The sequence below is a fragment of the Streptomyces sp. MspMP-M5 genome (assembly GCF_000373585.1).
Taxonomy (GTDB): Bacteria; Actinomycetota; Actinomycetes; order Streptomycetales; family Streptomycetaceae; genus Streptomyces.
On record NZ_KB891854.1, the window covers coordinates 286974 to 343946 of the forward strand.

The 56973-nt window shown below is 74.3% G+C and carries 50 protein-coding genes (1 of these 50 cut by a window edge); 29 read left to right on the forward strand and 21 right to left on the reverse strand.

What is annotated here, in order from left to right; all coding sequences use genetic code 11:
- The 5 genes from B073_RS39080 to B073_RS0104460 form a co-directional block, all read right to left on the reverse strand.
- Positions 1-480: ATP-binding protein (locus B073_RS39080; RefSeq protein ID WP_026247055.1), on the reverse strand; the 480-nt coding region annotated here is incomplete at its 3' end.
- A 157-nt stretch (positions 481-637) separates the two neighbouring features.
- Positions 638-2761, reverse strand: a complete 2124-nt coding sequence (locus tag B073_RS0104445; RefSeq protein ID WP_018536886.1) for a xanthine dehydrogenase family protein molybdopterin-binding subunit — start codon at positions 2759-2761, stop codon at positions 638-640.
- A 32-nt stretch (positions 2762-2793) separates the two neighbouring features.
- Positions 2794-3789 (reverse strand): FAD binding domain-containing protein, encoded by a 996-nt coding sequence (locus B073_RS0104450; RefSeq protein ID WP_018536887.1) that lies wholly within the window; start codon positions 3787-3789, stop codon positions 2794-2796.
- Positions 3786-4400, reverse strand: coding sequence for a 2Fe-2S iron-sulfur cluster-binding protein (locus B073_RS0104455; RefSeq protein ID WP_018536888.1), 615 nt, complete (start codon positions 4398-4400; stop codon positions 3786-3788). The genes B073_RS0104450 and B073_RS0104455 overlap by 4 nt, the downstream gene beginning before the upstream one ends.
- Positions 4400-4813, reverse strand: a complete 414-nt coding sequence (locus tag B073_RS0104460; protein WP_018536889.1) for a hypothetical protein — start codon at positions 4811-4813, stop codon at positions 4400-4402. The genes B073_RS0104455 and B073_RS0104460 overlap by 1 nt, the downstream gene beginning before the upstream one ends.
- A 214-nt stretch (positions 4814-5027) precedes the next feature.
- Between B073_RS0104460 and B073_RS0104465 the strand changes: the two genes are divergently transcribed.
- On the forward strand, positions 5028-5855 hold the full coding sequence (locus B073_RS0104465) for a lipase family protein (protein ID WP_018536890.1): 828 nt from the start codon (positions 5028-5030) through the stop codon (positions 5853-5855).
- Here B073_RS0104465 and B073_RS39085 read toward each other — a convergent pair.
- A complete protein-coding gene (locus B073_RS39085; RefSeq protein WP_051093915.1) occupies positions 5818-6480 on the reverse strand; it encodes an isochorismatase family protein in 663 nt (220 codons plus the stop codon). The genes B073_RS0104465 and B073_RS39085 overlap by 38 nt on opposite strands.
- Before the next feature lie 204 nt (positions 6481-6684).
- On the opposite strand from B073_RS39085, the gene B073_RS0104475 reads away from it, so the two are divergent.
- The 3 genes from B073_RS0104475 to B073_RS0104485 all read left to right on the forward strand — a co-directional run bounded on the left by B073_RS0104475 (position 6685) and on the right by B073_RS0104485 (position 9646).
- Positions 6685-7890: a serine hydrolase domain-containing protein gene (locus tag B073_RS0104475; protein ID WP_018536892.1), complete on the forward strand. Its 1206-nt coding sequence runs from the start codon at positions 6685-6687 to the stop codon at positions 7888-7890.
- Positions 7891-8011: 121 nt separating this feature from the next.
- The gene (locus B073_RS0104480; protein ID WP_018536893.1) at positions 8012-8272 is read left to right on the forward strand and encodes a hypothetical protein; all 261 of its coding nucleotides are present in this window, start codon (positions 8012-8014) and stop codon (positions 8270-8272) included.
- A gap of 291 nt (positions 8273-8563) precedes the next feature.
- Positions 8564-9646, forward strand: coding sequence for a PP2C family protein-serine/threonine phosphatase (locus B073_RS0104485; RefSeq protein WP_051093916.1), 1083 nt, complete (start codon positions 8564-8566; stop codon positions 9644-9646).
- Here the strand turns inward: B073_RS0104485 and B073_RS0104490 are convergent.
- The 4 genes from B073_RS0104490 to pcaH form a co-directional block, all read right to left on the reverse strand.
- On the reverse strand, positions 9622-10815 hold the full coding sequence (locus B073_RS0104490; RefSeq protein WP_018536895.1) for a 4-hydroxybenzoate 3-monooxygenase: 1194 nt from the start codon (positions 10813-10815) through the stop codon (positions 9622-9624). The genes B073_RS0104485 and B073_RS0104490 overlap by 25 nt on opposite strands.
- Positions 10815-11633: a 3-oxoadipate enol-lactonase gene (gene pcaD / locus B073_RS39090; RefSeq protein ID WP_018536896.1), complete on the reverse strand. Its 819-nt coding sequence runs from the start codon at positions 11631-11633 to the stop codon at positions 10815-10817. Before pcaD ends, B073_RS0104490 begins: the two co-directional genes overlap by 1 nt.
- Before the next feature lie 367 nt (positions 11634-12000).
- The gene (gene pcaG, locus B073_RS0104500; RefSeq protein ID WP_018536897.1) at positions 12001-12621 is read right to left on the reverse strand and encodes a protocatechuate 3,4-dioxygenase subunit alpha; all 621 of its coding nucleotides are present in this window, start codon (positions 12619-12621) and stop codon (positions 12001-12003) included.
- On the reverse strand, positions 12621-13322 hold the full coding sequence (pcaH, locus tag B073_RS0104505; protein ID WP_018536898.1) for a protocatechuate 3,4-dioxygenase subunit beta: 702 nt from the start codon (positions 13320-13322) through the stop codon (positions 12621-12623). Before pcaH ends, pcaG begins: the two co-directional genes overlap by 1 nt.
- A gap of 328 nt (positions 13323-13650) precedes the next feature.
- On the opposite strand from pcaH, the gene B073_RS0104510 reads away from it, so the two are divergent.
- Entirely contained in the window at positions 13651-15321 is a 1671-nt protein-coding gene (locus tag B073_RS0104510; protein WP_026247057.1) for an IclR family transcriptional regulator domain-containing protein, read from the forward strand.
- A gap of 120 nt (positions 15322-15441) precedes the next feature.
- Here the strand turns inward: B073_RS0104510 and B073_RS0104515 are convergent, their stop codons facing one another.
- Entirely contained in the window at positions 15442-16428 is a 987-nt protein-coding gene (locus B073_RS0104515; protein ID WP_018536900.1) for a YihY/virulence factor BrkB family protein, read from the reverse strand.
- An 18-nt stretch (positions 16429-16446) separates the two neighbouring features.
- On the opposite strand from B073_RS0104515, the gene B073_RS0104520 reads away from it, so the two are divergent.
- On the forward strand, positions 16447-18099 hold the full coding sequence (locus B073_RS0104520; protein WP_037810855.1) for an acyl-CoA dehydrogenase family protein: 1653 nt from the start codon (positions 16447-16449) through the stop codon (positions 18097-18099).
- A 168-nt stretch (positions 18100-18267) separates the two neighbouring features.
- Here the strand turns inward: B073_RS0104520 and B073_RS0104525 are convergent, their stop codons facing one another.
- Complete coding sequence (locus tag B073_RS0104525) at positions 18268-18684, reverse strand: hypothetical protein (protein ID WP_018536902.1); 417 nt, start codon at positions 18682-18684, stop codon at positions 18268-18270.
- A gap of 320 nt (positions 18685-19004) precedes the next feature.
- On the opposite strand from B073_RS0104525, the gene B073_RS0104530 reads away from it, so the two are divergent.
- The 14 genes from B073_RS0104530 (at position 19005) to B073_RS0104585 (ending at position 32282) form a co-directional block, all read left to right on the forward strand.
- Positions 19005-20363 (forward strand): helix-turn-helix domain-containing protein, encoded by a 1359-nt coding sequence (locus B073_RS0104530; protein ID WP_018536903.1) that lies wholly within the window; start codon positions 19005-19007, stop codon positions 20361-20363.
- Positions 20364-20606: 243 nt separating this feature from the next.
- Positions 20607-21491, forward strand: a complete 885-nt coding sequence (locus B073_RS39095; RefSeq protein WP_051093917.1) for an LLM class flavin-dependent oxidoreductase — start codon at positions 20607-20609, stop codon at positions 21489-21491.
- A 99-nt stretch (positions 21492-21590) separates the two neighbouring features.
- Positions 21591-22181, forward strand: a complete 591-nt coding sequence (locus B073_RS0104540) for a GNAT family N-acetyltransferase (protein WP_018536905.1) — start codon at positions 21591-21593, stop codon at positions 22179-22181.
- A 161-nt stretch (positions 22182-22342) separates the two neighbouring features.
- Entirely contained in the window at positions 22343-22426 is an 84-nt protein-coding gene (locus B073_RS49225) for a putative leader peptide (protein WP_350257049.1), read from the forward strand.
- A gap of 211 nt (positions 22427-22637) precedes the next feature.
- Positions 22638-24332, forward strand: coding sequence for a nitrite/sulfite reductase (locus B073_RS0104545; protein ID WP_018536906.1), 1695 nt, complete (start codon positions 22638-22640; stop codon positions 24330-24332).
- Complete coding sequence (locus tag B073_RS43565; RefSeq protein WP_078507892.1) at positions 24329-24580, forward strand: hypothetical protein; 252 nt, start codon at positions 24329-24331, stop codon at positions 24578-24580. Before B073_RS0104545 ends, B073_RS43565 begins: the two co-directional genes overlap by 4 nt.
- Complete coding sequence (locus B073_RS0104550; protein ID WP_018536907.1) at positions 24577-25263, forward strand: phosphoadenylyl-sulfate reductase; 687 nt, start codon at positions 24577-24579, stop codon at positions 25261-25263. Before B073_RS43565 ends, B073_RS0104550 begins: the two co-directional genes overlap by 4 nt.
- Positions 25264-25298: 35 nt before the next feature.
- Complete coding sequence (cysC, locus tag B073_RS0104555; RefSeq protein WP_018536908.1) at positions 25299-25832, forward strand: adenylyl-sulfate kinase; 534 nt, start codon at positions 25299-25301, stop codon at positions 25830-25832.
- A 118-nt stretch (positions 25833-25950) separates the two neighbouring features.
- Positions 25951-26895 carry a sulfate adenylyltransferase subunit CysD gene (gene cysD / locus B073_RS0104560; protein WP_018536909.1) on the forward strand — a complete coding sequence of 315 codons (945 nt, stop codon included), beginning with the start codon at positions 25951-25953 and terminating at the stop codon, positions 26893-26895.
- Positions 26896-26897: 2 nt separating this feature from the next.
- A complete protein-coding gene (locus B073_RS0104565; RefSeq protein WP_037810857.1) occupies positions 26898-28286 on the forward strand; it encodes a sulfate adenylyltransferase subunit 1 in 1389 nt (462 codons plus the stop codon).
- 217 nt (positions 28287-28503) lie between these two features.
- Positions 28504-29613: an aliphatic sulfonate ABC transporter substrate-binding protein gene (locus B073_RS0104570; protein WP_018536911.1), complete on the forward strand. Its 1110-nt coding sequence runs from the start codon at positions 28504-28506 to the stop codon at positions 29611-29613.
- Positions 29614-29647: 34 nt separating this feature from the next.
- Complete coding sequence (locus B073_RS0104575; RefSeq protein ID WP_018536912.1) at positions 29648-30472, forward strand: ABC transporter ATP-binding protein; 825 nt, start codon at positions 29648-29650, stop codon at positions 30470-30472.
- Positions 30459-31457 (forward strand): ABC transporter permease, encoded by a 999-nt coding sequence (locus B073_RS0104580; RefSeq protein ID WP_018536913.1) that lies wholly within the window; start codon positions 30459-30461, stop codon positions 31455-31457. Before B073_RS0104575 ends, B073_RS0104580 begins: the two co-directional genes overlap by 14 nt.
- A gap of 3 nt (positions 31458-31460) precedes the next feature.
- The gene (locus tag B073_RS0104585; protein ID WP_018536914.1) at positions 31461-32282 is read left to right on the forward strand and encodes a sirohydrochlorin chelatase; all 822 of its coding nucleotides are present in this window, start codon (positions 31461-31463) and stop codon (positions 32280-32282) included.
- Between the two features lie 38 nt (positions 32283-32320).
- Here B073_RS0104585 and B073_RS0104590 read toward each other — a convergent pair whose 3' ends face one another.
- Positions 32321-33409: a glycosyltransferase family 2 protein gene (locus B073_RS0104590; protein ID WP_018536915.1), complete on the reverse strand. Its 1089-nt coding sequence runs from the start codon at positions 33407-33409 to the stop codon at positions 32321-32323.
- 278 nt (positions 33410-33687) lie between these two features.
- Positions 33688-34899: a S8 family peptidase gene (locus tag B073_RS0104595; RefSeq protein WP_018536916.1), complete on the reverse strand. Its 1212-nt coding sequence runs from the start codon at positions 34897-34899 to the stop codon at positions 33688-33690.
- A gap of 584 nt (positions 34900-35483) precedes the next feature.
- On the opposite strand from B073_RS0104595, the gene B073_RS0104600 reads away from it, so the two are divergent.
- Positions 35484-36371 carry an aminoglycoside phosphotransferase family protein gene (locus tag B073_RS0104600; protein ID WP_018536917.1) on the forward strand — a complete coding sequence of 296 codons (888 nt, stop codon included), beginning with the start codon at positions 35484-35486 and terminating at the stop codon, positions 36369-36371.
- Positions 36372-36402: 31 nt separating this feature from the next.
- On the opposite strand, the gene B073_RS0104605 is transcribed toward B073_RS0104600, so the two are convergent.
- Together B073_RS0104605 and B073_RS0104610 are read right to left on the reverse strand one after the other, a co-directional pair.
- Entirely contained in the window at positions 36403-37116 is a 714-nt protein-coding gene (locus B073_RS0104605) for an exonuclease domain-containing protein (protein ID WP_018536918.1), read from the reverse strand.
- Between the two features lie 205 nt (positions 37117-37321).
- Positions 37322-38509 carry an SAV2148 family HEPN domain-containing protein gene (locus B073_RS0104610; RefSeq protein WP_018536919.1) on the reverse strand — a complete coding sequence of 396 codons (1188 nt, stop codon included), beginning with the start codon at positions 38507-38509 and terminating at the stop codon, positions 37322-37324.
- A 629-nt stretch (positions 38510-39138) separates the two neighbouring features.
- Here B073_RS0104610 and glgX point away from each other — a divergent pair.
- Positions 39139-41352, forward strand: a complete 2214-nt coding sequence (gene glgX / locus B073_RS0104615; RefSeq protein ID WP_018536920.1) for a glycogen debranching protein GlgX — start codon at positions 39139-39141, stop codon at positions 41350-41352.
- 27 nt (positions 41353-41379) lie between these two features.
- Here glgX and B073_RS0104620 read toward each other — a convergent pair whose 3' ends face one another.
- A complete protein-coding gene (locus B073_RS0104620; protein WP_018536921.1) occupies positions 41380-42663 on the reverse strand; it encodes an MFS transporter in 1284 nt (427 codons plus the stop codon).
- Positions 42664-42827: 164 nt separating this feature from the next.
- On the opposite strand from B073_RS0104620, the gene treY reads away from it, so the two are divergent.
- The gene (gene treY, locus B073_RS39100) at positions 42828-45398 is read left to right on the forward strand and encodes a malto-oligosyltrehalose synthase (protein ID WP_018536922.1); all 2571 of its coding nucleotides are present in this window, start codon (positions 42828-42830) and stop codon (positions 45396-45398) included.
- Positions 45399-45434: 36 nt separating this feature from the next.
- On the opposite strand, the gene B073_RS0104630 is transcribed toward treY, so the two are convergent.
- Positions 45435-46316: a LysR family transcriptional regulator gene (locus B073_RS0104630; protein ID WP_018536923.1), complete on the reverse strand. Its 882-nt coding sequence runs from the start codon at positions 46314-46316 to the stop codon at positions 45435-45437.
- 150 nt (positions 46317-46466) lie between these two features.
- Between B073_RS0104630 and lpdA the strand changes: the two genes are divergently transcribed.
- Complete coding sequence (gene lpdA / locus B073_RS0104635; protein WP_018536924.1) at positions 46467-47921, forward strand: dihydrolipoyl dehydrogenase; 1455 nt, start codon at positions 46467-46469, stop codon at positions 47919-47921.
- A 56-nt stretch (positions 47922-47977) separates the two neighbouring features.
- Here lpdA and B073_RS0104640 read toward each other — a convergent pair whose 3' ends face one another.
- Positions 47978-48550: a DUF1707 and FHA domain-containing protein gene (locus B073_RS0104640; protein WP_018536925.1), complete on the reverse strand. Its 573-nt coding sequence runs from the start codon at positions 48548-48550 to the stop codon at positions 47978-47980.
- Positions 48551-48717: 167 nt separating this feature from the next.
- On the opposite strand from B073_RS0104640, the gene treZ reads away from it, so the two are divergent.
- Positions 48718-50553, forward strand: coding sequence for a malto-oligosyltrehalose trehalohydrolase (gene treZ, locus B073_RS0104645; RefSeq protein WP_018536926.1), 1836 nt, complete (start codon positions 48718-48720; stop codon positions 50551-50553).
- A 328-nt stretch (positions 50554-50881) separates the two neighbouring features.
- On the opposite strand, the gene B073_RS0104650 is transcribed toward treZ, so the two are convergent.
- Together B073_RS0104650 and B073_RS0104655 are read right to left on the reverse strand one after the other, a co-directional pair.
- Positions 50882-51415: a type 1 glutamine amidotransferase domain-containing protein gene (locus B073_RS0104650; protein ID WP_018536927.1), complete on the reverse strand. Its 534-nt coding sequence runs from the start codon at positions 51413-51415 to the stop codon at positions 50882-50884.
- A 164-nt stretch (positions 51416-51579) separates the two neighbouring features.
- A complete protein-coding gene (locus tag B073_RS0104655; RefSeq protein ID WP_018536928.1) occupies positions 51580-53067 on the reverse strand; it encodes a purine-cytosine permease family protein in 1488 nt (495 codons plus the stop codon).
- Between the two features lie 150 nt (positions 53068-53217).
- On the opposite strand from B073_RS0104655, the gene B073_RS0104660 reads away from it, so the two are divergent.
- From B073_RS0104660 to B073_RS39105, 4 genes are all read left to right on the forward strand, one after another.
- Positions 53218-54807, forward strand: a complete 1590-nt coding sequence (locus B073_RS0104660; RefSeq protein WP_018536929.1) for a PucR family transcriptional regulator — start codon at positions 53218-53220, stop codon at positions 54805-54807.
- 129 nt (positions 54808-54936) lie between these two features.
- Entirely contained in the window at positions 54937-55854 is a 918-nt protein-coding gene (locus B073_RS0104665; protein WP_018536930.1) for a metallophosphoesterase family protein, read from the forward strand.
- Positions 55851-56516 carry a 4'-phosphopantetheinyl transferase family protein gene (locus B073_RS0104670; RefSeq protein WP_018536931.1) on the forward strand — a complete coding sequence of 222 codons (666 nt, stop codon included), beginning with the start codon at positions 55851-55853 and terminating at the stop codon, positions 56514-56516. Before B073_RS0104665 ends, B073_RS0104670 begins: the two co-directional genes overlap by 4 nt.
- Before the next feature lie 282 nt (positions 56517-56798).
- A protein-coding gene (locus tag B073_RS39105) for a hypothetical protein (RefSeq protein WP_037810860.1) crosses the window boundary here: on the forward strand, positions 56799-56973 show its 5' end (the start). Its footprint extends 491 nt past the window's final position; 175 of the gene's 666 nt are visible here — the first part of the coding sequence; the start codon lies at positions 56799-56801; the stop codon falls past the right edge of the window.

The window sequence follows — 56973 nt, forward strand, 5'->3', positions numbered from 1 at the left end:
CTCCTGGGGCGTGGGGAGGGGTTCCTGGGGGACGAGTGGGGGTGGCACCACGTCCGGGACGCTGCGCAGGGGCTCGGACGGGGCGGCCGGTGCGGTGCGGGCCGCTCCGACGCGGCGGGTGAACCAGACGACCTTGCCGTCGGGGGTGCCGCAGGTGCCCCAGCTGTCGTTGCGGGCGGCGATCCGGGCGAGTCCGCCGCCGGACGCGCTGTCGAGCCGCGGCAGCCGGGGGCCCTCGTCGGCGACCGAGGCGGTCAGGTGGCGGCCGGTCCGGCGGAGTTCGACCACACAGCGCGCGTCGGGGCCGATGTGGCGGTGGACGTTGGTCAGGAGTTCCGCCACCCCGTCGCACACGGCCGGGATCTGCGGTTCGAGGTTCCAATGGCGCAGGTGCGCGGCGACGATGCGCCGGATCTGGGGGACGCGCTGCGCCGAGACGTGCAGTTCGACCGTGTAGTGCCGGTCGCCGGGTGGTGTCATGTCGTGGCTCCTCACCGCGAGGCTCACGTCCTTCACCTCGTTGGACCAACGACCCCCGAACACGAAGAGTGAGCAACCGTCAGTATGGGTGGACTGCCATGCTGACCCGCGGGTTCCGGGCCCGCAACGCGGGAGGTCCGTTTGAGGGGGCTCCCTCTCAGGTGAGCGGCGCGGCCAGTGCGGCGAGGACCTTGTCCGGTGTCAGCGGCAGCGTGCGCAGCCGGGCGCCGGTGGCGTGCCACACCGCGTTGCCGATCGCGGCCGGGGTGCCGACGATGCCGATCTCGCCGATGCCCTTGCTGCCCATGGGGTTGAGGTGCGGGTCCTCCTCGTCGAGCCAGTACGCCTCGACTTCCCGCACGTCGGCGCAGGCCGGGACGTGGTACATGGCCAGGTCGGGGGCGGTGAAGTCGCCGAAGACCGGGTCCAGGGCGCTGTCCTCCATGAGCGCCATGCCCAGGCCCATGGTCATGCCGCCGACGAACTGGGAGCGCGCGGTGCGGGCGTTGAGGATCCGCCCGGCCGCGTACTGGCCGAGCAGACGGCGGACGCGTACCTCGCCGGTGCGGGTGTCGACCTGCACCTCGGCGAAGACCGCGCCGAAGGAGTGCCGGGCGTACGGGGAGGGCTCCTCGGCCTCCCGGCGGGTGTCCTCGGCGACCGTGATCCCCTCGGCGGGGAGCGGCCCGGCGTGGTCGCGGAGCCGGGCCCGCAGCGCGGTGCACGCCTTGTGGACGGCCCAGCCCCAGGAGCCGGTGCCGGCGGAGCCGCCGGCGAGCACGGCGGACGGCAGGTCGCTGTTGCCGATGTCGACCCGGACCCGGTCCTCGGGGGCGCCGAGCGCGGCGGCGGCGATCTGGGCCAGGACGGTGCGGGCGCCGGTGCCGATGTCGGTGGCGTTGACCCGGATCCGGTAGCCGCCGTCGGGGTCGGCGTGTGCCTCGGCGTCGGTGGCGGAGATCTGGACGGGGTAGGTGGCCGCGGCGACGCCGGTGCCCAGCAGCAGGTCGCCGTCGCGGCGCACGCCGGGGCGGGGGTCGCGGGACGCCCAGCCGAAGCGCTCGGCGCCGGCGCGGAGGCAGTCGGCGAGGTGGCGGCTGCTGAAGGGGCGGCCGGAGTCCGGTTCGGTGTCGGGGTCGTTGCGCAGCCGCAGTGCGACGGGGTCGAGGTCCAGGGCGGCGGCGAGTTCGTCGACGGCGGACTCCAGGGCGTACATCCCGGGGGCCTCGCCGGGGGCGCGCATCCAGGAGGGGGTGGGGACGTCGAGGGCGGCGACGCGGTGCACGCTGCGGCTGTGCGGCGAGGTGTACATCATGCGGGCCGGGATCGCGGCCTGTTCGACGAACTCGGTGACGGTGGAGGTGTGGGTGACGATCTCGTGGGCGAGGGCGGTGATCACGCCGTCGCGGCCGGCACCGATCCGCACCCGTTGGACGGTGGGTGCGCGGTGGCCGACGATGGCGGGCATCTGGCGGCGGGGCAGGGCCAGTTTGACGGGGCGACCGGTGTGCCGGGCGGCCATCGCGGCGAGCACGACGTGCGGGCGGGGCGTCCCTTTGGAGCCGAAGCCGCCGCCGACGTGCTCGGAGTGCACGGTGATCTCGTCGGTGCCGAGCTTGAAGAGGGCGGCCAGGTCCTCGCAGACGCGGGTGGAGCCCTGGCTGGAGTCGTGGACGGTGAGGTGGCCGTCCGTCCACTGGGCGGTGGCGGCGTGCGGCTCCATGGGGTGGTTGTGCAGCGGCGGCACGGTGTAGGTGACGTCGACGGTCGCCGGTGCGGCGGCGAACGCCGCGTCGAAGTCGCCGCGTTCGCGGGCCCCCGGGCCGCCGAAGACCTCCTCCGGCACGTACAGCCGGGGGTGGTCCGCGGTGAGGAGCACGTCGTGGTCCTCCTCGGCGTAGGTGACGCGGACGGCCTCGGCCGCGTCCCGGGCGGCCTCCAGGGTGTCGGCGACGGTGAGCGCGACGTACCAGCCGCGGTGCGGGACGCGGTCCTCCTGGAGCACGGCGAGGGTGGCGTCGTCGGTGGCGGCCAGGCGGGGCGCGTTCTCGTGGGTCAGGACGGCGACCGCCCCGGGCACGGCCAGCGCCGCGGTGGTGTCGACGGCGGTGATCCGGCCGCGGGCGACGGTGGCCGGCACCGGCCAGGCGTGGGCGCAGCCGGGCGGGGTGTGCTCGGCGGCGTAGCGGGCGGTGCCGGTGACCTTCTCGCGGCCCTCGCGGCGCACCAGGGGGGCGCCCAGCGGGTACGGCGGTGGGCTCGCCGGCGGGTGCTGGTTCATGGCGCGGGTCCTTGCGGTCGGGGGCGGGCGGGTCAGCCGTGGGCGGCGAGGCCGGCGAGGTCGGCGAGGACGCCGACGGCGAGGGCGTGCGCCAGCGGGACCTTGAAGCCGTTGTCGCGCAGCGGTGCGGCGGCGGCGAGTTCGGCGTCGGCGGCGCGGGCGAAGGTCGCCTCGGTGGCGGGCGCGCCGTGCAGCACGGCCTCGGCGGCGCGGGCCCGCCAGGGGCGGTGGGCGAGGCCGCCGAAGGCGAGGGCGGCGTACTCGACGAGGCCGTCGCGGACGGTGAGGACGGCGGCGACGGAGGCCAGCGCGAAGGCGAACGAGGCGCGGTCGCGGGCCTTGCGGTAGCGGGAGCGGGCGCCGGGGCGGGGCGGCGGCAGGTCGACGGCGGTGAGGAGTTCGCCGAGCCGGATCTCGGTGTCCCGTTCGGGGGTGTCGCCGGGCAGCCGGTGGAAGTCGGCGGCGGGGACGGTGCGTTCGCCCTCGGGGCCGTGCAGGCGCACGGTGGCGTCCAGGGCGGCGAGGGCGACTGCCATGTCGGAGGGCTGGGTGGCGACACAGTGCGCGGAGTGGCCGAGGACGGCGAGGTCGCGGTGGGTGCCCTCGCGGGCCGGGCAGCCGCTGCCGGGCTCGCGTTTGTTGCAGGGCTTGGCGGTGTCCTGGAAGTAGCCGCAGCGGGTGCGCTGGAGGAGGTTGCCGCCGGTGGTGGCGACGTTGCGGAGCTGTCCGGAGGCGCCGGCCAGCAGGGCCTGGGACAGCACGGGGTAGCGGTCGCGGACGGCGGGCGCCGCGGCGAGGTCGGCGCCTCGGACCATGGCCCCGATCCGCAGGCCGCCGTCCGGGAGTTCCTCGATGCGGTCCAGCGGGAGCCGGCCGACGTCGATCAGGGTGCGCGGGGACTCCACGCCGAGCTTCATCAGGTCGACGAGGTTGGTGCCGCCGGCGAGGAACTGGGCGCCGGGCTGGCCGGCCGCCGCGCGTACCGCCTCGTCGACGCTGCCGGCCCGCAGATATCCGAAGGGTCTCATCGGCCGCTCCCCTCCGCCCCGGCGGCCGCGGCGTCGGCGACCGCCGCGACGATCCCGGGGTAGGCGCCGCAGCGGCAGAGGTTGCCGCTCATCCGCTCGCGAATCTCGTCGGCGGTGAGCGGCACCGGTTTCCCGGACGGGGCGGTCTCCGGCGTGACGTGGGAGGGGAGGCCGGCGGCCGCCTCGGCCAGCACGCCGGCGGCCGAGCAGAGCTGGCCGGGGGTGCAGTAGCCGCACTGGAGGGCGTCGCGGTCCAGGAAGGCGGCCTGGAGGGGGTGCAGCCGGTCGCCGTCGGCGAGACCCTCGACGGTGGTGATCCGACGGCCGTCGAGGGTCACGGCCAGCAGCAGGCAGCTGTTGGCGCGCCGCCCGTCGACCAGCACGGTGCAGGCGCCGCACTGCCCGTGGTCGCAGCCCTTCTTGGCGCCGGTGAAGCCGAGGTGTTCGCGGAGCAGGTCCAGGAGGGTGGTGCGGTGGTCGAGGGCAAGGGTGTGCGGGGTGCCGTTGACGGTGAGGGCGAGCGCGGAGTGGCCGCCGTTGACCGGGCGGGGGCCGGCGCCGGGGCCCGGACCGGTGTCGGGGTCGTCCGGGAGGTCCTCCCCCGGTGCCATCAGGAGGCGCCCCTCGTGACGGGCCGCCGCAGCGTCTCCAGCCGCAGTTCGACCTCCTTCTCCTGGTCGCCGGCGGCCATGCCGAGGACGGTCACCGCGAAGGCCGATTTCAGGCCGGCGCACAGCTGGTCCACCGCCCAGTAGCCACCCTGGAGACTGACGACGACGGGGGCGGTCAGCGGCCGCGGCTCGGGCGTGCTGCCGCGCTCGCTCACGTCGACGGTGGAGGTCCACACCGTCGTGCCCGGCCCGGCCATCTCCTGGGGGACGTCGTCCGCGGCGCGGTCGGAGCGGAAGGCGGTGCGCAGGGCGCTGAAGACGGCGTGGGCGTCCGCCGTCCGGCAGCCCTCGACCTCCACCACGACCTCGGCCGATACGTGTTCCGGGGGTGACGCGTGTTCCGCGCTGTTCACTGTGGGCCCTTCCTGTGGGTGCCGGACGGGGGTTCCGGACGCTTCCAGGCTCGCCCTGCGCCCCGGTGTGTGCGACCCGAGGCTCGAACGAGTGGTTTAAACGGGCGCACCTGCTGGCCGCATCAGCACGGCGTTACTTTGTGTAGTCAGAGCGAGCGCTCCGTAGTCGCTCTGTGTTCCAGCCGTCCGCATCTCCCGACCCCCAGGAGCACCGTTGACCAGTTCCCTCGTCGACCAGCAGGCCACCGGCTACAGCCTCTGCCAGGCACTGTGCATGGTGCGCGCCGCCGAGCTGGCGTACCAGGACGAGCAGACCATCGAGGCGGCGGCCCGGAGGTGGGGGTTCGACCGGGTGCGCCACCACCACACCGCGTTCCGCCCGCCGTTCCCGCTCCAGGACACCCAGGCGTACACCCTCGGCGGGCAGCACATGATCATCACCGCGTTCCGCGGCACCGAGCCGGCCGAGGTGCGGGACTGGCTGTCCGACGCCACCACCCCGCCGTGGCCCGGCCCGGGCGGCCGGGGCGCCGTCCACCACGGCTTCGCCGAGGCGCTGGAGTCGGTCTGGCCCCAGCTCCTCACCACGCTCAAGGAGTTCCGGGACGACGACCAGGCGCTCTACTTCACCGGCCACAGCCTGGGCGGGGCGCTGGCGATGCTGGCCGGCGCCCGGCTCCACTTCGAGGACCCCCGGCTGACCGCCGACGGCGTCTATACCTTCGGCCAGCCCCGCACCTGCGACCCGACCCTGGCCCGGGAGTTCAACACCGCCTTCGCCGAGCGGATGTTCCGCTTCGTCAACAACAACGACATCGTCCCCCAGCTCCCCCCGGAGCCGGTCTTCCGCCATGTCTCCGCGCTGCGCTACATCGACTCCCGCGGCGCGGTGCACAACACCATGCCGCTGCTCGGCGGCCTGCTGGACCGCGGCCGGGGCCTCACCGCTGATCTGCTGGCCCCCGCCTCGGACGGCGTCCGGGACCACTTCATCACCGCGTACGTCAGCGCGCTGGAGAAGGCGGCGGCACCGCAGGACTGAGCCGGCGGCCGGAGGCGGCGGGGGCGGGAGGGAGGGACGGGGAAGGAGCGGCGAAGGGCACGGCGGCGGCGTGCGGGACGATCTCGACCTCGTCGCCGAGGGCCCACTCGGCGGCCCGGGAGGACATCGCGGCCGGCACCACACCGCTGATGCCGGGCGCGGCCGGGATGTCGTAGGTGGCGTGCGCGTCGTGCGGCAGGACGACGCGGTGGCCCAGCGCCAGCGCGGTCCGCGCGGTGGCGGCCACGCACATCTCGGAGAGCACCCCGCACACGGCCAGTTCGGTGGCGCCCGCACCGGTGAGCAGGGCACCGAGCGGGGTGCCGGCGAAGCCGTCGTCCTCGGTCTTGCGGACGACGTGCTCGCGCGGCCCGGACCCGACGGGGAGGTGGAGTTCCCAGCCGGGGGTGTGCGGGGCGTCGACGCTGCCGGGCGGGCCGTCGTTCTGGAGGTGGACGACGAGGGCCCCGGCCTCGCGGGCCCGGCCGAGCAGGTCGCGGGCGCGGTCCAGGACCCGTTCCGCGTCGGGTACCGCCTCCTTCCCCGCGACGAACGCGGTCTGCAGGTCGACGACGATCAGGGCGTGGACGGGGCGGATCGGCGGGACGGCCAGGGCAGCGGTCATGCCGACCATCATCGCGCCCCCGCGGCGCTGGTCCGGTCGGGCGGGACGCCTTCCGGCCGCACCCCGGCATGGTTGCCACGGGCATCGAACCGGGCGGATCATCCCTAGGTACTCCACGGCCCGCACGGGGGCCGTGTCCGCGCTCGCGGGCGGCAGTGGGGTACGGGCACACGTCCGCACCGCGACGACGCGAGGAGAGGCACCGTGGAAGCTGCCACCGTCAACGGCCGGTGCGCACCGGGTTTCGAGGGGGTGCGGGCGGCGTTCGAGGGGAACTTCCGCGCGGGCCGGGAGGTCGGGGCGGCGGTCGCCGTGATGCTGGACGGGGAGCCGGTGGTGGACCTGTGGGCGGGGCGGGCGGACGCGGACGGCGGCCGCCCGTGGGAGCGCGACACCCTGGTCAACGTCTACTCGACGACCAAGGGCATGACCGCGCTGTGCGCCCATCTCCTGGTGGACCGCGGCGAGTTGGACCTGGACGCGCCGGTCGCGCGGTACTGGCCGGAATTCGCCCGCGAGGGGAAGGAGGCCATACCGGTGCGCTGGCTGCTCTCCCACCGCGCCGGGCTCCCGGCGCCCCGGGAACCGCTGGCCGAGGGCCGCGCCTACGACTGGGAGTACGTCTGCGACGCCCTGGCGAACACCCCGCCCTGGTGGAAGCCGGGCACCGCGCAGGGCTACCACGCGACGACGTTCGGCTACCTGGTGGGCGAGGTGGTCCGGCGGATCACCGGGCAGTCGCTGGGCACGTTCCTGCGCCGCGAGATCACCGGACCGCTCGGCGCCGACCTCTTCGTCGGCACCCCGGCCGCGGAGCACCCGCGGTGCGCCGACATGGTGGGGCAGCTGAACGAGGAGCTGTTCGACGCGCGCTACCCGGACCTGCCCAACCCCCCGGTGCGCGGGATCGCGGAGCACCCGCTGGCCCCGGTCACGCTGGCGCTGCGCTACGTCCCGATCGGCGACGTCAACAGCGCCGCCTACCGCTCGGCCGAGATCCCGGCCGGCAACGGCCATGCCACGGCGCGCGGCCTGGCCGCCGTCTACGCGGCGCTGGCCGGCGGCCGGCTGGTCGGCCCCGCCACCCTGGAGGCGCTGCGCACCTCGCAGAGCCGACCGGACGAGCCGGACCTGACGCTCGGCGCGTTCGCCCCGGGCGGCCGCGGCGCGGCGTACCGCTGGGGGCTGGGCTACATGCTCAACGACCGGGGCCAGGCGGGCCCCAACCGGCGGGCGTTCGGGCACGGCGGCGCCGGCGGTTCGTACGCCTTCGCCGACCCGGAGAACGGGCTGGCGTACGCGTACACCATGAACCGCTTCGGGGGCGGGACCAGCGGCGAGGATCCGCGGAGCCGGGCGCTGGTGGCGGCGGTCTACACGGCGCTGGCGGAGGCCCGGGGCCGCTCCTGAGGGCCGGGTTCCGCGGGCCGCTCCCGGCCCCTTCCGGCGCGCCGGTGCGGCGCGATAATGGGTGGTGTGCGGCATGGATACGTCCGGCGCCGCCACGGCTGCGACGGCCCGGAGAGAGGGCGTGGTGACGATGGAGAGGGACACCGAGACGGTCCACGAGGCGTACGCGTTCGTCTGCCTGCACTGCGGTCACGGGTGGGAGGAGGAGTACGAGATCCGGCACATCACCGATCTCGCGGGCCGCCACCGCGCCGAGTACTTCACCCACGGCCGCCGGGTGCCCTCTCCGCTGACCCGCGCGGACTGTCCCGCCTGCGACCGCGGCCCGATCCGCATCCTGCGCCCCGGCCGGGTGAACACCACCCGGACGTACCTCCCGTAACCCCTCCGGTCCCCGGCGCCCGGCCCCGCCCCGCGCCGCTGCGATTCGGTAACGGCGGTACGGCCCCCGTCCAACAGTCCGGCAAATGTTGCATATGCTCAGGTCGGGGGCCCGAGGGCCGGTTTTGGACAGGCGAACGACCGGTGGTCGGCTCCTCGCGCCCGATCGCCTCCCAGGGACCGCCGGCCGGCCGGTCCCGGGCCGTCACAACGCCGGAGTGGACCTTTGACCGTGGAGAAGGGGGAGCAGCGCACCGGCTCCCGTGCGCTGGCGGCGCTTCCGTATCTGGTCATGGCCGCGGTCGGCGCGGTGGACCTCACCGCGGGCCCGGGGGTCGGCTTTCTGCCCCTGGTGTCGCTGGGGCCGGCGTTCGCCGGTCTGGTCGGCGGCTGGCGGCGGACCGCGCTGGTCGGGCTGACCGCGGCCGTGCTCTGCGTCGGGCTCGGCGTGCACAGCGGGCTGTTCGAGAGCCGGCGCGGGCTGACCGCGCTGCTGTCGGTGGCCGGGGTGACCGCGGCCGGTGTGGTGGCCGCGGTGATGCGGCAGCGCCGGGAGGCGGAGCTGGCCAGCGTCCGGTCGATCGCCGAGGTCGCCCAGCGGGTGCTGCTGCGGCCGGTGCCGCGCGGCGCCGGTCCGCTGCGGATCGCGGTGTCGTACACCTCGGCGGTGGCCGAGGCCCGGATCGGCGGTGATCTCTACGAGGTGGTGACCTCGCCCGCAGGGGTGCGGATCATCGTCGGGGACGTGCAGGGCAAGGGCCTGGAGGCGGTGGAGAGCGCGGCGGTGGTGCTCGGCGCGTTCCGGGAGGCGGCGCACGACGAGCCGGACCTGCCGGCGGTGGGCGCCCGGGTCGAGCGGGCGCTGAACCGCCATCTGTCCGGTGAGCGGTTTGTGACCGCGGTGCTCGCCGAGATCGGCGACGGGCCGAACGCGACGCTGCTGAACTTCGGCCACCCCTCCCCTCTCGTCGTCCGCCCCTCCGGCGAGGTCCGCTACGCCGCGCCGGCCGAACGCGCCCTGCCGCTGGGCCTGATGGACCACCGGCCGGACGCGCCGGTCCCCTACGAGGTGCCGTTCGCCCCCGGCGACCAGCTGCTCTTCTACACCGACGGGGTCACCGAGGCCCGGGACTCGGCCGGCTGGTTCTACCCGCTGGACGAGCGCGCCCACCTGCTGAAGGACCCCGATCCGGAGGCGGCGCTGCAGGCGGTCCGGGAGGACGTGGTCGACCATGCGGAGGGGCCGCTGCACGACGACGCGGCGATGCTGCTGGTGCGGTACCGCAGGGGGCGCCCGGCCCCGGAGCGGCCGGGCCCCGGGGCCGGTCAGGGCACCGGTCAGGACAGCGGTCAGGGCAGCGGCAGCCCGGTGTAGTTCTCGGCGAGTTCGGCGGCGGCGTGCCGGGAGCCGGCGATCCGGTCGAGCTGGGCGAGCTGGAGCCGGGTGTCGAACGGGCTCTGGTCCGGGGCGGTGTGCAGGGTCGTGGTCATGAAGTGCGAGAAGTGCTCGGCGCGCCAGACCCGGCGCAGGCAGGTGGCGGAGTAGGCGTCGAGCAGTTCGGCCGAGCCGGTGCGGTGCCACCGCGCCAGGGCGCGGGCCAGGACGGTGACGTCGGCGACGGCGAGGTTGAGGCCCTTGGCGCCGGTGGGCGGGACGATGTGGGCGGCGTCGCCGGCCAGCAGGATCCGGCCCCAGCGCATCGGCTCGGTGACCGAACTGCGCAGCGGGAGGACCGCCTTGGCGGTGAGCGGGCCGCGGGCCGGTTTCCAGGGGGCGGTGTCGACGGCGGCGCGGGCCTGGAGTTCGTCCCAGATCCGCGCGTCGGGCCAGTCCGCCGGGTCGGTGCCGTTGGGGACCTGGAGGTAGAGCCGGCTGACGGTGGGGGTGCGCATGCTGAGCAGGGCGAAGCCGCGCTCGGAGTGGGCGTAGACCAGCTCGTCGTGGGCGGGCGGGGCGTCGGCGAGGACACCGAGCCAGGAGTAGGGGTAGCCGCGGGTGTAGGTGCGGCGGGCGGACTTTGGGACCGCCTGCCGGGCCACACCGTGGAAGCCGTCGCAGCCGGCGACGTAGGCGCAGGTGAGGGTGTGTTCGCGGCCGCCGTGCACGTAGTGGATGCGGGGCCGGTCGGTGTTCGCGCCGGTCACCGCGAGCGCCCGGGCGCCGAACAGCAGCGGCGGTCCGTCGGCCAGCTGGAGCGCTATCAGGTCCTTGACGACCTCGGTCTGGGCGTAGACGGTCACCCGGCGGCCGCCGGTCAGCGCCGGGAAGTCCAGGCGGTGGGCGCGCCGGTCGTAGCGCAGCTCGATGCCGTCGTGGACCAGTCCCTCGCGGTCCAGCCGCTCCCCCGCCCCGCAGGCGCGCAGCACGTCGGTGGTGCCCTGTTCGAGGACGCCGGCGCGCTGCCGCTGCTCGACGTAGTCGCGGTCGCGGCTCTCCAGGACCACGCAGTCGATGCCGGCGCGGTGCAGCAGCCGGGCGAGCAGCAGTCCGGCGGGCCCGCCGCCGATGATGCCGACGGTCGTCTCGCGCGCTTCGGGGGGCATCAGAGGTCCGTTCCCGGGTCGGGGTGGGCGTGGAGGGGGGCGAGGTGGGCGAGGAGGGCGGCGAGGACCTCGGCGGGGTGTTCCACGCCGGCGAGGTGGGCGGCGCCGGAGAGTTCGACGAGGTGGGCGCCCGGGATGCCGTCGGCGAGTTCGCGGGCGTGCGCGGGCGGGGTGGCCGGGTCGGCGCGGCCGGCCACGACGAGGGTGGGGGCGCCGATCCGGTGCAGGGCGGTGCGCAGGTCGAAGGCGGCGAGGGCGTCGCAGCAGGCTGCGTACCCCTCGGCGGAGACGTCCGTGCGGAGCGCCTCGACGAGGGCGGTGGCCTCGGGGGTGGTGGCGAAGGCGGGGGTGAACCAGCGGCCGGCGGCGGTGTCGGCGACCGCGTCGGTGCCCTTGGCGCGGACCAGGGCGGCCCGTTCGCGCCAGCCGGCCGGCTCGCCGAACCACGCGGAGGAGCAGATCAGGGCGAGCGAGGCGATCCGGCCCGGGTGGTGCGCGGCGATCCAGGCGCCCACCGCGCCGCCCAGCGAGGCGCCGGCGTAGGCGAACCGGTCGAGGCCGTGGGCGTCGGCGAGGGCGAGGACCAGCCCGGCCAGTTCGGCGACGGTGGCGGACCGGGGGTCGGCCAGGACGTCGACGGGGGTGCCGCCGTGGCCCGGGAGGTCCCAGCGCAGGACGTGGAACCGGCGGGCCAGAGCCGGGAGTTGGGCGTCCCAGAGAGTGAGCGCGGTGCCCAGGGACGGGCCGAGGACGAGCGGCGGGGCGCCGGGCGGGCCGTCGGCGGTGTGGTGCAGTGCGGGGGCGGCGGGCGGCGTCATACGGGCTCCTGCGGGTCGTACCGGTCGTGCGGGTGGTGCGGATGAGGCGCGGGTTGATGTGGGTGGGGGCTGAGGTGCGGGGCGCGTGGGGCCGTGGGCAGGGTGCGGGCCGGGCGGCGGGCGGTCCCGGGCGCGGGGCACCGGCAGCGGCGCTCCGGCGACGGACGGCCGGACGGGCGGTGCCCCGTGGACCCCGCCGCGGCCGGTCAGGGCGGTGAGGGCCGCGGCGAGGCTGCCCCGGACTCCGCCCGGGGCCCCCAAAGGGGCGACCGGATCCCCGGCCGTACCGAGGTTGTACCGCATCGGCGCCGCCCGCCCCGGCAGGCCCGCGGTCGGGCCGGCGACGGGGCGGGCCGGCGCCGGTGGTTCAGCCGAAGGCAAGGAACACCGTCTCCTCGGCGGAGCCGTCCGCCGGCTGCTGGAGCCGCACGTCGAAGCGGTAGCGGCGCGGGCCGTCGGGGCGGGCCAGCAGGGTGCGGGCGCGTTCCTCGGGCAGCCCCGCCAGCAGCGGGTCGGCGGCGTGCGCCGCGGTGTGCTCGGGGAAGTAGATCCGGGTGAAGAGGTGGTGCAGCAGGCCGCGGGCGTGCACGCAGACCGCGAGGTACGGCGCGGCGTCCGGGCTTCCCGCGGGGGCCGAGGGCAGCAGCGTGTGCACCGCGTACCGCCCGTCGGCGTCGGTGGGTACCCGGCCGAAGCCGGTGAACACGGCGCCGCGGCCCAGGGCGTCGCCGGTGGCCCGGTCGCGGCGCAGCGAGCCGGGCGCGCCGGTCGGGCCGCCGTCCGGTCCGGCCTGCCAGAACTCCAGCAGCGCGTCCGGCACCGGCGCGCCCGCCCCGTCGCGCACCCGGCCGTGCACGGTGACGGTGCCGGGGTGCCCCTCGGGCGCGATCCGGCCGCCGCCGGGGTGCGGGAGGGCGTGGCCGAAGAAGGGGCCGATGGTCTGGGCGGGCGTCGGGGCGAGCGGCCCGGCGCCGGTGGAGTCCGGCATCAGCGGGCCTCCTCGGTCCGGGTGGCGGACGGGCCGTCGAGGACCACGTCCCAGCGGTAGGCGAGCGGCCCCGCGGGGAGCGACAGCGCGTGGTCGTAGGTGGCGACCAGGCGGTGGCGGTCGGCGGGGTCGGGGACCGACGCGAGGATCTCGTCGTACGGCAGCAGCGGGTCGCCGGGGAAGTACATCTGGGTGACCAGCCGCTGGGTGAAGGCGGTGCCGAAGAACGAGAAGTGGATGTGGGCCGGGCGCCAGGTGCGCTCGCCGGGCACCGGGTAGGCGCCGGGCCTGATGGTGGTGAAGGCGTAGCGGCCGTGGTCGTCGGTGAGGCAGCGGCCGACGCCGGTGAAGTTCGGGTCCGCCGGCGCCGGGTTGCGGTCCTGCCGGTGGGCGTACCGGCCGGCGGCGTTGGCCTGCCAGATCTCGACGAGCTGGCCGCGGACCGGGCGGCTGGCCCGGTCCCGCACCCGGCCGGTGACGGTGATCCGCTCGCCGAGCGGCGCGCCGGGGTGCTGCCGCGTGAGGTCGGCGTCCAGGTCGCCGACGTCGGAGGCGCCGAAGACCGGTCCGGTCAGCTCCACGGCCTCCGGGTCGGTGCCGTGGGCGAAGGGGAGGCGGGGGCGCCGGGGGTGGCGCTCCGGCGCGCCGCGGTACGGCGCGGGGGCCGGGGACGGTGGGGCGGAGGAGGCCGGTGCGGTCATGGTGTCCTTTCCCTGGGGTGGACGGGTACGGACCGGGCGGCGACACCGCTGCTGCCGGGACGCGGTCCAGCGTGCCGACGTTTTCCCCGGCGGTCACCGGGGCGCGCCGGGCGGCGGCCGCGGCGTCCCGCCGAACACCCGTCAGGACCCGGCCGGACACGGTGCACCGGCTGCCCTGACGGGTCAATTCCCTTCTGGGCCAACGTCGTTCGCCCAGTGAACTGGAGTTCACCTCGTGCGCTGCCCCGAGTCTGGCCCCGGCCCCGGGCCGTGTCAACGGTGCGCCCGATACGGTTCCGGACTGCCCCGGACCACCTAGGAGAGCCCCTTGCCGCCGTCCGCCCGCCCCGCCCCGTCCGACCCGACGCCACCGCCGGAGGCGGTGACGCCGCTGCTGCGCGCGCTGGCCGTGCTGCGCGCGCTGACGGCCGCCGGCGGCCGGGCGGCGGTGAGCGATCTGGTGCGGGCCACCGGTCTGCCGCGCGCCACCGCGGACCGGGTCCTGAGCACCCTCGCCGCCCTGGGCCACGTCCGCGCCGAGGGCCGCGAGGCGGTGCTCGCGCCCGGCCTGCTGGAACTGGGCAACGCCTATCTCGCCGCCACCGGCCTGCCGGACCGGCTCGGTCCGCTCGCCGACCGCCTGGCCGACGTCCTCGACGAGTCGGTGTCGCTGGCCGTCCCGGACGGCGACGGGGTGCGCTTCGTCCACCAGGCGACCCGGCGCCGCGCCATGTCGCTGGCGTTCCGCATCGGCGATCTGCTGCCGGCCGAACGGGGCGCGCCGGGCGCGCTGTTCGCGGCGGACTGGGGTCCGGCGGAGTGGCGCCGCTGGCGGGCGCGCCGGGCCGCCGACCCGGCCGACGCGGGCTTCCCCGCCGTACCGGCCCGGTCCGCCGGCGAGGCCGCGCCGGCCGGGGCCCGCCGGCTCGCGGCGGACTTCGCGGCGCGGGTGGCCGCGGCCCGGGCCGCCGGCTGGGCCCCGGACGACCAGCTCATCGAACCGGGCCTGATCGCGGTGGCGGTGCCGGTCCGGGACCCGGCCGGCGGCCCGGCCTGCGCGGTGAGCGTGGTCAGCCACACCAGCCGGCACACCGCCGCCGGGCTGCCGGAGGCGGTCCTCCCTCGGCTGCGCGAGACCGTCGCCGCCATGGAGGCCGCCCTGGCCGCGCCGAGCGCCGCATCGGCCGCCGCGGAGCCGGAAGCCGGCCACCGGGCCGCGGCGCGGCGCGCCGCCAAGCGGCAACTGGGGCCCGGATTCGTGGAGTCCGTCGCCCGGGGGCTGGCCGTCCTCACCGCGTTCGGCGCCGGCCGGTCCGCGCTGACGCTGTCCGCCGTCGCCGAGGCCACCGGGCTCCCCCGCGCCACCGCCCGGCGCGCCCTGATCACCCTGGAGCACCTCGGCTACACCGCCGCCACCGGGGGCCGCCACCGGCTCACCCCGCAGGTGCTGGAGCTCGGTTTCGCGCAGCTCTCCGGGCTCACCCTGCCCGACCTGGCCCGGCCGCATCTGGCCGCGCTGGCCGAACGGGTCGGCGAGTCGGCCTCGTTGGCGGTGCCGGCCGACGAGGCCGACGGCGTCGGCCGGGCCGTCCGGTACGTCCGGTACATCGCCGCGGTGCCCGCCGCCCGCATCATGAGCGTCACCGTCAGCCCGGGCGGGCGCGCCCCGGCGCAGGCCACCGCGCCCGGCCGGGTGCTGCTGGCCGCCCTGCCGCCCGCCGCGGGCCCGGCCGGGCCGCCGGCCCTGCTGGACCGGGTCCGCGCCGACGGCCACGCCCTGGTGGACGACGAACTGGAGCCGGGGGTGCGCTCTGTGGCCGTGCCGGTGCGCGACCGCGCCGGGCGGGCGGTGGCCGCGGTCACGGTGTCCGCCCATGCGGCGGGCCGGGCGCCGGCGGCCGCCCGCGCCGCGGTGCTGCCCGCGCTGCGCGAGACCGCCGCCGCCGTGGAGGCGGAGCTGCGGGTGGCCGGGCGCTATCTGCCGGTTCCGGTGCCGTGAGCCGGGCGCCGGGCGTGCATCGGACGCTGCGCTGAGTGGCGGGCGGCCCGCGCGCCACGGGCACTGCCGGGTAGCCGGTGGCGTGAACCGGGCCTCCCGTGAATCGCGTGCTGCCGTACGTCAGTTGTCGTCGCCGTCGGCTGCCGCGCGGCGCCGTTCGCTCTCCGCGCGGGCGGCGGCGGTGGCGACCGAGGGCCACACCCGGTCCAACGCGGCGTTCATGGCGGCGCCGACCAGGACGGCGAACGCGGAGACGCCGATCCACAACAGGACCGCGATCGGGGCCGCCAGGGAGCCGTAGACGGTGGGTCCCTCGACGGCCGAGGTCAGGTAGAGCCGGAGCAGGAAGCTGCCCAGGACCCACATCGCCAGCGCGACCACGGCCCCGGGGATGTCCTCGCGCCAGGGCGAACGGACCGGCACCGACACGTGGTAGAGGGTGGTGAGGAAGGCGATGGACAGGACCAGCACCACCGGCCAGTACAGGATGCGGACGATGTCCTCGCCACCGGGGAGCCAGCCGACGACGACGTCGGGTCCGGCGACCATCAGCGGCAGGGCGACGGCGCCGGCCGCGAGCGCGGCGAGGTAGAGCACGAAGGACAGCAGCCGGGTCCGGACGATACCGCGGCGGCCGTCGAGCCCGTACATGATCGTGATGGTGTCCACGAAGACGTTCAGCGCGCGGGAGCCGGACCACAGGGCGATGGCGAAGCCCAGGGAGATGACGTCGGGGCGGCGGCCGGTGAAGACGTCGGTCAGCAGGGGGCGGGCGACCTCGTCGACGCCGCGGTGGGAGAGCACGGTGCCGGCGGCGCGCAGCAGATGGAGGCGGAAGTTCTCCAGGGTGGTGTGGCCGATCCACCCCTCGGTGTAGCCGAGGACGCCGAGCAGGCCCAGGATCAGCGGCGGCAGGGAGAGCAGGCACCAGAACGCCGCCTCGGCGGCCAGGCCGGTGACGCGGTAGCGCATGCAGCTGCCGACGATGTCCTTGAGCAGCAGCCACACCAGCCGCCGCTTGGAGACGTTGCGGTAGAGGGCCCGGGCGCGGGTGAAGGGGCCCCGGGGCGGCTCGTGCGGTTCGGTCGGTTCGTTCGGCGGCTGCACCTCCTTACCGTATCGGGCATGGCACCTATCACACCTAGTACGCATACCGTGACGAACCAGCCGCCGCCGCTGACCGGATACGACGTCTTCGCCGCCGACCCGGCGCTCACCGAGGGGGTGGCCCGGTACGTCGCCGGGGAGCATCTGGGCGCGGCGCGCGAGGAGCTGGGCCGGCTGGGGCAGGCGGCCGGTTCGGCCCAGGCGCAGCGCTGGGGCGAGCAGGCCAACGCGTATCCGCCGGTGCTGCGCACCCACGACCGCTACGGGCACCGCATCGACGAGGTGGAGTTCCACCCGGCCTGGCACCGGCTGCTCGGGCACGCCGTCACGGCCGGGCTGACCGATGCCTGGGGGCGTCCGCACGGGCATGTCCGGCGCACCGCGGGCTTCCTGGTGTGGACGCAGGTGGAGGCGGGGCACGGCTGCCCGCTGTCGATGACGCACGCGGCGGTGCCGGCGCTGCGCGCCGAGCCGGAGCTGGCGGCGGTGTGGGAGCCGCTGCTGACGTCACGGGTGTACGAGGCCGAACTGCGGCCGGCCGCGCGGAAGACGGGCGCGCTGGCGGGGATGGCGATGACGGAGAAGCAGGGCGGCAGCGACGTCCGGGCGAACACCACCCGCGCCGAACCGCTGGCGGCGGCCGGGGAGTACGCCCTGACCGGCCACAAGTGGTTCTGCTCGGCGCCGATGTCGGACGCGTTCCTGGTGCTGGCCCAGGCCCCGGGCGGGCTGACCTGCTTCCTGCTACCGCGGGTGCTGCCGGACGGCACCCGCAACGCGTTCCGGCTCCAGCGGCTGAAGGACAAGCTCGGCAACCGCTCGAACGCCTCCGCGGAGGTGGAGTTCGACGGGCGCACCTGGGCACGCCGGGTCGGCGAGGAGGGGCGCGGGGTGGCGACGATCCTGGAGATGGTCGCGGCGACCCGGCTGGACTGCGTCACCGCGTCGGCGGCGGTGATGCGGCAGGCGGTGGCACAGGCGCTGCACCACACCGCGCACCGGAAGGCGTTCGGACGCCGGCTGGCCGAACAGCCGCTGATGCGCAATGTGCTGGCCGATCTGGCGGTGGAGTCGGAGGCGGCGACCACCCTGGCGCTGCGGCTGGCGGCGGCCTACGACGGCGGCACCGCGCGGGACCGGGCCTTCCTGCGGCTGGCGGTGCCGGCGGCCAAGTACTGGGTGACCAAGCGGTGCACGCCGCTGGTGGCGGAGGCCCTGGAGTGCCTGGGCGGCAACGGCTATGTGGAGGAGTCGGGGCTGCCGCGGCTGCTGCGCGAGGCGCCGCTGAACTCGATCTGGGAGGGCGCGGGCAACGTCCAGGCGCTCGACGTGCTGCGGGCGCTGCGGCGCGAACCCGCGGCACTGGACGCGTATCTGTCCGAGATCGGCGCCGCCCGGGGCGCCGACCACCGGCTGGACCGGGCGATCCGGGGGCTGTTGACCGAACTCGCCGACCTGGAGGGCATCGAGGCCCGGGCCCGGCGGCTGACCGAGCGGCTGGCGCTGGTGCTCCAGGGCGCACTGCTGGTGCGGTACGCGCCGCCGGAGGTGGCCGACGTGTTCTGCGCCGCCCGGCTCGGCGGCGACGCGGGGGCGGCGTTCGGCACGCTGCCGCACACGCTGGACCTGGCGGCGGTGGTGGAGCGGGCGCGGCCGGTGGTGGCCGAATAGCGGATGCCACCGGGCTCGCCCGCCCGGCCTCGGGTGGCGCGGCGGCGGTTCCGCGTCCCTAGCGGTGCCGCGGCCAGGCGGCTCCGGGCAGGGGACGTGACAGGGGAAGAACCGCCGCCGCGCCGGGCGGGGAGCGGTGCCGCGCCGACTCGGCACCGGTCCCGGTCTTCAGGGCCATCGCGGCGGGCGCGGCGCGGTGCGGCCGCGCAGCGCCGCGTCGACGGCCACGATGATCTCGGCGTCCGGCACGTCCGGCCGGAAACCGACCAGGACGCCCCGCGCCTCGTAGTAGCGGATCACCCGGGAGGCGTCGCCCGTGCCGTCCCGCTCCGCCTCGCGCAGATGCACGACGAGGTCGGCGAAGGCCGGTGCGGGCAGCGGACCGCCGAAGCGCGCGACCCGGTCGAGGAGTTGCGGCGCGCCGTCGATCACATATCCCGCGGCCGGCAGCGGCTGACGCCTGATCAGGACGTCGACCGCGGACAGCCGGGGCACGCCGTAGTGTCCGGCCAGCCGGGCGGACCGGGCGATCCGGCCGCCCTCGCCGGCGCCGATCACCACGACACGCGGGGCGGCGGCCACCATGGCGAGCCCCCTCCCACACCGTGCCGACGACGCGGGCGGTCGATCGCGTCCTCGGCGGGCACCGGCGGGTTCTCCGTCGGGTGTCCGGCGAAACCTCCGGCTCCCCACCCCCGCGCCTTTGAGGCGTGGGGATCAGGACGCCATCGACCGCTGGGAACACAGTTCCTCGCCGGCGTCATAGGCCACAACGGTTGCAGTTCGTTGCAACCGATCTGGCCAATGGGCCTGCCCCGGGCGGCGGCTGACGGCACGATGGGCACGGCACGGACCGGCGGCGGACCGGCGGACGGGCACAAGGGACGGGCACAACGGAGAGCAGTGTGAGCGACAGACCGATCGACAGGGCCGGCGGGCGGGCCGGTGCCCGGCCGGCCGGGCAGCCGGTCGAGAGCGCCGTCCGGTCGGCCCAGGACATCCGGGAGACCGCGCGGCGGCTGGCCGGCCTGCACGAGACGGCGCTGGCCGGCGATCACCCGCCGGCGGACGTGCCCCGGGACGCGCCGCGCACGGTGATCGGCGAGTCCTGGCGGCGGGTCCTGGACCGCGGGGTGGACCCGGAGCGCGCCGGGGACCAACAGCCGCTGTCCGTCGCGGAGTTGGAGTACCGTCGGCAGAAGTCGCAGCTGGCGTCGATACTGCCGGTGCTCGGCGGCGGACTGCTGCCGACCGCCGACGCCGCCCAGCAGATCATGGTTGTCACCGACGCCGACGGCCGGGTGCTGTGGCGCGAGGGCAGCGCCCCGATCCGGCGGATGGCGGACCGGCTGGGCTTCGACAAGGGCGCCGACTGGACGGAGGGGACGGTCGGCACCAACGCGATCGGCACCGCGCTGGTGGCCCGCAGCCCGGTGCTGGTGCACTCCGCCGAGCACTTCCTGCGCAGCCACCACACCTGGACGTGTGCCGCGGCGCCGCTGCACGACCCGCGCGACGGGCGGCTGCTGGGCACGGTGGACGTCAGCGGCCCGGCCCACTCGTTCCATCCGACGACCCTGGCCCTGGTCTCCGCGGTGGCCCGGCTCGCCGAGGGCGAGTTGCGGACCCGGCACCACGCGTCTCTGGAGCGGCTGCGGGCGAGCGCGGCACCGGTGCTGGCGCGGATCGGCGGGCGGGCGCTGGCCGTCGATCCGCACGGCTGGACGGCGGCAGTGACCGGCATGACACCGCCGCACCGGGTGGCGCTGCCCAGGGAGCCGGCGGCCGGGCCGCTGTGGCTGCCGCGGTACGGGATGTGCACGCTGGAGCCGCTGCCGGGCGGCTGGCTGATCCGGCTCGGCCGGCCGGAGCCGGCGGCCGGGCCGCACCGGGTGGTGCTGGACCTCGGCGGGCCGGGCGGCCCGGCGGTGACGGTGGCGGGGCCCGCGGGCAGCTGGTCGCACGCGCTGACCCCGCGCCATGCCGAGCTGCTCTTCCTGCTGGCCGCCCGGCCGCACGGCCGCAGCGCCGCCGAACTGGCCCGGGACCTCTTCGGCGACGGCGGGCGGACGGTGACGGTCCGCGCCGAGCTGTCCCGGCTGCGGCGCCATCTCGGCGGCGTGCTGGCCCACCGGCCGTACCGCTTCGCCGACGGGGTGGAGGTGGAGCTGCGGCTGCCGGACCGGCCCGCGGAGCTGCTGCCGCACTCCACGGCGCCGGCGGTGCTGACGGCCCGCCGGGCGGGGGCCGGTCCCGGCAGGTGAGCGGCCGTGGCACACCCGCGGAAAACCCGGTGCGCGGGCGCGGGGCGCTCGCTTAGAGTGGCGCCACTCTGACGCAGCTCTCCAGAAGGACGTCGCAGAACGGGAGCGGCCGGCGCGTGGACTCACTCATCCAGCGCGCCGGGCCAGACGAGTGGGCGACACGACCATCCGCATCTCCGCATGCCCTCGGGCGCGCGGAGCTGGTTCCGCATGCCCCTCGGCATGCCCTTCTGGAGGATTCCCGTGTCCGTAGGTCTCGGCCTTCCCATCGGCGACCCCGCGCAGCTGCTGACCTGGGCGCGGCGTGCCGACGCCGCCCCGTTCTCCACCGTCGCACTGCTCGACCGGCTGGTGTATGCCAACCCCGAACCCCTGGTCACCCTGGCCGCGTTGGCCGGCGCGACCTCCCGGGTGCGGTTGCAGACCGAGGTGCTGCTGGCGCCGCTGCACCGCACCGCGCTGCTGGCCAAGCAGGCCGCCACGCTCGATCTGCTGTCGGGCGGGCGGTTCACGCTCGGCATCGGCATCGGCGGCCGCGCCGACGACTATCTGGCCGCGGGGGTGGACGTACGCACCCGGGGCCGCCGCCTCGACGGGCAGTTGGCCACGCTCCGCCGGCTGTGGGCCGGGGAGCCGCTGTCCGCGGACGTCGGCCCGGTGGGGCCCGCGCCGGCGCGGCCCGGCGGTCCCGAGGTACTGTTCGGCGGCTTTGTGCCGGCCGTGGTGGAGCGGGTGGCCCGCTGGGGCGACGGCTTCCTCGGCGCGGCCTTGCCGTCCCAGCAGATGGACGGGCTGTTCCGTGATGTGGAGGCGGCCTGGGAGCGCGCCGGACGGCCCGGCCGCCCCCGGCTGCTGGCCCAGGTGAACGTCGCCCTCGGTCCCGACCCCGTGGTGGACCGGGCCCGGCGCGAACTGCGCGCGTACTACGGCGACGCCCCGTACACCGACCACGTCGTGGACGGCCTCCTCACCACCCCCGCCGCGATCCGCGACGCCGTCGCCGCCTTTCTGGCGATCGGGGCGGACGAGGTGATGCTGTACTGCTGGTCGCCGGACCCGGACCAGGTCGGCCGCCTCGCGGACGCGGTCTTCACCGCGGAGGGCGACTGGCCGGGCCTGGCCTCCTAACCACTCGCGGCCGCGCGGGTCGCGCGGGGCCGGTCCGGAGCGCGGCCCGTTTTCCGGACCGGCCCCGGGCCGCCTCCCCCGGTGTGATGTGCTGGCGCCATGACCCACACCGTCACCACCTGGTATCTCGAACAGACCGCGCGCGCCGACCTCCTGCCCGCCGTGGAGCCGCCCGCCGAGCAGGATGTACGGATCGTCCGGTCCGAGGTGCCCTCGCCCGAGTTCAGCCGGTTCCTCTATACGGCCGTCGGCGGAGACATCCTGTGGACCGACCGCCTGGGGTGGTCGTACGCGCGGTGGACCGAGCACCTCGGGCAGCCGGGGACCGAGACCTGGGTGGCGTACGAGCGCGGGACGCCCGCCGGGTTCATCGAGCTCCGGGCCGGGCCGGAGGGGGCGGTGGAGGTCGCCTACTTCGGGCTGCTGCCGGCCTTCCGGGGCCGGCGGATCGGCGGGCATCTGCTCGACTACGGGACCGCGCGGGCCTGGGACCTGGCCGAGCGGTGGCCGGGGCTGCCGGAGACCGCGCGGGTGTGGGTGCACACCTGCAGCGACGACGGGGCTCATGCGCGGGCCAACTACGAGCGGCGCGGCTTCCGGGTGTACGACACCACGGTGACCGAGGAGCCGGAGGCCGAGCAGCCCGGCCCGTGGCCCGGCGCGGACCGGGTGCCGGCCGCCGGGAGCTGAGGCCCCCGGCACCTGGCGCCCGCACGGGGCGCGGCCGTTCGCCCCGGACGCATTGATTCCGCCACGTGACGGGCGCCACAGCATCTCGCCATGCGGGACATCCATGTCCATATCTTGGATGACGGTGGACTGTCCGGAGAGCCGCGTGCCACGCTTCCGTCATGTCTCGCGCTGGAATTGCCTTGGTGAGTCGACGCCACGTCGACCTCGGCCGCATGTCCAGCGCCATTTGTCGGGCAGGCTGACGCCGTACGCGTGAGGGCCCCGCCCCGCGTCACCCCGGACAGCACTCGGCACTCTCACTTCGCACGCCGTCCCCACCGTCGCGGACGCGTAGCGCCCCCGACCCCGCAGCCCACCGCGCCCCGCGCCGCGCCGTGGTGCGTCCGCGCAGGTCGCCGGGGGTGCACCGCATCCTGCGCGCCCCCTTTGAGCCGCCCAGAAGGACGTAAACCCATGGCCGCCACCCCGGACAGCCCCACCGCCACGACCCGCCGCAAGGCCGGCCGCCACCGCGGCGAGGGCCAGTGGGCCGTTGGTCACTTCACGCCACTCAACGGCAACGAGCAGTTCAAGAAGGACGACGACGGTCTCAATGTGCGGACACGCATTGAGACGATCTACTCCAAGGCCGGTTTCGACTCCATCGACCCCAACGACCTGCGCGGCCGGATGCGTTGGTGGGGCCTGTACACCCAGCGCAAGCCCGGGATCGACGGCGGCAAGACCGCGGTGCTGGAGCCCGAGGAGCTGGACGACAAGTACTTCATGCTGCGGGTCCGCATCGACGGCGGCCGGCTCACCGTCGCCCAGCTGCGCGCCATCGGCGAGGTCTCCGAGCAGTACGCCCGCGGCACCGCCGACATCACCGACCGGCAGAACATCCAGCTGCACTGGGTGCGCATCGAGGACGTCCCGGCCATCTGGGAGAAGCTGGAGTCCGTGGGCCTGTCCACGACCGAGGCGTGCGGCGACTGCCCGCGCGTGATCATCGGCTCCCCCGTGGCCGGCATAGCGGCGGACGAGATCATCGACGGCACCCCGGCCGTGGACGAGATCCACGAGCGCTACATCGGCAGCAAGGAGTTCTCCAACCTGCCGCGCAAGTTCAAGACCGCGATCTCCGGCTCACCCGTCCAGGACGTGGTGCACGAGATCAACGACGTGGCCTTCGTCGGCGTCGTCCACCCCGAGCACGGCCCGGGCTTCGACCTGTGGGTCGGCGGCGGCCTGTCCACCAACCCCAAGCTCGCCCAGCGCCTGGGCACCTGGGTGCCGCTGGACGAGGTCGCCGACGTCTGGGCCGGCGTGGTCGGCATCTTCCGCGACTACGGCTACCGGCGCCTGCGCAACCGCGCCCGGCTGAAGTTCCTGATGGCCGACTGGGGCGCGGAGAAGTTCCGGCAGGTACTGGAGGACGAGTACCTGCAGCGGAAGCTGATCGACGGCCCGGCGCCCGAGCAGCCCGCGCACCGGTGGCGCGACCACGTCGGCGTGCACCCGCAGCAGGACGGCCGCTTCTACGTGGGCTTCGCACCGCGCGTCGGCCGGGTCGACGGCGCCACCCTGACCAAGGTCGCCGAACTCGCCGCCGCACACGGCTCCGACCGGCTGCGCACCACCGTCGAGCAGAAGCTGATCATCCTCGATGTCACCGAGGACCGGATCGACTCCCTGGTCGCCGGGCTGGAGGCGCTGGACTTCCAGGTCACCCCCTCGCCGTTCCGGCGCGGCACCATGGCCTGCACCGGCATCGAGTTCTGCAAGCTCGCCATCGTCGAGACCAAGGGCCGGGGCGCCACGCTGATCGACGAACTGGAGCGCCGGATGCCGGACTTCCAGGAGCCGATCACCATCAACCTCAACGGCTGCCCGAACGCCTGCGCCCGCATCCAGGTCGCCGACATCGGCCTCAAGGGCCAGCTGGTGCTGGACGACGACGGCAACCAGGTCGAGGGCTACCAGGTGCACCTCGGCGGTGCGCTGGGCCTGGAGCCGGGCTTCGGCCGCAAGGTCCGCGGTCTGAAGGTCACCGCGGACGAACTGCCCGACTACGTCGAGCGGGTGCTGCGCAACTTCGAGGCGCAGCGCGAGGAGGGCGAGCGGTTCGCCACCTGGGCGGCGCGCGCCGAAGAGGGGGCACTGAAGTGACCGAACGCGCCGTGCCGTTCCACTGCCCGTACTGCGGGGACGAGGACCTGCGGCCCTCCGAGGAGGAGACCTCCCGCGGAGCGGGCGCGGCCTGGGAGTGCCGGGCGTGCAGCCGCGCCTTCCGGCTGAAGTTCCTGGGGCTGCTGGCCCCGGGGGCCGCCGGATCCGCCCCGTCCCCCTCTGCGTCCCCCTCCCGCTCGCCCTCCCCTTCCGCAGTTCCTTCCGCTTCCGACGGAGGTACGCCGTGACCACCACCGACCTTCAGCGGCTCGCCGAGCAGGCGAGCCGCGACCTGGAGGAGGCGCCCGCCCTGGAGATCCTCCGGTGGGCCGCCGAGACCTTCGGTCCGCGCTTCTGCGTCACCTCCTCGATGGCGGACGCGGTCGTGGCGCACCTGGCCTCACGGGCGTTCCCCGGCGTGGACGTGGTCTTCCTGGACACCGGCTACCACTTCCCGGAGACGATCGGCACCCGGGACGCGGTGGCGGCAGTGATGGATGTCAACGTCCTGACACTGACGCCCCGTCAGACGGTGGCGGAGCAGGACGCCGAATACGGGCCACGGCTGCACGACCGCGATCCCGACCTGTGCTGCGCACTGCGCAAGGTCCAGCCGCTGGAAGAAGGGCTGGCCCCCTACGACGCGTGGGCGACCGGGCTGCGCCGGGACGAGTCGCCGACCCGGGCGAACACCCCGGTCGTCGGCTGGGACGCCCGGCGGCGGAAGGTCAAGGTCTCGCCGATCGCCCGCTGGACGCAGGACGACGTGGACGCCTACGTCGCCGAGCACGGCGTGCTCATCAACCCGCTGCTGATGGACGGTTACGCCTCCGTCGGCTGCGCCCCCTGCACCCGCCGGGTGCTCGCGGGCGAGGACGCGCGGGCCGGCCGCTGGGCCGGCACCGACAAGACCGAGTGCGGACTGCACTGATGACGGCACTGACGGCAGAGTTTCAGGAGATACGGATGACGGGCGCCACGATCTGGCTGACCGGTCTGCCGAGCGCGGGCAAGACGACCATCGCGCGTGCGCTGGCCGACCGGCTGCACGGCGAGGGCCACCGCGTCGAGGTGCTCGACGGCGACGAGATCCGCGAGTTCCTCTCCGCGGGCCTCGGCTTCAGCCGCGAGGACCGGCACACCAACGTCCAGCGGATCGGCTTCGTCGCCGAACTGCTGGCCGGCAACGGCGTGAAGGTCCTGGTCCCGGTGATCGCCCCGTACGCGGACAGCCGCGAGGCGGTGCGCAAACGCCACCAGAGCGAGGGCACCCCGTATCTGGAGGTGCATGTCGCCACTCCGGTCGAGGTGTGCTCCGAGCGCGATGTGAAGGGCCTGTACGCCAAGCAGGCGGCCGGCGAGATCTCCGGCCTGACCGGTGTGGACGACCCCTACGAGGCGCCCGTGGCACCGGACCTGCGGATCGCGTCGCACACCCAGACCGTGCAGGAGTCCGCGGCGGCGCTGCACGCGCTGCTCGTCGAGAGGGGGCTGGTGTGAGCGACGCACACGCGGCCACCGGTCCGCAGACAACAGTGAAAGCCGCACCTCTGCGCCGCGTGGGCGGAGATGGGGGTGCCCCCGGACGGAGTCTGGGGGAGAACGAAAGGGGCGCAGCGTGAGCACCGTCGCTTCGCTTTCCGAGGAATCCGAGGAATCGGCCGACCCGTACGCGCTGTCGCACCTGGACGCCCTTGAGTCCGAGGCGGTGCACATCTTCCGCGAGGTGGCGGGCGAGTTCGAGCGGCCGGTGATCCTCTTCTCCGGCGGCAAGGACTCCATCGTCATGCTGCATCTGGCGCTGAAGGCGTTCGCGCCGGCGCCGGTGCCGTTCGCCCTGCTGCACGTGGACACCGGGCACAACTTCCCCGAGGTCCTCGACTACCGCGACCGCGCCGTGGCGCGGCACGGGCTGCGGCTGCACGTCGCCTCCGTACAGGACTTCATCGACCGCGGCGAGCTGCGCGAGCGCCCGGACGGCACCCGCAACCCGCTGCAGACCGTGCCGCTGCTGGACGCCATCGAGAAGAACCGCTTCGACGCGGTCTTCGGCGGCGGCCGCCGCGACGAGGAGAAGGCGCGCGCCAAGGAGCGGGTCTTCTCGCTGCGCGACGAGTTCGGCGGCTGGGACCCGCGCCGGCAGCGGCCCGAGCTGTGGCAGCTCTACAACGGCCGGCACTCGCCCGGCGAGCATGTCCGGGTCTTCCCGCTCTCCAACTGGACCGAGCTGGACGTCTGGCAGTACATCGCCCGCGAGAAGATCGAACTGCCCGGCATCTACTACGCCCACGAGCGGGAGGTCTTCGCCCGCAGCGGGATGTGGCTGGCGCCCGGTGACTGGGGCGGCCCGAAGGACGGGGAGAAGCTGGAGGTCCGGCAGGTGCGCTACCGCACCGTCGGCGACATGTCCTGCACCGGCGCCGTCGAGTCGGACGCGGACACCATCGAGGCCGTCATCGCGGAGATCGCCGCCTCGCGCCTCACGGAGCGGGGCGCCACGCGAGCCGACGACAAGCTCTCCGAGGCGGCCATGGAAGACCGCAAGCGCGAAGGGTACTTCTAGCCATGAACTCCACCCATGTTGTTGAGGGCGTGGTGGACGCGGGCGCGACCTCGTTGCTGCGCTTCGCCACCGCCGGCTCCGTGGACGACGGCAAGTCGACCCTGGTCGGCCGGCTGCTGCACGACTCCAAGTCGGTCCTCGCCGACCAGTTGGAGGCCGTCGAGCACGCCTCCCGCAACCGCGGGCAGGAGGCTCCCGACCTGGCGCTGCTGACGGACGGGCTGCGCGCCGAGCGCGAGCAGGGCATCACCATCGACGTGGCCTACCGCTACTTCGCCACCCCGCGCCGCCGCTTCATCCTCGCCGACACCCCCGGGCATGTGCAGTACACCCGGAACATGGTGACCGGGGCCTCCACCGCCGAACTGGCCGTGGTACTCGTCGACGCCCGCAACGGCGTGGTCGAGCAGACCCGCCGGCACGCCGCGGTCGCCGCGCTGCTGCGGGTGCCGCATGTCGTCCTGGCGGTCAACAAGATGGACCTGGTCGGCTACCAGGAGTCCGTCTTCGCGGCCATCGCCGAGGAGTTCACGGCCTACGCGGGATCGCTCGGCGTCCCGGGCTGGGGGTCTGGGGGGGACCCCCAGGAAAACTGGTGTACGGCCATCCCGATCTCCGCGCTGGCCGGCGACAACGTCGTGACGCCGTCGGCCACCATGGACTGGTACGGCGGGCCGACCGTGCTGGAGCACCTGGAGACCGTGCCGGTGGTCGCCGACCCGTCGGACGACCCGGCCCGCTTCCCGGTCCAGTACGTCATCCGCCCGCAGTCCGCCGAACACCCCGACTACCGCGGCTATGCGGGTCAGATCGCCTCCGGCGTGCTGCGCGTCGGCGACGCCGTCACGGTGCTGCCGTCGGGCCGGACGAGCACCATCGAGGGCATCGACGCGCTCGGGCAGAGCGTGGACGTCGCCTGGGCGCCGCAGTCGGTGACCGTCCGGCTCGCCGACGACCTCGACGTCTCCCGCGGCGACCTGATCGCCCCGGCCGACGCGGCGCCGCCGGTCACCCAGGACGTCGAGGCCACCGTCTGCCATGTCGCCGACCGGCCGCTGACCGTCGGGCAGCGGGTGCTGCTCAAGCACACCACCCGCACCGTCAAGGCGCTCGTGAAGGAGATCCCGTCCCGGCTGACCCTGGGCGATCTCTCCCAGCACCCGGCCCCCGGGGAACTGGCCGCCAACGACATCGGCCGGGTCGTGCTGCGCACCGCCGCGCCGCTGGCGCTGGACGCCTACGCGGACTCCCGGCGCACCGGCTCCTTCCTGCTGATCGACCCGTCGGACGGCACCACGCTGACCGCGGGCATGGCGGGCACCGCCTTCGCGGAGGCGGCCGCGGCCCCCGCGCCGGAGAGTGCGACGGACGACGCGGGGTGGGACTTCTGATGGTGCGCAGGGACGTGTTCTCGACCTTCGCGAAGGAAGGGGGCCGCGTCGGCAGCGGGGCCCTCGGGAGCGGACAGGGCGGAGTCGGCCGATGTGCGTGCTGACGACGCCCGACTCCGTACCCCCCACGCCCTCGGTCCGAAGATCCGCCATATCGCCGGGCGCGCCGTAGTAGCGAGGCGCGTACCGCCCCGGCCCTCCGAGAGGAACACCTCCCGTGTCTGCCGTTCGTCATCGCCTCCTGGCGGCCGCCGCCACCGTCCCGTTGCTGACCGTCGCGCTGGGCGCCTGCGGCTACGGCTCGCAGGCCCCGAAGGACACCGCGGCCTCCGTCGCCCCGAAGGGGCCCAAGGTCGACGGGCTCAACCAGGTCAAAATCGGCTTTTTCGGCAACACCACCCACGCCACGCCGCTGATCGGCCTGCAGACCGGCCTGTTCCAGAAGGAGTTGGGCGGCACGGCGGTGAAGTCCTCGGTCTTCAACGCCGGCCCCGCCGAGATCGAGGCGCTCAACTCCAACGCCATCGACATCGGCTGGATCGGCCCCTCCCCCGCGATCAACGGCTATGTGAAGTCGCACGGCAAGAGCCTGAAGATCATCGCCGGCTCGGCCTCCGGCGGTGTCTCGCTGATCGTCGACCCCAAGAAGATCAAGAGCCTGGACGACCTCAAGGGCAAGACGATCGCGACCCCGCAGCTGGGCAACACCCAGGACGTCGCCCTGCTGAACTTCCTCGCCGGCAAGGGCTACAAGGTCGACGCCACCAGCGGCAAGGGCGACGTCACCGTCCAGCGCACCGACAACAAGGTCGTCCCCACCGCCCTCAAGCAGGGCAGCATCGACGGCGCCTGGGTGCCCGAGCCCACCGCCTCCAAGCTCGTCGCCGCGGGCGGCAGGCCGCTGCTGGACGAGAAGAAGCTGTGGAAGGACGGCAAGTTCGTCATCACCAACATGATCGTCTCGCAGCACTTCCTCAAGGAGCACCCGCAGGCGGTCGAGGCGGTGCTGCGCGCCTCCGTGCGGACCAACGCCTGGATCCGCTCGCACCCCGCCGAAGCGGTCAAGGCACTCAACGAGAAGCTCGCCGACCCGGCGATCGCCGGCAAGCCGCTCCCCGACGACGTCATCGACCCGGCGTTCAAGAACGTCGACATCACCGACGACCCGCTGGCCGCCACGCTCCAGGAGGAGGCGGACCACGCCGTCAAGGCAGGGCTGCTGGAGCAGCCCGACCTCAAGGGCATCTACGACCTCACCCTGCTGAACAAGGTGCTCAAGTCCGAGGGCAGGCCGCCGGTCGACGACGCCGGCCTCGGCGGCAAGTGACCCCGGCCCCCCGATCTCCCAGGAGGTGACACCGATGACGACCAGCACGCTCACCAAGTCCGCCCCGGCGGACGCCGGCACCGCCGGTCCGTACGCCGCTCGCATCCACCACGTCTCGAAGTCGTTCGGCCGCCCCGGCGCGCGGCAGCAGGTACTCGACGACATCGAACTCGACGTCGCCCCCGGCGCGTTCGTCTGCCTCCTGGGGGCCTCGGGGTGCGGAAAGTCCACCCTGCTCAGCCTGGTGGCAGGGCTGGACGCGCCGACCTCCGGCACCATCGAGACGCCCGGCGGCCGGCCGGCGCTGATGTTCCAGGAGCATGCGCTCTTCCCGTGGCTGACCGCGGGCCGCAACATCGAACTGGCGCTGCGGCTGCGCGGCGTGCCACGCGCGGAGCGCCGCGAGGAGGCCGAGCGGCTGCTGGAACTCGTCCGCCTCAAGGGCGCGTACGGCAAGCGGGTGCACGAGCTGTCCGGCGGGATGCGCCAGCGGGTGGCGATGGCCCGGGCGCTCGCCCAGAACAGCCGACTGCTGCTGATGGACGAGCCGTTCGCCGCCCTCGACGCCATCACCCGCGATGTGCTGCACGACGAGCTGACCCGGATCTGGCAGACCCAGAACTCCGGCGGCTCCGCCGGAAGCAGCCTCTCCGTCCTCTTCGTCACCCACAACGTCCGGGAGGCGGTGCGGCTGGGCGAGCGGGTCGTGCTGCTCTCCTCCCGCCCCGGCCGGGTCGCCCGGGAGTGGCAGGTGGACATCCCCCAGCCGCGCCGCATCGAGGACTCCGCGGTCGCCGACCTGTCCGTCGAGATCACCGAACAGCTCCGTGGGGAGATCCGCCGCCATGGCCAGCACTGAGACCACCTCCGCCGCCGCGGGAAGCCCCGGCGACGCCCCCACCGGACCGTCCGCCACCGGAGCGCCGGACGCCGCCGACGACGGCTCCGGTCCCGAAGCGGCCACCAGGACCGGCACCGAGGCGGCCGCCGGAGACCTCGCCGGTCTGGAGGCCGGGCTCGACGCGCTCGACTCCACCGTGGTCGCCCGGCAGCCGTGGCTGCGCACCGCGCTGTCAAAGGCGTTCCCTCCCCTCATCGCGATCGTGATCGTGCTGGCGCTGTGGCAGCTCGCCTACCACTTCCAGCTCAAGCCGCACTATCTGCTGCCGAGCCCGCTCGACGTCTTCCGCTCGCTGCAGCAGAAGTGGCTCGAGGGCACCCTGCTGAGCTTCGTGTGGACCAGCGTCTCCCGCGGCGCCCTCGGCTTCGTGGCGTCGGTCGCCCTCGGTACGGTGCTCGGCCTGATCGTGGCCCGCATCAGGCCCGTACGCGCCGCGATCGGCCCGATCCTGAGCGGGCTGCAGTCCCTCCCCTCGGTGGCCTGGGTCCCGGCGGCGATCATCTGGTTCGGGCTGAGCGACGCCACCATCTACGCGGTGGTGCTGCTCGGGGCCGTCCCCTCGATCGCCAACGGGCTGGTGTCCGGTGTCGACCAGATCTCTCCTCTCTATCTGCGCGCCGGCCGCAGCATCGGCGCGACCGGTCTGACCGGCGTCCGCCATGTGCTGCTGCCCGCCGCGCTGCCCGGCTACCTCGCCGGGCTCAAGCAGGGCTGGGCCTTCTCCTGGCGCTCCCTGATGGCCGCCGAACTCATCGTCAACGCGCCCGATCTCGGCACCGGCCTGGGCCAGCTCCTGGAGCAGGGCCGGGAACTCCAGGACATGTCCTGGGTGTTGTCCGCGATCCTGCTGATCCTGATCGTCGGCATCGGTATCGAGCTGTTGATCTTCGCCCCGACCGAGCGCCGGGTGCTGCGCAGCCGCGGCCTCCTCGTCAAGAGCTGAAACATGAGCACACGCCCCACTCTCCTCGTCATCGCCCACGGCAGCCGCGACCCTCGGCACGCCGCGACCGTCACCGCGCTGTGCGCGCGGGTCCGGAAGCTGCGGCCCGGGCTGCGCGTGGAGGTCGGCTATCTCGACTTCAACGCGCCCCGGGTGCCCCGGGTGCTGGAGCGTCTCTCGGCCGAGGCAGCGGGGCGGCACCGAGCGCGTTCGGCCAAGGGCGGTGGGCGACGGCAGGGCGAACAGAACGTGGTGGCGCTTCCGCTCCTCCTCACTCGTGCCTTCCACGCGAAGTCCGACATCCCCGCGGTGCTGCAGGAGGCCGCCGCGCGGCTGCCCCTGCTGACCGTCCACCAGGCCGACGTGCTCGGCCCGTCCCTCCTCCTGACCCACGCCCTGGAGCGCCGGCTGGAGGAGGCCGGGCTGCAGCCCGAAGACCGCCGCTCGACCGGGGTCGTACTGGCCTCGGCGGGCTCCTCCGACCCGGAGGCGATCGCAGTGATCGCTGAAATCGCGCGGGAGTGGCGGCGCACCGCCGAATGGTGTGCCGTGCGACCTGCGTTCGCCTCCGCATCTCTGCCCCGTACGGCCGACGCCGTGCGGGCCCTGCGGGCCGAGGGCGTCCAACGGGTGGCCGTCGCCCCGTACGTCATCGCGCCGGGCTTTCTGCCGGACCGGATCGCGGCCGGTGCCCGCGAGGCCCGCGCCGACATCCTCGCCCCCGTGCTCGGCGCCGCCCCCGAGCTGGCCCGGCTGCTGCTGCGCCGCTACGACCAGGCCCTCCGGGCCCGCGCCCGGGACGGCCTGACGGCGCTCACCGCCTGACGCACAGCCGCCCGTCGGCGCCCCGCCCGCGGCCCGGCTCACGTCACCATGGCGACCGCCCTCCCCGAGGGCGTGTCGGCACGCCCCTTCTCATAGACCGTGAGCCCCCGCGCCAGGTGCAGGGGCACCAGCAACAGCTCCACGACCAGGGCCTTCCAGGCGTAGACGACGTTGACCGCCTTGGTGGCGTAGGCGCACGGGATGTTCACCAGCACGCCCCACAGGGGCAGTCTGCGGCGCCGGGCGGCGTACACCAGGGGTGGCAGCGTCATCAGGAGGTCGGCTCCGGCCCACCACACGAGGGCGGCCGGTGGTGACACCCCCGTCGTCGCGGTGAGCACGAACGGGGTGACCCACCACAGCGGCGCGGTGAGGATCTCGAACAGCGCGAGCAGCACCCAGACCGCCAGCAGGGGCTTGCGGACGAGGAGCGGGCCGAGGTGGAGCCGGACGTTCTGGCAGAAGCCGGCCATCCAGCGCTTGACCTGTTTGCGGAAGTAGGTGAGGTTCTCCGGGTCGGCGGCGAGGGCGACCGCGTCGGAGACGTAGACCGCGCGGCGGCCGGCGATCTGCCGGGACCAGGTGTAGTCCATGTCCTCGACGATGGTGCGCTCGGGGAATCCGCCGCAGGCCACCAACTCCGCGCGGCGGAAGACCGAGCAGCAGCCGGAGCAGACCATGGGGCTGTCGGCAAGGGCCTGGATGGGTCGGTGGAAGTGGAAGCCGAAGAGGTATTCGGTGGAGCGGCCCCGCTCCCAGACGGTGCGGGTGTGGCGGGTGCGCACCGTGCCCGCGGCGACGGCGACCGCGGGGTCGTCGAAGGCCGGGAGGACCCGTTCGAGGTAGTCCGGGGCGAGGACGGTGTCGGCGTCGACGGCCAGGACGAGGTCGGTGGTGCACCGCGGCAGGGCGTAGTTCTGTGCCCGGGCCTTGCTGCCGAGGTTGCGCGGCGGGCGGAGCACCGTGACGCCGTGTGCGGCGGCTACTTCGCCGGTCCGGTCGGTGGAGGCGTCGTCGACGACCAGGATCCGGTCGGGCGGGACGGTTTGCCGGGCGAGGGACGCCAGCGTGGCCGGCAGGCCCTCCTCTTCGTTGTGGGCCGGGACGATGACGGTGACGGTGTGCATGGCGGGCTCCCCCCTGTCGTGCGGACCGCGCCGGCGACGACGCAGACCAGTCCGATGACTCCGTAGACGATGGTGCTGATGCCGAGAATCGGCGTGACTCCGTGCATGTCACCGACGGTAGTCACGCTCGGCCGTCCACGGTTCCGGAGGGAGCCTCCTGTGGATAACCCGCCGCGGGGGAAGGTGTGTTGGGCGGCCCGGAGCACGGCGACGCCGGCCGCCGCGCCCCGTGGGGGCGAGCGCGACGGCCGGCGTGCGGAACCGAGCGGCCCGAGCCGCTACTTCACGATCTTCAGCAGCTTGTTGGGCGTGCCCTGGCCCGGGTTGCTGATCTTGTCCGGGGTGGCCCCGTCCGTCAGCGCCTTCTCCACGTCGGCCGGCTTGGCGTCCTTGTGGTCGGCCAGGTAGACCGCGGCGGCACCCACGACGTGCGGGGTCGCCATCGACGTACCGGAGATGGTCTTGGTGGCGTCGTCGCTGCCGTTCCAGTCCGAGGTGATGTCGGAGCCCGGAGCGTAGAGGTCCACGACGCTGCCGTAGTTGGAGAAGTCGGACTGCTGGTCGTCCTTGGTGCTGGAGGCGACCGTGATGGCCTCCTTGACCCGCGCCGGGGAGCCCTGGCCCGCGTCGGTGGACTCGTTGCCGGCCGCCACGCCGAAGGTGACACCGGAGTCGATGGCCTTCTTCACGGCCGCGTCGAGCGCCTCGTCCGCGCCGCCGCCGAGCGACATGTTGGCGACCGAGGGGCCCTTGTGGTTCTTGGTGACCCAGTCGATGCCCGCGACGACCTGCTCGGTGCTGCCGGAGCCCTGCCCGTCGAGCACCTTGACGGCGACCAGCTTGACCTTCTTGGCGACGCCGTGGGCGGTGCCGCCGATGGTGCCCGAGACGTGGGTGCCGTGGCCGTTGTCGTCCTCGGCCTTGTTGCTGTTGTCGATCGCGTTGAAGCCGTAGGAGGCGCGGCCGCCGAAGTCCTTGTGGCTGATGTGGATTCCGGTGTCGATGACGTAGGCGGTGACGCCGTCGCCCGCGCTGTCCGGGTAGTTGTACTTGCCGTCGCCCTTGGTGTCGGTCTGGTCGATCCGGTCCAGGCCCCACGACGGCGGGTTCTCCTGAGTGCCGTCGACGTGGAAGGTGTGGTTCTGGACGACCTTGTCGACGGCCGGGTCGGCGGCGAGGTGCTTGGCGTCCTCGGCGGACATGCCGGTGGTCGAGAAGCCGTCGATGGCGGAGGTGAAGGTCCGCTTGACCTTGCCGCCGTACTTCGCGGCGAGGTCGCCGCTCTCGGCGGCGCGCACCGAAGCGGACTTCTTCAGCAGCACGATGTAGCTGCCCTTGACGGCACCCTTGGCCTCGGCGCCGTAGATCTTGCCCTCGGCGGCGGGCGACGCGCCCGCGGTGACCGCGGTGACGGCGGCGATACCAGTGGCGGCCACAGCGGCGGATATCGCCGTCACGAGCCGCTTCTTGCTGGAACGCTTATGAGCCATGGCGAGGGTTCTCCTCGTTCGTGGTGTGGGGGGAAGCGTTGCGTATGCCCGAAGGACCCGAAGATCCGGACCGGGCTGGTTCGAAACCCTGTCGGATTGACGAGTGCAATTCAAGGGCCGCCGTGCCGTGTGAGATTCACAACAACCCTCCATAAATACAAAAGGCTGCGGAACCCCCCAAAGCGAACGGCCGAGTTGACGAACGAGGACTCAACTCCGTTTACATTTACGCAATGTAGGGGGACGGCTGACGATTCGTTTGCTCGTTCAACTGCCCCTCTGTGGCAGGCTCGCGCCTCGCAAGATCCGTATACCGGCGGTTACTTGAGCGGGAGGCCATCCTCGACGAGATCCGCGGCCAGTCGGCTGACGCCCTCCTCCCCCATCTCCGCCGCCTTCGCTTCTCCACCCTCTCCGCGCGGAGCACCACCGGGTCGGTGGACCTGCCGATCTGCAGCGCCGCGTGCCGGTTCGGCCACCCGCCGGACGTCTCGACGCAGGCACGGGAGCCGCCGAAGGCGAAGACGGGCGCCGGGCGCCACCTGCGAGACTGGGCCCGAGAACGCACCTCAGGAGGCAACCCGATGACCGAACCCCGCTCCGCCTTCACCGAGGCGCGCGCCCGGGAGGTGCTGGCCGCGGCCGGGCACCCGGAGGCGGCGGCGGACGCCCGGCTGCTCGCGCTCGGCGAGAACGCCGTCTTCGCGCTGGACGAGCGCGGCGTGGTCGTACGGGTCGGCCGCAGCCCCGAACTGCTCGCGCGCGCCGAGCGGGAACTGGCCGTGGCCCAGTGGCTGGCGGCGGAGGACGTCCCGGCGGTGCGGGCCGCGGAACCGGCCGCCCGGCTCGTCGACGGGCATCCCGTGACCTACTGGCGGCAGCTGTCCGAGGCCGTGCGGCCCGCCGGGCCGCAGGACCTGGCCGAGCTGCTGCGGCGCGTCCACGCGCTGCCCGAGCCGCCGTTCGCCCTGCCCCGGCGGGAGTTGCTGGACGGTGTGGAGCGGTGGCTGCGGCTGGCCGGCGATGCGGTGTCGCCGGCCGACGCGGAGTATCTGCGCGGGCGGCGGGACGCCTTCGCACTGGCCGCGACGGCGCTGGAGCCGCATCTGCCGCGCGGCCCGATCCACGGCGACGCGCTGCCCCGCAACGTCCACATCGGGCCGGACGGGCCGGTCCTCGTCGACCTGGAGACCTTCTCCTCGGACCTGCGCGAGCACGACCTGGTGGTGATGGCGCTGAGCCGGGACCGCTACGGACTGGGCGCGGACGCCTATGACGCCTTTGTGTCGGCGTACGGCTGGGACGTCCGGGACTGGGCGGGCTGCGCCGTCCTGCGCGGGTCCCGGGAGACTGCGAGCTGCGCCTGGGTCTCCCAACACGCGCCCGGGAACCCGGCGGCCCGCAAGGAGTTCCGGCGCCGGGTCGACTCGCTGCGCGAGAAGGACACGGCGGTCCGGTGGTACCCGTTCTGAGGGCGGCCCAGCGGCCCGCGGGCGCGCGCTGTCAGCGCTGATACGGGATCAGCGGCCAGGCCGGCTCGACTCTCGCCTCCGGGTCGCCGGAGCGGCGCAGATACGCCTGGAACGACGCGGCCTGCTCGGCGGCGGCCTGCTCCTGGAGGGTGTGCAGGGCGCGCGGTGACGGCAGGGCGACGGCCGGGTACTTCTCGCCGATACGGCGGGCCACCCCGGCCGCGGCGACCGCGTCGGCCCCCGCCTCGTGCGCGCCGTCGAGCCGTACGCCGTAGTGCCCGCAGAGCGCCTGGAGCGCGCGCTTGCCCTTGCGGTAGCGGTCGACGTGCTTGTCGAGGACGAGCGGGTCGATGACCGGGGACGGCGGGCGGCCGAGCCGGTCGGTCAGGGTCGGCACGCCGTGGCGGCGGCACTCGCGGTCGAGCAGCGAGAGGTCGTAGCGGGCGTTCATCACCACCAGGGGTATGTCCGCGCGGAGGACGTCGGCCAGCGCCTCGGTGATCTCCGCTATGGCGCTCGCCGGCGCACGGCCGTGCTCCTGGACATGGGCGGTCGACATGCCGTGAATGCGGGCGGCTTCCTCGGGAATCGGCACGCCCGGATCGAGCAGCCAGGACTGTGTGCCGGCCACCCGGCCGTCCGCCTCCAGCCGGATCAGCGCGGCCGTGACCACGCGGTCCTGCTCGATGTCCGTGCCAGTGGTCTCCAGATCGAAGCCGACCAGCAGCTCCTGATGCCAGCTCATGCCGCGCCCCCGCTCCGCCCGGCCCCGCACACGCGCGGTGCGCGCCCTTCCCCGACGCTCTCCCGGCGCTTCGCCGGGAAGCCCCCCACGCTGCGCTGACTCATGCGCCCTCCTTCGGTGGTACCTCCCCCGTGTCCGGACACTCTCCCACGCGCCACTGACAATCGACCGGGCCGTCCGCTCCGGCCGCCGCCCGGCGGCCCGTTCAGGAGACCGGCCGGGAGTCCGCCCAGACGCTCTCGAACTCCTCGCGGTAGGTCTCGAAGAGTCCGTGGTCGGCCTCCCGCCCGTCGCGGGCGTCCTGGCGGACGACCTCGCGGCTGCCGCCGCGCAGCACGAACACCGGGGACTCCATCCCGCGGCTCTTGCGGAGGTAGGGCTGGACGACGGCCAGGCCGTCGGGCCCGTCGCCGTCGACGAGGTAGGCGGTGAAGCGCGGGGTCTCGTCGAAGACCTGGATCTCGAAGGCATCCGGATCCCGGAGCCGGGCCCGGACCCGCCGCATGTGGAGGATGTTCATCTCGATGGAACGGCTCATCTCGCCCTTCTTCAGGCCGATTTCGCGCTCCCGGCGGCGGACCGCGCTGCTGGCCGGGTTGAGGAAGAGCAGCCGCACCCGGCAGCCGGACTCGGCGAGCCGGACCAGCCGGCGGCCGGAGTAGTTCTGGACCAGGAGGTTGAGACCTATGCCCACCGCATCGAGGCGGCGGGCGCCCCCGAAGAGGTCCTCGGCGGGCAGCTGGCGCTGGAGCCGCACCCGGTCGGGGTGCACACCCACGACGTCGGCGTAGCGGTCGCCGACGAGGTCCTCGACGGCGTCGATGGGCAGCCGCCCGGAGATACGGGTCCCGGCGCCGGAACCGAGGATGTCCAGCAGCCGGGCGCTGGCCCGTTCGGCCTGGGCGAGCACGGTCCCGGACAGCGCGCGGTTGCGGGAGACGATGTTGCGGGCGACCTCCAGCTCGTCCAGGACCAGCTCGACCTCCCGGCGGTCGTCCACGTAGGGCTCGAAGCAGGGCCAGTGCTGGATCATCAGCTCGCGCAGCTGCGGGAGCGTCAGGAAGCTGACGATGTTGTCGTCGGCGGGGTCGAGGAGGTAGCCCTTGCGGCGGCTGACCTCGCGGACCGCGACCGCACGCTGGACCCACTCCTGGCCGGCGGGCCCGGCCGCCGCGATGACCCACTCGTCGCCGTGCACCGGCTCGTAGACGGGACGCAGTACGGCCGCGACGACGGCCCGCAGGCGCTGCTCGACGAGATTCAGCCAGATATAGGCGCGTCCGGCCCGGCGGGCCCGGGTGCGCACCTCGCTCCAGGCGTCGGCCCCCCAGTCCAGTTCCGCGCCGATCTCCAGCGGTCGGGCGAGGGACACCGTGCCGGGCGGTGCGTCCATGGAGCCGCCCTCGTGGCCCTCATGACCCTCGTCACCAGGCGGCAACTCCAGCCCGCCGCTCACCTGCCACCGCCTTCCGAACCCCCGTGCCAACGATCAAGGCAGACTACTGCGGCGCGGGGGGCGGTGCAGCAGGATGCATCGAGTGGGATGCCAACTCCCCTTGCCCATACTGCCGGTTGTGGCCGGAAAGCACGGCAGGAGTGAGCGGATTCATAGCCGCGACACAGGACGGGGGCGCATTCCGGCCCACGCGATGGAGTGTTCCGGTGGCGGCCCGTTGACACCGCGCCGCCGGCCCGGCGGGACGCGGACGCCGCGATTGGCCGGGGTGGCACTGGCGAACTGCGCGTCTTTGCGGTAGCCCGGGGGAGAGCGCCGCCTTCGAGGCGACCGCACCGCTCCCCGCCCCGCGCCGCCGTCCATACCGGCAGACCGCCCCCCGATCGGCGCACAGACATCCGACAATCCGACATCGCCGAAGATGAACCACCGTCCAGCGGATTTCACACAAAAAGATCCCGTTATCCGGCACTTTGGGAAGCATTGGTGAAGGATTTCCGATTCGGTCCGCGGACGTGTGTCGTGGAGTCGCCGCCGCCCCGCAGAGAAAGTGGAAGAGTCTACGCATGCAGGTCTGGCCGGGACAGATGTATCCGTTGGGTGCCACCTACGACGGTGCGGGCACCAACTTCGCGGTGTTCTCCGAAGCCGCCACACGCATCGAGCTGTGTCTGCTGCACGACGACGGCTCGGAGACCGCCGTCGAGCTGCGCGAGTCCGACGCCTTCGTACGGCACGCGTATCTGCCGGGGGTGATGCCGGGGCAGCGCTACGGTTTCCGGGCGCACGGCCCCTACGAGCCGGAGCGCGGGCACCGCTGCAATTCCGCCAAACTGCTCCTCGACCCCTACGCGCGGGCGATGAGCGGCGTGATCGACTGGGACGAGGCGGTCTACGGCTACCACTTCGGCCGCCCGGAGGTGCGCAACGACCTCGACTCGGCGCCGCACACCATGGCGTCGGTGGTGGTCAACCCGTACTTCGACTGGGGCGACGACCGCCCGCCGCGGACCGCGTACCACGAGACGGTGCTCTACGAGGCCCATGTGAAGGGCCTGACGATGCGCCACCCCGAACTGCCGGAGGAGCTGCGCGGCACCTACGCGGCGCTGGCGCACCCGGCGATCATCGACCACCTGACGGAGCTGGGGGTCACCGCTCTGGAGCTGATGCCGGTGCACCAGTTCGTCCAGGACCACCGGCTGGTGGACGCCGGGCTCAGCAACTACTGGGGCTACAACACCATCGGCTTCTTCGCCCCGCACAACGCCTACGCCTCCTGGGGGGACCGCGGGCAGCAGGTGCTGGAGTTCAAGACCGCGGTCCGGGCACTGCACCGCGCGGGCATCGAGGTCATCCTCGACGTCGTCTACAACCACACGGCCGAGGGCAGCCACCTGGGGCCGACGCTGTCCTTCCGGGGGCTGGACAACGCCTCGTACTACCGGCTGTCGGAAGACCGCCGCTACTACACGGACACCACGGGCACCGGGAACTCCCTGTTGATGCGCAGCCCGCACGTGCTCCAACTGGTGATGGACTCGCTGCGCTACTGGGTGCAGGAGATGCGGGTCGACGGGTTCCGGTTCGACCTGGCGGCGACGCTCGCGCGGCAATTCCACGAGGTGGACCGGCTGTCGTCGTTCTTCGACCTGGTGCATCAGGACCCGGTGGTCAGCCAGGTGAAGCTGATCGCCGAGCCCTGGGACGTCGGGGAGGGCGGCTACCAGGTGGGGAACTTCCCACCACTGTGGACGGAGTGGAACGGCAAGTACCGGGACACCGTGCGGGACCTGTGGCGCGGCGAGCCGCGCACACTGGCGGACTTCGGGTCCCGGCTGGCCGGTTCGTCCGACCTCTACCAGGAGGACGGGCGGCGGCCGCTGGCCTCGATCAACTTCGTCACCTGCCATGACGGTTTCACCCTGCGCGACCTGGTCTCGTACAACGACAAGCACAACGAGGCCAACGGCGAGGACAACCGGGACGGCGAGCGCTTCAACCGGTCGTGGAACTGCGGGGCCGAGGGGCCGACCGACGACCCCTCGGTGCGCCGGCTGCGGCTCCGGCAGATGCGGAACTTCCTCGCCACGCTGATGCTGTCGCAGGGCGTGCCGATGCTCAGCCACGGCGACGAGTTCGGGCGCAGCCAGCGCGGCAACAACAACGCCTACTGCCAGGACAACGAGCTGACGTGGGTGCGGTGGCCGGAGCGGGGGACGGCGGGCGCCGGCGGGCCGGCCGACGCCGACCAGAGCGACGGGGCCGAGGGGGTCGACGGGGCGGGGCCGGAGGCACCGGTGGCGGCCGAGCGGGAGGAGGAGCGGGCGCTGCTGGCGTTCGTCCGGCAGATGGTGTGGCTGCGCCGGGACCACCCGGTCTTCCGGCGGCGGCGGTTCTTCCAGGGGCACCCGATGGAGGGCACCCGCGACGAGCTGTCCGACATCGCGTGGTTCACCGCGACCGGCACGGAGATGGGTACCCGCGACTGGCAGTCCGTCCACGCCAAGGCGCTGACGGTCTTCCTCAACGGCAGCTCGATCTCGGAACCGGGGCCGCGCGGCGAGCCGGTCACCGACGACTCGTTCCTGCTGATGTTCAACGCCCACGACCAGGACAAGGAGTTCACGGTGCCGGAACACCTGGGCCGGCAGTGGCAGGTGGTGGTGGACACCGACCGGCCGGAAGCGGCGGCGGAGGGCCGGGGCGCCAAGGTCAAGGGCGGCGACCGGCTGACGCTGATCGGGCGGAGCCTGCTGGTGCTCCAACGGCCGGCCTGAGCGGGCCAGTACGGGCCGGCGGTGGGCTCAGGGGGCCGGTGCGCGGTCCGGGGCGGTCCCCCGGCCGGGCCGGGAGGCGCGTACGGGCACGGTGGGCCGGGCGCCGGCGCGGGTGGTGAGGGCGACGACGAGGACGAGCACCGCAGCGCCGACGGCGACCGCGAAGGCGGCGGCCGGGCCTTGGGCGTCGGCGAGCCGCCCGGAGACGGCCAGCGCCACGGCCTGGCCGCCGACCACCGCACTGGTGAGGAACGCCATCGACTCGGCCAGCCGGGTGGCCGGCACCAGCCGTTCGGTGAGTCCGAAGAGGGTGATCAGGTGCGGGGCGAAGGCCACCCCGAGCACCACGACGACCAGATAGAGCGCCCCCATCGACCCGACGAACAGCAGCGGCACGGACAGCACGATCAGCGCGGCGGCGGCCGCCCGCCAGCGGGCCGGCAGGCCGATCCGGGCCGGCACCAGCGCCAGCGAGAGCCCCGCGGCGGCGCTCATCACGCCCATCGCCGCGTACACCAGGCCGGCCTGGGCGGGCTGGTGGAGGCGCTCGGTGAGCGCGGTGATGCCGGCCTGGCAGGCGCCGAACATCGCTCCCTGGAGGGCCGTGGACAGCCGCACGGCGTGGACGGCGCGGGGCATCCGGGTGCGGGCGGGGCGGGGGCGGGGCGTCCGTGTGCCCCGGGCGGACGGGTCCGCGGCGGGCCGGGTCACGGCCGCGGTCGGGTGCAGGGCGAACGCCGTGCCGCAGACCGCCGGCAGCAGCGCGGCCAGCGCCAGTGCCACCGCCGGATGGGCCACGGTGGCGGCCAGCCCCACCAGCGCCGGCCCGAGCACGAACGACACCTCGTCCAGGGTGCCCTCCAGGGACAGCGCGGCGCTCACCACGCGGTCCTCGGCCGCCGCCCGGTGCGCCAGGGCGACCAGGCGGGTGCGGGCCAGCGGACCGATCTGCGGCACACTCGCCCCGGCCAGCAGCGCGATCAGGGTGAGCGGGGGCGTCGCCATACGGGCCAGCGCGGCCGCCACCAGGGCCGCCACCGCGAGCGCGTTGACCCAGCAGGCCACCAGCACCACCGGGCGCTGGCCGTGCCGGTCCGCGAGCCGCCCCGTCAGCGGGCCGGCCACCGTCTGACCCGCCGCCAGCGCGCCGCCGACCAGGCCCGCAGTGGTCAGGGAACCGCTCGTCGCGGCCACCAGCAACACCGTGCCGAGCTGGCACATGGCGGTCGGCAGCCGCCCCAGGAAGGAGACGACGGGCAGCAGCGGCCCGCTCAGGGCGAGCACCCGGCGATAGGTGGCAGCGGCGGTCATCACAAGAAGCTATCCGCCGGCCCGGCGCGGTCCGTACCGTCGGTACGTACGAAGCGCTACCCGGGAGCGGCCTTCCGGTTCGGGCGAAAACACGACCGGCGGGACGGTCCGGGATGACGCGACCCGATGACAGAACGGGCCGCCTGCGGGGTACGGGTGTTCCCATGAGGCAGCCTTCGAGTCCGTCGCCGACCGCCACCTACCGGCTGCAGCTCCAGCCGGACTTCCCGTTCGCCGCCGCCGAACGGGCGGTCCCCTACCTCGCCGCCCTCGGAGTGTCCCATCTGCACCTCTCCCCCGTACTGGAGGCGGTACCGGGCTCCACCCACGGGTACGACGTGACCGGCCACGCGGCGGTGCGCGCCGAACTGGGCGGCGAGGAGGGGCTGCGGGCGCTGGCGGCGACGGCCCGCGCGCACGGCCTCGGGCTGGTCGTCGACATCGTGCCCAACCACATGGCGGTGCCCGCGCCGGTGTCGCTCAACGGGCCGCTGTGGGAGGTGCTGCGCGACGGGCCGGCGTCGCGGTACGCGCGCTGGTTCGACATCGACTGGGACGGCGGGCACGGAGGGCGGCTGCTGCTGCCCGTACTGGAGGGGCGGATCGGGGACGAGCTGCCCCGTTTCCGGGTCGAGGGGCCGCTACTGCACTACGGGGAGCAGGTCTTCCCGCTGCGCCCCGGTACGGAACGGCTTCCCCTGCCGCGTCTTCTGGAGGCGCAGTGGTACCGCCTCGCCTGGTGGCGGCTGGCCCGCACCGAGCTCAACTACCGGCGGTTCTTCACCATTTCGCAGCTGATCGGGGTCCGCGCCGAGGACCCGGAGGTGTTCGCCGCGACGCACGCGACGGTGCTGCGGCTGGTCCGGGAGGGCGTCGTCGACGGGCTGCGGGTCGACCATCCGGACGGGCTGGTGGATCCGGGCGGCTATCTGGCGCGGCTGCGAGCCGGGACCAAGGGCTGCTGGACGGTGGTCGAGAAGATCCTGACCGGCGCGGAGCGGCTGCCGGGCGGCTGGGCGTGCGCCGGCACCACGGGCTATGACGCGCTGCGCCACATCGACGGGCTGTTCGTCTGCCCGCAGGGCTCGGGGCGGCTCTTCTCGCACTACCGGGACTTCGTCACCCCGTTGGCCGACGAGGGCGGTGACTGGGAGGAGACGGTGCGCCGGGCCGCGTACGAGGTCGTCGAGCACGAGCTGGCGGCGGAGGTGGAGCGGCTGGTGCGGACCGCGGCCCGGATCGCCGAGCGGGTGCCCCGGCCGGGCGACCACGCGCCGTGGGCGCTGCGGCAGGCGGTGCGGGAACTGCTGGTGCGGCTGCCGGTCTACCGGCCGTACGCCGGGGACACCACGGACGGCACGCGGACCGCGGCGGACGCGGCGATGCTGGGCGGCGCGGCGGAACGGGCCCGGGCCACCTTCCGGGTGCCGGAGGAGGCCGCGGCGGTGGATCTCGTCCACGACCTGGCACTGGGGCGGTTCGCCCGGGGCGGGGACGGGGACGGTACGGCGGGCTCCGCGGCCGTGGACCGGGATGCCGTGGACGGGGACGACACGAACCGCGATGTCGCGAACCGCGATGTCGCCGATTTCGCGGCGCGGTTCGCGCAGACCGCGTCCGCGCTGCACGCCAAGTCCGTGGAGGACACCGCCTTCTACCGCTATCCGGTGCTGCTGTCGGCGTGCGAGGTCGGCGGCGATCCCGGGGAACCCGCGCTGGGGCCCGGGACGTTCCACGAGTACTGCGCGCGGTTGCAGCGGGACTGGCCGGAGAGCGGCACGGCGCTCTCCACGCACGACACCAAGCGCAGTGCCGATGTGCGGGCGCGGATCGCGGTGCTGTCGGAGTGCCCGGACCGGTGGCGGGATGTGCTGAGCGCGGTGGCCGACGGGAGGGAGGTCGCGGACGATGCGGTTCCGGTGGATCCGATGGTGGCCTGGACGGCCTGGCAGACGGCGTTCGGGCTCGGCGCGTCCGCCGCCGGGGGCCCGGCGGCGGAGCGTCTGACGCCCGCGGTCCTCAAGGCGGTGCGGGAGGCCGGGCTGCGCACGACGTGGACGGAGCCGGACGCGGTGTACGAGGAGGCGGTGGCGGAGTTCGTTCGCGGTGGGCCGTGCGGCCCGGCGGCCGGCCGGCTGGCCGCCCTGGAGGCCGAACTCGCCCCGCACATCCGGGCGAACGTCCTGGGCGCCGCGCTGCTGCACCTCACCATGCCGGGTGTCCCCGACGTCTATCAGGGCACCGAGCGGGAGTACGCGGCGCTGGTCGATCCGGACAACCGGCGGCCCCCGCGGTTCGAGCCGGAGCTGCTCGCGGAACTGGACGGCGGTGCCACGCCGGCCGGCCCGTCCGCCGAGAAACTGCGGCTGACGGCGGCCGCGCTGCGGCTGCGGCGGGCGCACCCGGAGTGGTTCGGCGCCGCCTCGACGTACCAGCCGCTGACCGCGGAGGGCCCGGCGGCCGAGCACTGTGTGGCCTTCGTCCGCGGCGGGCGGGTGGTGACGGCGGTGACCCGGCTGTCGCTGCGGCTGCGGGAGACCGGCGGCTGGTGGGACACCGTGCTGCGGCTGCCCGCGGGCGGCGCCTGGCGGGAGCTGCTCACCGGCCGCACGGTGGCGGGCGGCGCCGCGGTGGGGGTGGACACCCTGCTGACGGAGTGGCCGGTGGCACTGCTCGTACGGGAGGAGGGGCCGGGGGCGGGACGGGGTCAACTGCCAGGGGATGAGCGGGAGTAGAGGACGAGGGCAGAGCAGACATGTACTGACATCCCATCAGGTCACCTCGTCCGCACCCCACTCCCGCAGCATCTCCGTGAACTCCGCCGCCGCGCCCGTCAGTTCCACCCGCGAGAAGACCGTGATGTCGCGGCGCCACGGTGGATCGGTGGGTATCCGGGCACAGTCGAGGCCGGTGAGTTCGTGGGCGGCGGTGAGCAGCACGCCGACGCCGGCCGAGGCCATCCGGACGGCCGTCGAGGTGTGCTGGGTGCGGACGGCGGTGCGCGGGGTGAAGCCGGCCCGCTCGCACTCCACGTCCAGCCAGCGGCGGCCGGCCAGGACGGGTTCCAGGCTGCACCGCACCCAGGGCCGGTCCGCGAGGTCCGCCAGCCGCACCGACTCCCGGTCGGCGAGCGGGTCGCCGTGCGGGACGACCAGCACCATCCGCTCCCGGCCGACGACGGTGACCGGCCCCGGCCAGTCCTCCGGGCGCGGCCCCAGTGCCATGTCGGCGACCCCTCGTGCCATTTGGCCGGTCAGTTCGTCGGTGGTGGCGTACTCGTGGAGCACCAGGCGCACCCCGGGCCGCAGCCGGGTCCAGCGGGCGCAGACCGCCGGGAGCACCCCGATGGCCTGGGCGTGCACCGTCGCGATGTGGAGTTCCCCGCTCTCCGCCCCGCCGGCCGCCAGCGCCGCACGGCGGGCCTGGCGGGCGCTGCGGACGGCGAGTTCGGCGTGCGGGTAGTAGGCCCGGCCCATCGCGGTCAGCCGCACCCCGCGGGTCATCCGCTCCAGCAGCGGGCCGCCGACCTCCCGCTCCAGCGCCTTGATCTGGTGCGAGAGCGCGGACTGGCTGACGTGCAGCGCCTCCGCGGCCCGGGTGAAGGACTGCTCCTCGACCACCGCCACCAGGTATTCCATCTGCCGCAGACTCATCCGCCGCTCCCCGCCTCCCCCGTGTGCCCCCGCGCACCGTTCGTCGCCCGTGCACACCGTTGACCGTTTCCGAGCTCATGCACATCGTGCATCGTCCCCATAGAAACATTGCCTTGGACTCATGGCGGCGCGCGGGCGGAGGCTGGCGCCATGGACACGCACTCGATCACGGACCGGACCGACGCGCCGGATGTCGTCGTCATCGGCGGCGGGACCGGCGGCTACAGCACCGCCCTGCGGGCCGCCGCCCTCGGGCTGCGGGTGGTGCTCGCCGAGCGGGACCTCGTCGGCGGCACCTGCCTGCACCGCGGCTGCATCCCCAGCAAGGCGATGCTGCACGCCGCGGAGCTGGTCGACGGGATCGCGGAGGCGGGCGTCCGTTGGGGCGTCAAGGCGACCCTGGACGCGGTGGACTGGGACGCGCTGACCGCCACCCGGGACGACATCGTGGCCCGCAACCATCAGGGCGTGACCGGCACCCTGGCGCGGGCCGGGGTGCGGGTGGTGCACGGCTCGGCCCGGCTGACCGGGCCCCGTTCGGTGGTCGTCGACGGGCCGGCGGGCGGCGCGCTCACGGCCCGGCGCGGGATCGTGCTGGCGACCGGCTCCCGGCCCCGGATGCTGCCGGGCCTGGCGGCGGACGGGCGGAGGGTGGTGACCAGCGACGACGCGCTGTTCGCGGCCGGGCTTCCGGGGTCGGTGCTGGTGCTGGGCGGCGGGGCGATCGGCGTCGAGTACGCCTCCTTCCACCGCTCGATGGGTGCCGAGGTGACCCTCGTGGAGGCCGCGGACCGGCTGCTCCCGTTGGAGGACGAGGACGTCGGCCGGCATCTGGTGCGCGGGCTGCGGCGGCGCGGGATCACCGTCCGCACCGGCTCGACGCTGAACGGAACGGAGCTGCTGCCGGACGGCGTGCGGGCCACCGTCCGCACGCCCGGGGGCGAGGAGGTGGTCGTCGAGGCCGAGCGGTTGCTGGTGGCGGTGGGGCGGGCCCCGGTGACCGACGGGCTGGGGCTCGCGGCGGCCGGACTGGCGGTGGACGAGCGGGGGTTCGTGCCGCCGGCGGACTGGTCGCGGCTGGAGACCGCGGTGCCGGGCGTCCATGTGGTCGGCGATCTGCTGCCGCCGCCGTCGCCCGGGCTGGCGCACGCCTCGTTCGCCGAGGGGCTGCTGGTCGCCGAGACGCTGGCGGGGGTGCCGTCGCGTCCGGTGGACTACGCGACGGTGCCGCGGGTGACGTACTCCAGTCCGCAGACCGCCTCGGTCGGGCTGAGCGAGGCCGCGGCGCGCGATCGGGGCCTGGAATTCAAGGTGAACACGCTGCCGCTGACGGCCACCGCCAAGGGGATGGTCCACGGGCAGGGCGGGATGGTGAAGGTTCTCGCTGCGGCGGACGGGGCGGGCGGCGAGGCCACCGGCGCGGTGCTGGGCGTCCATCTGGTGGGGCCGCACGTCTCGGAGATGATCGCGGAGAGCCAGCTGATCGTGGCGTGGGACGCCGAACCGTCCGATGTCGCCCAGCAGGTGCACGCCCATCCGACGCTGTCCGAGGCGGTCGGGGAGGCGTTCCTGACGCTGGCGGGGCGGGGGCTGCACCAGCACTGACGGCGCGCCGCGACGGGTGTACGGGGGCGCGCCACACCGGCGGCCGGGACCGTTCCTCAGGGCTCGGTGCGGCTCTGGCGCTCCTGACGCTCCTGGCGCTCCGTCAGGACGTAGTCCACATGCCCGAATCTGATGTGGTCGCCGGGCCCCACCGGTATCTCGCCCACCAGGCGGCGGCCGTTGACGCAGGTGCCGTTGGTGGAGCCGAGATCGCGCAGCATCCAGCCGGTGCCCTCGCTGCGCAGCTCGGCGTGGTTGCGGGAGACCGTCTCGTGGTTGAGCCGCAGGCCGACGCCCGGGGCCCGCCCGATCAGCAGCGGGAACGGCCCGGGCTCCGGCAGCAGCAGCTTCGGCAGTCGCTCCGTGCGCCACGCCCTGCGCACCCGGAGGTGGAACGCCGAGACCCGGCCGATCATCCGCAGCACCAGTGCCTGCGCCTTGCCGCGGCTCTCCAGATCCGCGGTGGCGGCCGCGAGTTCGGAGTGCTGCTGGGCGGCCAGGACGAGTTCCAGCCGGCGCAGGAAGGTGTCCTGGGACAGCCGTCCGTCCGCCGCGCCGTCGCGCAGCAGCTCAAGGGCGCGTTCCCGATCGGCGTCCGAGGGCCGCGCGGGGAACTGGAGCGAAGTCATGGGGTGATTCTCCGACCTGCGGTGACCGGTGTCCAGGCGATGTCGGTGGCCCGCCGCACCGCGTCCTTCCGTCCGGGGCGGCGGCGTGCTTTCGTCGACGGAAGCGGGTCCGCGGGGCCTTCGGACGTGCGGGGCGGCCGGGGCCGGAGTGACGAAGGAGGACAGGCGTGCTGTTCGAGGTATGGGCGCCGGACGCCGGCCGGGTCGCGCTCCAGTGGGCCGGCGAACGGCCGGACGCACCGCCGGTCCCCCTGGAGCGCGATCCCGGCCGACCCGGCTGGTGGCACGCGGAGGCACCGGCCGGCGACGGCGACCGCTACGCCTTCCGGCTCGACGGCGGCCCGCCGCGGCCGGACCCGCGCGCCGCCCGGCTGCCGGACGGCCCCGGCGGGCCCGGCGCGGTCGTCGACCACGCGCGGTTCGCCTGGCGGCACCCCTGGCCCGGCCGCCCGCTGCCCGGCGCCGTCCTCTACGAGCTGCACATCGGGACATACACCCCCGAGGGCACCTTCGACGCGGCCGCGGCCCGCCTCGGCCACCTCGCCGGCCTCGGCATCACCCATGTCTCCCTGATGCCGGTCTGCCCGTTCCCCGGGCGGCACGGCTGGGGCTACGACGGGATCGCGCCCTGGGCGGTGCACGAACCGTACGGCGGGCCCGACGGGCTCAAGCGGTTCGTGGACGCCGCGCACGGCCACGGGCTCGGCGTCGTCCTCGACGTCGTCCACAACCACCTCGGCCCGTCCGGCAACCATCTCCCGGAATTCGGCCCGTACTTCACCGACGCCCACCGGACGCCCTGGGGGGCCGCGGTCAACCTCGACGCCCCCGGTTCCGACGAGGTCCGCCGCTATCTCATCGGGAGCGCGCTCGGCTGGCTGCGCGACTACCGCGTCGACGGGCTCCGGCTGGACGCCGTGCACGCCCTGCACGACGACCGCGCCCAGCACTTCCTGGCCGAACTGTCCGCCGCGGTGGACGCGCTCGCCGCCCAGCTGCGCCGCCCGCTCTTCCTGATCGCCGAGTCCGACCGCAACGACCCGCGCACCACGGCGCCGCGGGCGAGCGGCGGCCTCGGCCTGCACGCCCAGTGGAACGACGACTTCCACCATGCCCTGCACACCGCGCTGACCGGTGAATCCCACGGCTACTACGCCGACTTCGCACGCGCCCCGCTCGCCGCCCTCGCCAAGACCCTGACCGGCGGCTTCTTCCACGACGGCGGCCACTCCAGCTTCCGCGGCCGCCGGCACGGCGCACCGCTCGACCTGCGGACGACCCCGCCGCACCGGCTGCTCGCCTACGCGCAGACCCACGACCAGATCGGCAACCGCGCGTACGGCGACCGGCTCACCGCGACGCTCTCCCCCGGCCTGCTCGCCTGCGCCGCGGCGCTGGTGCTCTGCTCCCCGTTCACCCCGATGCTCTTCATGGGCGAGGAGTGGGGCGCGCGGACCCCGTGGCAGTACTTCACCGACCACCCGGACCCGGAACTGGCGGAGGCCGTACGGGCGGGCCGGCGGCGGGAGTTCGCGGCGCAGGAGGGCGGCGCCGCGCACAAGGACGGCCTCGGCGCGGACTGGCCCGACCCGCAGGACCCGGCCACCCGCGACCGCTGCGTCCTGGACTGGTCCGAGCAGTCCGCCGAACCGCACGCCGCCCTGCTGTCCTGGTACCGCACCCTCCTCACCCTCCGCCGCACCCACCCCGCCCTGACCGACCCGGACCCGTCCCGCACCCACCTCGCCTACGACGAGTCCGCCCGCTGGTTCCTGCTCCGCCGCGGCCCCCTCCACCTGGCCGTCAACCTCGCCCCCGACACCACGGCCACCATCCCCCTCGCCCCGTCCGCCCTGTCTACCCCGTCCACCCCAACCGCCCCCTCCGCCTTCGACGCACCCGCGGGCTGGCCGCACCCCCTCCTCCCGGACGGCAACGGGCTGTTGCACCTGCCCGGGGAGTCGGCGGCGGTGGTGATCGGGGCGGGGTGGGGGGAGGGGTGAGGCGGGGGGTGGGGGATGTTCCCTAGGGGACGCGTGGGCCCCCTGTCGGGCCTCAACGCCCGGACGGGGGCGGGATATTCCGCAGAGAAGGCCCAGCAAGAAGGAAGGCCCAGCAAGAAGGCCCGTCAGAGAACGCCCGTCAGTTCCGCACAGAAGGCCCGTCAGATCCGCGCAGAAGGCCGATCAGAGCAGGGCGCACAAGCTTCGGAGAAGGGTCCGTCAGAACCGGCACAGCGGCCGCGCCCAGGGTAGGGCGCCCCGGACCTGACGCACGGTGTACGCCCAGGGCGGCGAGCTGAACAGGTGGCCCGGCCCTCATCACGCCCCATCAGCGGCCGAACTCCTCGATCAATGCCTTGCAGAAGGCGTCCAGATCGCCGGGCCGGCGGCTGGTGACGAGGGTGTTGTCGGCCTGGGTGCAGACGACGACCTGTTTGTCGACCCAGGTGCCGCCGGCGTTGCGGATGTCGGTGCGCAGGCTGGGCCAGGAGGTGAGGGTGCGGCCGCGGACCACGCCGGCCTCGATCAGGGTCCAGGGGGCGTGGCAGATGGCGGCGACCGGTTTGCCGGTCTCGAAGAAGGACGCGGTGAAGGAGACGGCGCCCTTGTCCATACGGAGGGCGTCGGGGTTGGCCACGCCACCGGGGAGGACCAGGGCGTCGAACTCGGCGACCGACGCGGCGTCCACGGTCCGGTCGACGGGGAAGCTGTCGGCCCGGTCGAGGTGGTGGAACGCCTGGATCCGGCCCGACCTGGTGGAGACCAGCGTGGGGGTGCCGCCCGCGGCGGTGACCGCCTGCCAGGGCCTGGTCAGCTCGACCTGCTCGGTGCCCTCGGGGGCCACCAGAAACGCCACCTGCATGGTGCGCTCACTTCCCTTCAGCCGTCGGCCCGAGGGCCGGACGGGGCCGGAGAACGCCGGTCGGTCGGCGGGATGCGTCCTACCGACCGACCATAGCGGGAGGAAGTGGGCGGCTCATCCTCTGGTCCGCGGCGCCCCCGGGGGCGGCCCGCGCCGCCCGCGGCTCAGGCGTGCGAGGCCGCGGCCGCCGGCCCGTCCGCGTCGGCGCCCTCCAGCTCGCGCTCGCTCGCGGCGACCGCCGCCGCCTCCGCCGCCAGGTCGAGGTTGCCGGTGAGCAGGCGGTACAGGCCGCCGCCGACCAGCAGGCCGGGCACGAAGGACAGGTCAGCGCCGCCCAGCGCCTCGGCGACCGGGCCGGTGTAGAACGACGTGGCGAAGAACGGGATCATCGCGACGAAGCCCGCGGCGTAGGCGGCGATGCCGCGCCAGGACCAGCGGCCGTAGATGCCGGACGGGTCGAAGATGGCGGTGACCGCATAGTGGCCGCGCCGCACCCAGTAGAAGTCGACGAGGTTGACCGCCGTCCACGGGATCAGGAAGTAGAGCATCATCAGCACGAAGGTGTTGAAGCTCGCCAGGTAGTTCTCCGGCAGCAGCATCGCCACGGTGAAGACGATCAGGCCGATGGCCACGATGCCGGCGATCCGGACCCGGACGGTCGGCTTGACCGCGCGGAAGGCGTCGATCGCGCTGGTGGTGGTGAGCATCGCGCCGTAGGCGTTGACGGCCATGATGCCGACCAGGGCGACGGAGGAGACGACCACCGCGAAGGTGCCGAAGCCGGGGACGATCGCGTTGCCGACCTGGCGGACGGCGGTGATCGCGTCCGGGTGCGGCAGCGCCGAGGCGAGCAGGGCGCCCAGCGACATGAGCCAGGCGGCGGAGCCGGCCGCGCCCGCGTAGGTCCACCAGACGACCTTGCGCGCGGAGACGTCGCGGGGCAGGTAGCGGGAGTAGTCCGAGACGTAGACGGCGTAGCTGATCTGGTAGCCGGCCGCGGCGGAGAAGACGACCAGGAAGGACGTCCAGGAGCCGTGCGCGGCGTGCCCGGCGGCGGCCGCGGAGTGCGGGTCGAGCCGGCTCAGCGCGCCGACGGTCAGCACCCCGAAGACCGCGATCAGCACATAGGTGAGCCAGCGCTGGACGAGGTGCAGCAGGTCGTGGCCGACGACGGCGAGCAGGAGGGCGACGCCGATGATCAGGACGTACCAGAGGGTGGTGCCGCCGGGGAAGACGGTCCGCAGGCCCTGGGCGGCCAGCACGACGTTGAAGACGTTGAAGCCGACGTAGACGAAGACCACGGCGGCGAACGGGACGATGGCGCCACGGATGCCGAACTGGGCCCGCGACTGGATCATCTGCGGCAGGCCCATCCGGGGGCCCTGGTTGGCGTGGAAGGCCATGAAGAAGGTGCCGAAGCAGGCGCCGAGGACGACGGCGGCCACGGAGGCGGGCAGGCCCAGGCCGAGGGCGGGGCCGAGGAAGCCGGTGACCATCGTGGTCAGCACGAAGTTGCCGGTGAACCAGAAGGGGCCCTGGTGCCACACCTTCCCGTGCCGTTCGCGGACGGGGACGTAGTCGATGGAGCGGACCTCGATGACGCGGGAGCCTCGCCCCTCGCGCGTGCCTTCCCTGGGTGCCGTGGGGTCCATGGTTACTCCTCGGGCGTGGCGACAGAGGGCGTGCGGGGGCCACCGCCGTGGGGTGGCGGTTTCCGCGGTGGTGTGAACCTAGGGGTCCGCCCCGCCGGTACTCGATCGCCCGATCGTCCATCCAATAGATATGTGGTGGACACTATGTCTATGCCGTTGCGTATCGCGGACCTGCTGGCCCGGCCCGACCTCCGTCTGGCGCTCACCTACGACGTGCCGCCCGAACTGCTCTCCCGCACCGTCGAGGCGGCCACCGTCTCCGATCTCCTGGTCCCGGGGAAGTGGCTGCAGGGCGGCGAGCTGCTGATGACGATCGGGCTGCTGCTGCCGAGGGAGCCGGCGGCCTGCCGGGACTACGTCCGGGACGTGGCCGGGGGCGGCGCGGCCTGCCTGGCGCTCGGGCTGGGGCAGGGGCTGCCGTATCAGGAGGCGCCGGAACCGCTGGTCACGGCGGCGAGGGAGGCGCGGCTGCCGCTGCTGACGGTGCCGGACGAGGTGCCGTTCATCGCGGTCACCAAGGCGGTCTTCGACGCCCGGGCCGCCGAGCAGCGGGAGGTGCTGCAGCGGGCGTTCGCGACCCAGCGGCGGCTGACCGCGGCCGCGGCGACCAGCGACGGGCTGCAGCCGATGCTGGCGGAGTGGACGGCGGCCACCGGGGTCGGCGCCACGGTCCTCGATCCGCTGGGGCGGCAGCTGGCGGCCGCCGGGCAGGAGCCGCCGACGCCGCCCGAGCAGGCCCGTGACCTGGTCGAACGGGTCGCCGCGCGGGGGCTGCGGGGCAGTGCGACCAGTACCGCCGGCGGCCGTCAGCTGGAGGTGCAGCCGCTCGGCGCCCGCCGGCTGCGGGGTCTGCTGCTGCTCGCCGGCCGCCCGGACGACGCCGCCCGCTCGGTGGTCCCCGGACTGATCTCGCTGCTCTCCCTGGAGCTGGAGCGGCGCCATCTGCGCGACGAGCCGGAGCGCCGCCGGCGGTCGGCACTGCTGTCGGAGCTGCTGGCGGACGAGGACCTGACGGCGGACCGGGCCCGGGACATGCTGGCCTCGGTGGGGCTGTCCGCGGAGCGGGTGCGGGCGGTCGTGGTGGAGGTCGCGCCGGCCGCCGGGCCACCGGGTGCGGGCGGTGCCGCCCCGTCGGCCGGGCTGCCCGAGGGCGCGGCCCAGGAGACGGCGGCCGATCTGGCGCTGGCGATGCCCGGCGGGCTGGTGCGGGTGACCGGCGGGCCGGGTTCCGGGCCGGCGCCGGTGATCGAGGCGGTGGTCGGCGAGGAGCTGGACATCCACGCGGTGCTCGGCCGGTTCGCGCCGGGCTGCCCGGCGGGCATCGGACCGGCCACCGCGCCGGACGCGGTCCGGGTGTCGCTGCGGCAGGCGACGGGTCTGCTGGCGGTCAGCCGGACCGCCGGGGCGCCCGTGGAGGCCCGGCAGAGCGAGGCCGCCCGGCTTCTGCTGGAGCTGGGCGACCGCCGGACGCTGCACGGCTACGCCGACACCGTCCTCGGCCCGCTGGACCTGGCCGACGGCGGTGAGGAGCTGATCGCCACCCTCGCCGCCTGGCTGGAGACCGGCGGCGCCTGGGACGCCACCAGCCGCCGGCTCGGCGTCCACCGGCACACCGTGCGCAACCGCCTGGACAAGGCGATGGACCTCACCGGGCGCCGCCTCGACGACCCCGACGACCGCTTCGACCTGTGGCTGGCGACCCGTATCCGGCGCGGCGGCCGCTCCCCCGGCGGCCGTTGACGACCGGGCGCACGGCTGCGCGCCGGTGGCCCGCCGCCCCGCTGCCCGGAGCCCGGCGGGCCCTCGGCAGAACCTCCTGATCACCGGCGGCGCTTCACCTTTCCCCCGGTCAGCGTCTTTACTGCTGAGGTGACCTACGAGATCCGCACCTTCGCCCCCGGCGCCGAGTACGCCACCGCCGGGCCGGCCCCCGCCTCGCGCGAGGGCCGGCTGGTGGCCGTCAGCGACCTGCACGTCCGGTACGACGAGAACCGCGACATCGTCGAGCAGTTACGGCCGGAGTCCGACGACGACTGGCTGCTGGTCGCCGGCGACATCGGGGAACAGATCGACGACATCCGCTGGGCGCTGGGCCTGCTGAGCAGCCGGTTCGCCAAGGTGGTGTGGGTGCCCGGCAACCACGAACTGTGGACCCCCGCCAAGGACCCGGTCCAGCTGCGCGGGGTGGCGCGCTACCAGCATCTGCTGGAGATCTGCCGGGAGTTGGGGGTGGTGACGCCCGAGGACCCCTATCCCGTCTGGGAGGGCGCCGGCGGCCCGGTCGTCGTCGCGCCGCTCTTCCTGCTCTACGACTACTCCTTCCGCATGCCCGGCATGGCCTCCAAGGAGGAGGCCCTGAAGATCGCCGAGCAGGCCGGGGTCGTCTGCACCGACGAGTACTTCCTGCACCCCGACCCCTATCCGTCCCGCGAGGCGTGGTGCCGGGCCCGGGTGGCGGAGACCGAGGCCCGGCTCGCGGCGCTCCCGGAGGACCTGCCGACCGTCCTGATCAACCACTGGCCGCTGGTCCGCGAGCCCACCAGGCCGTTGTGGTACCCGGAGTTCGCCCTGTGGTGCGGGACGGAGGCCACGGCCGACTGGCCGCGCCGGTTCCGCGCCGCCACGGTGGTCTACGGACATCTGCACATCCCGCGGTTGCTGCGGTGCGACGGAGTGCTCCACCAGGAGGTGTCGCTCGGCTACCCTCGCGAATGGCGGCGCCGCTCCGGCTCCCCCGGCCGCCCGGTCCAGATCCTGCCCCTCGCGACCACCGGAGTGCCCGCGTGATCGAGAAGCTGCTGCCCGCACCGATATCCACCGCCGAGTCGTTCGCCGACGACCCCGTCTCGGAGATGTATCCCGAGGAGTTCGAGCTGGTCGCCAACGCGGTGCCCAACCGACAGCGGGAGTTCGGGACGGTGCGCAACTGCGCCCGCCGGGCCCTGGGGGCGTTCGGCATCGACCCGGCGCCGGTACTGCCCGGCCCCGGCCGCGCCCCGCGCTGGCCGGACGGGATCGTCGGCGCGATGACCCACTGCACCGGCTACCGCGGCGCCGCGGTGGCCCGGGCCAGGGACGTCCGCTCCCTGGGCGTGGACGCCGAACCCCACGCCCCCATCGAGGACCCCGGGGTCGTCGACCTGGTGACGCTCCCCGAGGAGCGCGCCCAGATCGCCCAACTCGCCGTGCACCAGCCGGAGATCTGCTGGGCGCGGCTGATCTTCAGCGCCAAGGAGAGCGTCTACAAGGCGTGGTATCCGCTCACCGGCCGCTGGCTGGGCTTCGAGGACGCCCGCCTCACCCTCGACCCGACCGACGCCACCTTCACCGCCCGGCTGCTGGTGCCGGGCCCGGTGGTGGACGGCCACCGCCTTGACACGTTCAGCGGCCGGTGGCTGATCGGGGCGGGGCTGGTGATGACGGCGGTGACGGTGCCGGGAACGGCCTGACCGGCGGCCCGTATCGGCCGCCTCTCCCGCGCGGGGCATCCCTTGGACGGCCGCCGGAACTCTCCTGATACCCCGCGCTTCCCTGACGTCCATGCCCGCCGAGCGGGCTTCAGCGGCCGGCCCGCCGTCGCAGGCGGCCGGCCGCCACGGTCAGGGACCGCTACGAGACTCGGCGCGTCCCTGGGCGGCGGCGTCGTCTTTTCCATTAACCTCCACTAACCGTATGAAGTCGATCAATTACTGATCGCATCCGATCGCATCCGGTCAATTTTCGGAGAAGACATGCGCAAGCTTCGCAAGGCTGCCGTCGTCGTAGCCGTTCTCGGCAGCGTCGGACTCCTCGGCGCCGGTACCTCCTACGCCGGCGTCGACGCGGGCGGCCACTCCGGCCACCCCAAGCCGGGCCAGCAGACCACCCACCGGCAGCAGGCGAGCCACCACACCAGCCGACACCGGA

What these genes read in the sequence shown, in the direction of transcription:
- B073_RS0104610 (WP_018536919.1), bottom strand. Translation starts at nt 38,509, where the DNA reads ATGGACGCACCGCCCGGCACGGTGTCCCTCGCCCGACCGCTGGAGATC.
- B073_RS0104485 (WP_051093916.1), top strand. Translation starts at nt 8,564, where the DNA reads ATGGCCGCGGTCGGCGCGGTGGACCTCACCGCGGGCCCGGGGGTCGGC.
- B073_RS0104575 (WP_018536912.1), top strand. Translation starts at nt 29,648, where the DNA reads ATGACGACCAGCACGCTCACCAAGTCCGCCCCGGCGGACGCCGGCACC.
- B073_RS0104490 (WP_018536895.1), bottom strand. Translation starts at nt 10,815, where the DNA reads ATGCCCCCCGAAGCGCGCGAGACGACCGTCGGCATCATCGGCGGCGGG.
- pcaH (WP_018536898.1), bottom strand. Translation starts at nt 13,322, where the DNA reads ATGACCGCACCGGCCTCCTCCGCCCCACCGTCCCCGGCCCCCGCGCCG.
- B073_RS0104450 (WP_018536887.1), bottom strand. Translation starts at nt 3,789, where the DNA reads ATGAGACCCTTCGGATATCTGCGGGCCGGCAGCGTCGACGAGGCGGTA.
- B073_RS0104650 (WP_018536927.1), bottom strand. Translation starts at nt 51,415, where the DNA reads ATGCAGGTGGCGTTTCTGGTGGCCCCCGAGGGCACCGAGCAGGTCGAG.
- B073_RS0104580 (WP_018536913.1), top strand. Translation starts at nt 30,459, where the DNA reads ATGGCCAGCACTGAGACCACCTCCGCCGCCGCGGGAAGCCCCGGCGAC.
- pcaD (WP_018536896.1), bottom strand. Translation starts at nt 11,633, where the DNA reads ATGACGCCGCCCGCCGCCCCCGCACTGCACCACACCGCCGACGGCCCG.
- B073_RS0104640 (WP_018536925.1), bottom strand. Translation starts at nt 48,550, where the DNA reads ATGACTTCGCTCCAGTTCCCCGCGCGGCCCTCGGACGCCGATCGGGAA.
- lpdA (WP_018536924.1), top strand. Translation starts at nt 46,467, where the DNA reads ATGGACACGCACTCGATCACGGACCGGACCGACGCGCCGGATGTCGTC.
- B073_RS0104600 (WP_018536917.1), top strand. Translation starts at nt 35,484, where the DNA reads ATGACCGAACCCCGCTCCGCCTTCACCGAGGCGCGCGCCCGGGAGGTG.
- B073_RS0104630 (WP_018536923.1), bottom strand. Translation starts at nt 46,316, where the DNA reads ATGAGTCTGCGGCAGATGGAATACCTGGTGGCGGTGGTCGAGGAGCAG.
- B073_RS0104605 (WP_018536918.1), bottom strand. Translation starts at nt 37,116, where the DNA reads ATGAGCTGGCATCAGGAGCTGCTGGTCGGCTTCGATCTGGAGACCACT.
- B073_RS39085 (WP_051093915.1), bottom strand. Translation starts at nt 6,480, where the DNA reads ATGACCGCTGCCCTGGCCGTCCCGCCGATCCGCCCCGTCCACGCCCTG.
- B073_RS0104655 (WP_018536928.1), bottom strand. Translation starts at nt 53,067, where the DNA reads ATGGACCCCACGGCACCCAGGGAAGGCACGCGCGAGGGGCGAGGCTCC.
- B073_RS0104585 (WP_018536914.1), top strand. Translation starts at nt 31,461, where the DNA reads ATGAGCACACGCCCCACTCTCCTCGTCATCGCCCACGGCAGCCGCGAC.
- B073_RS0104525 (WP_018536902.1), bottom strand. Translation starts at nt 18,684, where the DNA reads ATGGTGGCCGCCGCCCCGCGTGTCGTGGTGATCGGCGCCGGCGAGGGC.
- pcaG (WP_018536897.1), bottom strand. Translation starts at nt 12,621, where the DNA reads ATGCCGGACTCCACCGGCGCCGGGCCGCTCGCCCCGACGCCCGCCCAG.
- cysC (WP_018536908.1), top strand. Translation starts at nt 25,299, where the DNA reads ATGACGGGCGCCACGATCTGGCTGACCGGTCTGCCGAGCGCGGGCAAG.
- B073_RS0104455 (WP_018536888.1), bottom strand. Translation starts at nt 4,400, where the DNA reads ATGGCACCGGGGGAGGACCTCCCGGACGACCCCGACACCGGTCCGGGC.
- treY (WP_018536922.1), top strand. Translation starts at nt 42,828, where the DNA reads ATGAGGCAGCCTTCGAGTCCGTCGCCGACCGCCACCTACCGGCTGCAG.
- B073_RS0104445 (WP_018536886.1), bottom strand. Translation starts at nt 2,761, where the DNA reads ATGAACCAGCACCCGCCGGCGAGCCCACCGCCGTACCCGCTGGGCGCC.
- B073_RS0104620 (WP_018536921.1), bottom strand. Translation starts at nt 42,663, where the DNA reads ATGACCGCCGCTGCCACCTATCGCCGGGTGCTCGCCCTGAGCGGGCCG.
- B073_RS0104540 (WP_018536905.1), top strand. Translation starts at nt 21,591, where the DNA reads ATGACCCACACCGTCACCACCTGGTATCTCGAACAGACCGCGCGCGCC.
- B073_RS0104660 (WP_018536929.1), top strand. Translation starts at nt 53,218, where the DNA reads ATGCCGTTGCGTATCGCGGACCTGCTGGCCCGGCCCGACCTCCGTCTG.
- B073_RS0104520 (WP_037810855.1), top strand. Translation starts at nt 16,447, where the DNA reads ATGGCACCTATCACACCTAGTACGCATACCGTGACGAACCAGCCGCCG.
- glgX (WP_018536920.1), top strand. Translation starts at nt 39,139, where the DNA reads ATGCAGGTCTGGCCGGGACAGATGTATCCGTTGGGTGCCACCTACGAC.
- B073_RS0104590 (WP_018536915.1), bottom strand. Translation starts at nt 33,409, where the DNA reads ATGCACACCGTCACCGTCATCGTCCCGGCCCACAACGAAGAGGAGGGC.
- B073_RS49225 (WP_350257049.1), top strand. Translation starts at nt 22,343, where the DNA reads ATGTCTCGCGCTGGAATTGCCTTGGTGAGTCGACGCCACGTCGACCTC.
- B073_RS0104545 (WP_018536906.1), top strand. Translation starts at nt 22,638, where the DNA reads ATGGCCGCCACCCCGGACAGCCCCACCGCCACGACCCGCCGCAAGGCC.
- B073_RS0104595 (WP_018536916.1), bottom strand. Translation starts at nt 34,899, where the DNA reads ATGGCTCATAAGCGTTCCAGCAAGAAGCGGCTCGTGACGGCGATATCC.
- B073_RS0104565 (WP_037810857.1), top strand. Translation starts at nt 26,898, where the DNA reads ATGAACTCCACCCATGTTGTTGAGGGCGTGGTGGACGCGGGCGCGACC.